Origin of the sequence: Nonomuraea sp. NPDC049504 (assembly GCF_040676845.1) — a bacterium.
In the GTDB taxonomy this organism is placed as follows: Bacteria; Actinomycetota; Actinomycetes; order Streptosporangiales; family Streptosporangiaceae; genus Nonomuraea; species Nonomuraea salmonea.
Map to the genome: position 1 here is coordinate 507528 of NZ_JBFAPT010000002.1, position 57008 is coordinate 564535.

The following is a 57008-nucleotide window of genomic DNA, read 5'->3' on the forward strand; positions in this document are numbered from 1 at the left end:
GCAGGGTCAGGACCTGCGCGCTCAGGGTACGAGCGCCAGGCTGTCCAGAGACCCGCTCTTGGCGGCCTCCACGATCGATTCGAACTGGTCGAGGCTCATCTCCACGCGCTGCCCGAAGTCGTCGACGATGACCACCTGGCGTTCCTCAGGCGCCGTGTGATCGACGAACAGCTCGGGGCAGCCGCAGCTGCACTGGCCGCAGAACTTGGCGATGGACCGCATGCTTGTCCCCACTTCCGATGAAGGCGTATACGAAACGTAACGCGACGCCATGAACGCGACCAGTGACAGTTCTTTGCCTCCAAGTGAGGTTTATGCAGCTCCGCCGCGGAGCACGGACATCTTCTCGAAGTACTCGTCGTCCGTCATCTCCCCGCGGGCGTACCTCTCGGCGAGGATCCGCTCCGCGGTGGCGGTCGGCTCGGTGGGCGCGCCCGGGGTCGCACCCGGGGTTGCGGCGGCCGCGCGCCGGGGCCCCCACCAGCCCTTGCGGAACCCCGTGACGGCGAGCGCGATGACCGCCACCCACAGCAGCCCCCAGGCGAGGGGGAAGATCGGCCAGAAACCCGCGGCGGGACCCCAGTGGGGCGCCGACATGGCGATGGTGTGCATGTTCTCCTCCTTCGAACGCTGTGACTCCAGGGTCCTGCGCGGGAGGCCATGGCGAATCGCACGCCGGGCTCTGTCGCGACTGCGCCCGGGGGAGTGGTCAGGCCGCGGTCGCGTACGACGCCGGGGGTAGGCCGGGGGCGCGCCTCAACCGATCGGCTTGCGGGCGTCGATGAGGAAGCGGGCCGAGTGGGCCACGAACGGCCCCTGCGCCTCGATCAGCTCGTGCAGCTCGCGCAGCCGGTCGTGGTAGCGCTCGACGGAGAAGCCGGGCACGGTCCAGATCACCTTGCGCAGGAAGTAGATCACCGCCCCGACGTCGCGGAACTCCATGCGGAGCCGCTCGGAACGCAGGTCGACGACCTCCAGCCCGGCCGCCTCGGCCGCCGCCCTGGCCGCGCCGACGTCGCGGGTGTGGGAGCGCTGCGGGCCGAGGAAGAACTCGGTCAGCTCGCCGACGGTGCGCGGGCCGATCTGCTGGGAGAAGTACGCGCCGCCGGGCCGGAGCACGCGGGCGATCTCCGTCCACCACGTCTGCACGGGGTGACGGCTGACGACCAGGTCGAAGACGGCGTCGGCGAACGGCAGGCGCGGCTCGTCGTCGTCGTGCACCACCCACGCGCCGCGCGGTCGCAGCCGGGCGGCGGCCAGCCTGAGGTTGGGCGGCCACGACTCGGTGGCCACGGTCACCGGCGGCAGGGTGGGTACGCCGGCCAGCACCTCGCCGCCGCCGGTCTGCACGTCGAGCGCGCTCCTGACCGTGGCCATGCGCTCGCCGAGCAGCCGCGAGTAGCCCCAGGACGGCCGTTCTTCGCTGGCCCTGCCGTCGAGCCAGGAGAAGTCCCACCCGGCCACGGAGACGGTTCCGGCTTCCTGCACCAAGTCGTCAAAGCTGCGCCCCATCCCTCGACCTTCTCAACGCCACGGCCCCCGCTCAACCCAATATCTCCTTTCGTGCGGGCGCCGTTGCCGGAGGTCCGGTCGCGGGCGCAGGGGCGGGTCGTCAGGTGAGCTTGGCGCGGAGGGCGGAGCGGTCCAGGGCCAGGTGGTCGATGAGGTGCGCCACCGGGTCGGGGTGGCGCCGGCCGAGCAGGGTGAGCGCCAGATGGCGGGGCATCTCCGCGTTCCTGGCCTTCGCGGTCGTGGCCTTGACGGCCTGGTTGAGCGCGGCGCGGGCGCTCGACGTGAGCGCCGTGGCGGGGACGGCCGGGTGCTTGCGCGGCGTCGCCGGCAGATCGCCGACCTCCAGGCCGAGCATCCGCAGCGCCGCCCGGTCGAGCTCGTCCAGCGCGGCGCGGGCGGCGGCGAGGTCGACGCCGAGCGCCCGCGCGGACTGCTCGTGGTGGAGCAGGCCGAGCAGCAGGTGCTCGGTGCCGAGCCGCCGGTCGCCGCGCAGCCGCGCCTCCTCGAACGCGGCCTTGACGATGACCGTCACCGCGCCTTTCTGCTTGCCGAACATCGTCAGCTCCTCACTTGCCGTATTTGGCGTGTACGGACTGCCGCGACATGCCGAGCGCGTCGCCGATCTGCTCCCAGGTCCAGCCCTGCTCCCTGGCCAAGGCCACGGACACCGCCTCGACCTGCTCGGCCAGCCGGTGCAGCGCCCCGACCGCGCGCAGCCCCATGGCCGGGTCATCGGCCCTGATCCGCTCGGACAGCTCTGTTACGTCCACGCTGTCAGGCTAGATTGACAGCCGGAGATATGTCAACCTAGCCTGACAAGCATGGAAGATGTGCTGATCGTAGGAGCGGGCCCTGTTGGGCTGATGCTCGCGTGCGAGCTGCGGCTGGCCGGCGCCCGCCCGATCGTGCTGGAGAAACGCGCCGAGCCCGGCGAGCTGCCCAAGGCCAACGGCCTCGGCGGGCAGATCGTCGAGTTGCTCGACCACCGAGGGCTGCTGGAGCGCTTCAGCGCGGGCAGCCCGTTCGCCGGGCGCGCGCCGGGATTCCCGTTCGGCGAGGTGCCGCTGCGCTTCGCCGGCATCGACGACATCCCGCTGCGGCTGCTGCTCATCCAGCAGCCGCACCTCGAACGGCTGCTCGCCGAGCGGGCGCGCGAGCTCGGCGCCGAGATCAGGCGCGGCTGCGAGGTGCGCGCGCTCACGCAGGACGCCGACGGGGTGACGCTCGACACCTCGCAAGGGCCGGTCACGGCGAGGTACGCGGTCGGCTGCGACGGCGCGGGCAGCCTCGTCCGCGACCAGGCCGGCATCGCCTTCCCCGGCACCACCGATGGCGAGAGCCTGCTGATCGGCCACTTCACGGCGGGCCCCGAGGTGTTCGCCGCGCTGGAGGCCGCGGGCCTGCAGCAGGGCTGGAACCGCCGCCCGCACGGCCGCGTGCTGTTCACCTCGCTGCGCGAGGGCGTGCTCATCGCGGGAGTGCGGGAGGGCCGCGCATCCGGGTACGACCCCGTGAGCCTCGCCGACTTCCAGGCCGCCGTACGCCGGGTGCTCGGTCGCGACCTGCCGCTGGGCGAGCCGATCTGGCTGTCGCGCACGGCCGCGCAGGCCAGGCTGGCCGAGCACTACCGGGCGGGCCGGGTGTTCCTGGCGGGCGACGCGGCCCACCTGTTCCCCGCCGGCGGCTCGGCGCTCAACGCCGGCCTGACCGACGCGGCGAACCTCGCCTGGAAGCTGGCGGGCCGGCTGCGCGGGCGGGTGACGGAGGAGGTGCTGGACACGTACGAGAGCGAGCGCACGGCGGTAGGGGCGCGCACGCTGCTGCAGACCAGGGCGCAGGCCGCCATCGACAGGGCGGAGGGCGAGGCGGGCGAGGCGCTGCGGGCGCTGCTCGCCGAGGTCTTCGCCTTCGAGGCGCCGGCCCGCCACCTGGCCACCCTGCTCCACGACGCCGGCGTCCGCTACCCGGGCCCGCCGGAGGCACATCCGCTGGTGGGGCGGTTCGTGCCGGACCTGGCGCTGCACGGCGGCACGCGGGTGGCCGAGCTGATGCGCGAGGCTCGGCCGGTGCTGCTCGACCTGGGCGGCGGCGCTGCGGTGGACGACGACTGGGTGCGCGTCGTCAAGGCGACCTGCGACGACCCGCCCGCCGACACGCTGCTCATCCGCCCCGACGGCTACGTGGCCTGGGCGGGCGCCGACGGGGCCGAGGAGGCGGCCGAGCGCTGGTTCGGGGCCGGCGCCGTCAGAGCCAGCCGGGTTTGACCAGGCCGGACTCGTAGGCGATCACGACGAGCTGGGCCCGGTCGCGGGCGTGGAGCTTCATCATGGCCCGGCTCACGTGCGTCTTGGCCGTCGCGGGCGACATGAACAGCTTGGCCGCGATCTCGTCGTTCGTCATGCCGGTGCCGACGAGGGCGAGCACCTCGCGTTCGCGCTCGGTGAGCTGGTCGAGGCCGTCGGCGACGACCGGCTCCTTGGCGCGGGAGGCGTACTCGGCGATGAGCCGGCGGGTCACGCTGGGCGACAGCAGCGCCTCGCCGGCCGCCACCACCCGCACGGCCTGGATCAGCTCGGCGGGCTCGGTGTCCTTGACCAGGAAGCCGCTCGCGCCGCCGCGCAGCGCCTCGAAGACGTACTCGTCCAGCTCGAACGTGGTCAGGATGATGATGCGCGGCCCCTGCGGCATGCGGCGGGTGGCGGTCAGGCCGTCGGTGCCCGGCATGCGGATGTCCATGAGCACCACGTCGGGGCGGTGCTCGGCGGCCAGGCTGACGGCCTCCGCGCCGTCGGACGCCTCGGCCACCACGGTCATGTCGGGCTGGGCGTCGAGCAGCGCCTTGAAACCCGCGCGGACCAGCGCCTGGTCGTCCGCCAGCAGCACCTTGATCATGAACTCTCCTCGGGTAGGGGCAGCCGGGCCTCGACCTGGAACCCGGCTCCGCTGGGACCGGCGACGAGGGTGCCGCCGAGCGCGGAGGCCCGCTCGCGCATGCCGGGGATGCCGTTGCCGCTGCCCTCGTCGGACAGCGGGGCGGGGCTGGTGGCGCCGGTGTCGGTGACCCGGATGACCAGCTCGTCCTGACCGTATTCGAGCCGCACCCGCACGTCCGCGCCCGGCGCGTGCCGGCCCGCGTTGGTGAGCGACTCCTGCACGATCCGGTACGCCGCCCGCTCCACCTGCGGAGGCAGCGGCCTGGCGCCGTCACGTTCGAGCGTCACCCGCTGCCCCGAGCGCTCGACCAGCTCGTCGAGCCGGTCGAGCCCGGCGGTGGGCGAGCGGGGCGCGCCCTCACGGAGCACGTTCAGCACCGAGCGCATCTCGCCGAGCACCTCCTTGGAGGCCGTCTTGATCGTGGCCAGCGCGGTCCTCGCCTGCTCGGGGTTGGCGTCGATGAGGTGCAGCGCGGTGCTGGCCTGGACGTGGATGAGCGAGATGTTGTGCGCGAGCACGTCGTGCAGCTCCTGCGCCATGGTCAGGCGCTCCTCGCTGGCCTGCCGCCTGGCCTCCTCCTCGGCGGTGCGCTCGCGCTCGAGCCGCCGCTCGTTCACGATCCTGACCAGCTCGGCCACGACCATCAGCAGCATGACCGCGGTGATGATGGCGCCGCTGTGGAAGAAGTCCCTGGTGCCGGTCGTCCAGGCGTAGCCGATGAAGGACAGCAGCGTCAGCCCTGCCATGCTCCAGGCCATCGTCCGCCGGCCCCGTACGACGAGGAGGAACAGCAGGACGGACGGGCTGATGAAGGTCGGCCCGTAGGCGTAACCGGCGACGAGGAACGCGTCGCACGCCGCCAGCGCGCCGATCGTGGTGAGCAGCGGGAACCGGCGGTGCAGCAGCACCATGACGGGACCGACCGCGAGCAGCGCGAACGCGCGGCCGTCGAGCGGCTCGCGCCAGCCGGCCTGCCCCCAGGACGCGCCCCTGGCGATCACCATCTGGGCCACGGCCACGATCAGGGCGAGATAGGGGTCGAAGCCGGACTTCCTACGCACGGGACCACGCTAAGTCAAGCTTCTGACCAGCGCATCACCCTGATGTGTGACCAGGCCCTACCACAACGGGCGTAGCTGGGTCATCGTGGGAACCATGCGCCGTGCGATCTTCTCCGCAGCAGCAGTCCTCCTCTCCCTCGCGTCCGCGCCCGCCGCGGCGGCCCAACAGCAGCCCCACCAGCCCCAGAAGGCGCCCGTCGCCGAGGGGTACGGCGGCGCCGTCGCGACCGTCGACCTCGACGCCACCAAGGCCGCCATCTCCGTGCTCAGGAAGGGCGGCAACGCGGTGGACGCCGCGGTCGCCGCGGGCGCCGTGCTGGGCGTCACGGAGCCGTACTCGGCGGGCCTGGCCGGCGGCGGCTTCATGGTCTACTACGACGCCGAAAAACGTAAGGTCTTCACCATCGACGGCCGGGAGACCGCGCCGCGCGCCATGACCAGCAGGTCGCTGGAGGGCATCCCGTTCGACGAGGCCGTCACGACCGGCCTGTCGGCGGGCGTGCCCGGCACGGTGGCCAACTGGGACGTCGCACTCAAGAAGTTCGGGACGCTCTCGCTCAAGCAGGCGCTGCAGCCGGCCATCGAGGTGGCGTCCAAGGGCTTCGTGGTCGACCAGACCTTCCACGACCAGACGGCGGCCAACGCCGACCGCTTCAAGGACTTCACCTCCACCGCCCGCCTCTACCTGCCGAACGGCGCCCCGCCGCCGGTCGGCTCGGTGTTCAGGAACCCCGAGCTGGCCGCCACCTACCGGGAGCTGGGCAAGCGGGGCCCCGGCTGGCTGTACGGCGGCAGGCTGGGCCAGGAGATCGTGGCCACGGTCAAGAAGCCGCCCGTCACGCCGGGCAGCACCCGTAACGTCAGGCCCGGCCTGATGGAGCTGTCGGACCTGCGCGCCTACCGGGCTCCGCTGCGCGAGCCGACGAAGGTCTCGTACAAGGGCCTGGACGTGTACGGCATGGCGCCCCCGTCCTCGGGCGGCTCCACGGTCGGCGAGGCGCTCAACATCCTGGAGGCGCTGCCGCAGGTCGGCCTGCACGAATACCTGGAGGCGTCGCGGCTGGCCTTCGCCGACCGCGGCGCGTACGTCGGCGACGTCCCCCGCGTCCCGCTCAAGGAGCTGCTGTCGGACGGCTTCGCCAAGGAGCGTGCCTGCCTGATCGGCCAGACCGCGATGGCCCACCCGGCCGCGCCGGGCAACCCCGACGGCCGCTACGGCGCCTGCGAGCAGCCGACCGGCGCCGCGACCCCGATCGCCAAGGAGGGCCCCGAGACCACCCACCTCGTGGTGGCCGACCGCTGGGGCAACGTGCTCGCCTACAACCTGACCATCGAGTCCACCGGCGGCAACGGCATCGTGGTGCCCGGCCGCGGCGTGCTGCTCAACAACGAGCTGACCGACTTCACCTTCGGCCCCGCACCCGGCGACCCCAACCTGCCCGGCCCCGGCAAGCGGCCGCGCTCGTCGATGGCGCCGACGCTGGTGTTCGACGACGGCAGGCCGGTGCTGGCGGTCGGCTCGCCCGGCGGCTCCACGATCATCACGACCGTGCTGCAGATCCTGCTCAACCGCTACGACTTCGGCATGAACCTGCCCGAGGCGCTGGCCGCGCCGCGCGCCACGCAGCGCAACACCGCGCAGACGCAGGCCGAGCCCGCGTTCCTGGCCGCGCACCAGGCCGAGCTGGAGGCTCAGGGGCACACATTCGCGCCGAACCCGGAGATCGGAGCCGCCACGGCGCTCGAGTTCCTCGGCAGGGGCCGCGTCCAGGCGGTGGCCGAGCCGACCAGGCGCGGCGGCGGCAGCGCGATGGTGGTCTCCACGCGCCGCTGAGTCACGGGATGAGCTGGAAAGCGCCGGGTTTCATCCGCTTCGTACGCGCCCAGTACTCGAAGCTGAAACCCGGCCAGATCGTCCGGTTCACCCCGTGCACGTCCAGGTACCAGGAGTGGCAGCCGCCGGCGTTCCAGACCAGGGGGTCGAGCCGGCGGCGCAGCCGCTCGTTGAAGGCGCGCTGCGCCTCGGGCCGCACCTCGATGGCCCTGGCGCCGGTGCGGGAGAGCAGGCGCAGGCACTGCAGCACGTAGCGGACCTGCGCCTCGATCATGAAGACCACCGAGTTGTGTCCGAGCCCGGTGTTGGGGCCGAGCAGGAAGAACAGGTTGGGGAACCCGGCGGTGGCGACGCCCAGGTACGCCTCGACGCCGTCCTTCCACGCGTCCTGGATGCTCACCCCGTCGCGGCCGGTGATGTGCTGCTCGGTCAGCGCGTCCACGACCTTGAAGCCGGTGCCGTAGACGATCGCGTCGGCCGGGTGCTCGGCCCCGGCCGCGTCCACCAGCGAACCCGGCCTGATCTCGGTGATGGCGTCGGTGACCAGGGAGACGTCCGGCCTGGTCAGGGCCGGGTAGTAGTCGTCGGCGAGCAGGATGCGCTTGCAGCCGATGACGTAGTCGGGGGTCAGGGCGCGGCGCAGCCCGGGGTCGGGGACCTGCTCGCGCAGGTGGCGCAGCGCGAGCCGTTCCTGCGCCTTCATCAGGCGCGGATGCACGGCGAAGCCGAGCGCCCTGGTCTCCAGGGCCCAGTAGATGGCGTACCGCAGGGCCCTGGCGGCTCCTGGCAGGCGCAGCAGGCGGCGCGCCGTGGGCGGGAAGGCGAAGTCCGGCTTGGGGTGCACCCAGGGGGCCGTGCGCTGGAAGACGGTGAGGTGGCGGGCGGCGCCGGCGAGTTTGGGGATGAACTGGACGGCTGAGGCGCCGGTGCCGATGACGGCGACGCGCTTGCCGGTCAGGTCGATCGAGTGGTCCCACTGGGCGGAGTGGAAGGCGGGGCCGGTGAAGGACGCGCGCCCGGGGATGTCCGGAAATTTCGGGATGTGGAGGGCGCCGATGGCGGAGACGACCGCGTGCGGGCGCAGCGTCTCGCCGTCCTCCGTGGTGACCGTCCAGGTGCGGGTGGCGTCGTCGTACGCCAGGGTGGTGACGCGCCGGCCGTAGCGGATGTGCGGGGTGACGCCGTACGCGGCGGCGCAGGCGCGCAGGTAGCGGCGGATCTCCTCCTGCGGCGAGAACATCCGCGACCAGCCCGGATTGAGGGCGAAGGAGTAGGAGTACATGTGCGAAGGGACGTCGCACGCGCAGCCGGGGTAGGTGTTGTCGCGCCAGGTGCCGCCCGGTTCGCCGGCCTTCTCCAGGATGACGAAGTCGTGGTAGCCGGCCTCTTTGAGCTTGATGGCCATGCAGATCCCGGCGAAGCCGGAACCCACGATGACGATGCCTGGTCCGCTCACTGGCCCTCCCGGCGGGTCCGCCTATTGGACTGTGCATCCAACATAGAGAGGATGTCCTGGCCGGGTCCAGACTATGGGCCGAACGTCCGGGAACGACGAATCCCCGCCACGGCCTCCGCGGCGGGTGATGCGGCCGGCTGACTACTGGAGCAGCAGGAAGGCGACGACGCCGACGACGACGATGGCGGCGACGACCGCGATGATGGGGACGAGCGGCGACTTCTTCGGCTTGGCTGCGGCCTCCTGCTCGCGCGCGTTCGCGAACGCGCGGAAGGCCTGGGTGTTGCCCGCCGGATCGATGTGCTGGTCAGACATGGGCAGCAGCCTAGCGTGATCCCCTGCGTCGTTTGCGGCTTTTGGTGGGATCCATTGGGCCAGGCTGATTAGGGGACCGCCCCACCCGGCAGATAGCTTTGAAGCATGCTGCGGACCCTGCTGTCGCCCCGTCTCCTGGGGTTGCACCTGCTCACCATCGGGGTCCTCGTCGCGTTCATCCTGCTCGGGCGCTGGCAGCTCGGCGTGTTCCAGGACTCCGGCGAACCGCAGTCCGCCATCGATCCCGCGCCCGTCGCGGTCGCCACGCTCGCCCAGGTGGGCGCCCAGATGAGCGGCGAGTCGGTGGGCCGCAAGGTCACCGCCGAGGGCGTCTACGAGGCCGGCAGGCAGCTCCTGGTCGCCGACCGGCGGGCCGACGTCGACGCGCCGGGCGGCAACGTCTCGCGCGGCCACGGCTACTGGGTGCTGACGCCGCTCAGGCTCGACGACGGCACGCTCATGCCCGTCGTACGCGGCTGGGTGGCGAAGGACAGCGACCCCGCGATCGCGTCCGTGCCGGAGGGCCGGGTCACGGTGTCCGGCCGGCTGCGCCCCCAGCAGGGCACCGACAGCGTGCAGCGGCGGGCCGAAGGGCTGCCGCAGGGCCAGGTGCAGACGGTCTCCACGGGCGAGCTGGTCAACCTGTGGTCAGGCCAGCAGGTCCGCACCGGCTACGTCGTGGCCCAGCCGCCCTCGGGCCCGCTCACCCAGGTCAAGGTCGATCCGCCGGTGGTCGGAGGAGAGCTGACCTGGCGTAATCTGGCTTATGCCGCCAACTGGTGGATCTTCGCTGGATTCGCCGTCTTCATGTGGTTCCACTTCGTGCGCGACGCGGTGCGGCGCGACAGGGACCGCGGCACGTCGTCCCCTGAGATGGTTCTGGAAGGTTAACGGTGGAATCGGCTCTCAAACCCTTCCGGGTGCTCGCCTACATCGTCGGCGTCATGCTGCTCGTGCTCTGCGTCGGCATGGTCCTGCGCTACGGCTTCGGCCAGGAGGCGATGTCGAAGATCGTCGCGCCCATTCACGGCGGGCTCTACATGATCTACCTCATCGCCGCGATGAACCTGGGCATGAAGGCCCGCTGGTCGTGGCCGTACCTGCTGGGCGTCATGCTCGGCGGCACGGTGCCGTTCCTGTCCTTCTACGTGGAGCGAAGGGTGACCCAGCGCGTGCTGAACGCGCCGGCCGCGGCGGAGGCATGACGGCCTCCGCCGCCCGGCGGTGACTCAGCGGGTGACTCTCAGCGGCCGATGCCGCGCCTGCGTGACCTCTTCAGGCGCTCGCGCTGCGACGGGTCGAGCATCAGGTAGCCCACCACCGGCAGGCCGATCACGCCGAGGATGACCAGCCACATCAGCCATCCGTCAAGGAAGAACAGCGAGAGCAGGATCGCGGCGCCCGCGCCGATCGCGTATTTCTTGAATGGCGACATCCCTCACAACCCTCCAACGCGGAGCGCACGCCCCGCCTCATCCACATTCTGCGTCGCCTGTCCAACGTGTGAACCCGCCGACATGGTTCCGTTCGCGATGTATCGCAATCGTTGCGCAACGCGCCTCACGGGCGCGCGCCGGTGATCTCGCGCAGGTCGCGGCGCAGTTCGTCCACAGTGGGACGTTCCAACGGGTTGCCGGCGAGCAGCCGGAACAGCACGGGAGCCAGCGGTCCCGCCCGGGTCAGCGCCGCGCCGGGCGCGGGCGGCGCGCCCTCGACGGCCATGAAGAGCGTCGCGCCGAGCGACCACAGATCCGCCGCCTGAGTCGCCGCGCCCTCGGGAGCCGAGTACGCCGGGAGCGTTCCCGCCCGCAGCAACGGCATCAGCCTGGCCCGGCCGAACGCGTCGATCAGCACGTTGCCCGGCTGCACCCCGCCGTGGAACTCGCCCCACGCCGCCAGCCGGTCGAGCACGTCGAGCCCGATCGCCGCCACCTGGACAGGCGGCAGCGGGCCCGAGGCGGCGACCACGACGTCCAGCGGGCGATCCACCGCCAGCCGGTCGAGCGTCTCGCGCACCACCTCCATGGACGGCGGCCCCGACGGGTGCAGCATGGCCCGCAGCAGCGACCTGAACGGGTCGGCGCCCTCCGCCGGCACCTGGCCGGGCGGGCGGCCCTCCACCGCGAAGTGCAGCGTGGCCGCCAGCGACCACAGGTCCGCCGACGGCAGCATGCTCAGGCTGGGATAGCCGAACCCGCTCAGCACCGCCCGCCCCGTCGTGGTGAGCAGCACGTTGCCGGGATCGACCCGGCCGTGCACGATGCCGGCCGCGTGGGCGGCGGTCAGCGCCGACAGCAGGCACACGCCCACCCTGGCCGCCTGGGCGACGGGGAGCGGGCGGCGGGAGCGTACGACCTGCTCCAGCGACGTGCCGGAGACGAACTCCATGACCAGCCACGGCACGCCGTCCTCGATCAGCACGTCGAGCACCCGCACCACGAAGGGGTGCCGCAGCCCGCTCGCCCTGCGCGCCTCGAACAGGGCGGCCTCACGCAGCTCCGGCGGCACCCGCACCTGCCTGACCGCGACGTCGCGGTGCTCCGCCTCGTCGAAGGCCAGGCGCAGGGAGCCCGTGCCAAGCGGATTGAGCAGGCGGTAGCGACCGTTCAGCTTCCTGGTCTCACGCATGTCTAGCTGCACGATAGCGCCAGGAGCAGGGCTCGGCCATCACGAGGCGCCGGCCGACAGCCAGGCCTCCTGCGCGGCGTGCACCTTGCTCCACAGAGCGTCCTTCTCCTGCGCGCTCACGTCGTCGAGCGGCAGGCCGAAGATGTCGGACAGCGCCGCGTAGTAGTCGCGCGCCGAGTCGAGCGTCACCGACAGCGACGTGTTGCCGTAGCGGGTCAGGGTCAGGCCGCGCAGACAGTCCACTCCGTACGCGTCGCGCCGCTGCACCACCGCGACCCGCACGAACCCGGACGTCGGTGACGTCGTCAAATGCGTGTGCATCGCAGCGAACGCCGACATCTCCGCCGGTTCCGGCGCCAAGTCCATGCCCTGGAACGAGCCACTCGGGTCGTGGTCCAGCCGCCACCCTCCGGGCGCCACCTCAGAACGCCGCAGCCCGTACGTGAAAGGCCCCTGCTTGTACGAGCCCTCGATGAGCGGCAGCGGCTCGTGCAGAGCGTCACCCAACCCCACGTCCACCAGCCACTCGCCGCCCGGATTGTCCACAGAGGGCAGGCCGCTCACGGTCAGCACCAGATGGTTGGCGGTGATCCCCGGCTCGGAGTTCCGCATCTGCACCCCGCCGACGTGCCGCGTCACCTGGTACCCCAGCGCCGCGAGCAGCGCCGAGAACGCGCCGTTCAAGTGGTAGCAGTAGCCGCCGCGCCCCCTGATGATGCGCGCGGCCGAATCAAGGGGATCGACCGTCGTGGACCGGCCCAGCCAGATCTCCAAAGCCTCGTAAGGCACCCGCTCGACGTGCGCGGCGTGCAACGCCCGCAGCGCCTCCGGGGTGGGGGGAGCGCCGAGCAACGAGGGCAGGCCGAGACGGGCGAGGTAAGCAGTGGTTTCCATCCGGCAATTCTGCACGGATTGTGCACGACTTCGGCAGTGTCGTCTGCACAGCCCGCTTCTAGGCTTTCGTACGTGGCAGAGCAGCGACGCATCCTCGTGGTCGAGGACGACGTGACGATCGCGCTGGCCGTACGGAACAGGCTGGCCGCCGAAGGGTTCGACGTCAGGGTGGCGGGCGACGGGCAGGACGCCCTCATCCAGTACGGCAGGGCGGAACCCGACCTGGTCATCCTCGACCGGCTGTTGCCCGGCCTCGACGGGCTGGAGGTGTGCCGCCGCATGCAGGCCGCGCGGCCCGTGCCCGTGCTGATGCTCACCGCGCTCGGCGAGGAGACCGACGTGCTCGTCGGGCTCGGCGTCGGCGCCGACGACTACCTGGCCAAGCCGTTCAGCATGCGCGAGCTCGTCGCCCGCATCCACGCCCTGCTGCGCCGCGTCGAACGCGCCGCCCAGCTCGCCGCCGAGGACACCGTGATCAGGGTCGGCGAGGTCGAGATCGACACCGCCGCCCGCCGCGTCTTCGTGCGCGGCGCCGAGGCCCAGCTCACCAGGACCGAGTTCGACCTGCTGCGCCGCCTCGCCGAGCGGCCGGGGCACGTCTTCGAGCGCGACCGGCTGCTGTCGGACGTCTGGGGCTTCTCCGAGGCCGCCGCCACCAGGACCGTGGACAGCCACGTCCGCGCGCTGCGCCGCAAACTCGGCTCCGACGTCGTGCGCACCGTGCACGGCGTCGGCTACGCCCTGGTCGGCCGATGAACCCCCTCGACTTCCTCGGCCGCATCAAGGTCAAGCTCGGCATCGTGATCGTGCTGGCCGTCGGCACCGCGTTCGTCGTGAACGAGGTCGGCATCAACTCCGGGCTCTCCCGCGAGCTGCGCATCGCCGTCGCCGTCGTCCTCGCCCTCATCATGGTGCAGGTCCTCGCCATGGGCATGACCAAACCGCTGCGCCAGATGGCCCGCGCCGCCCAGACCATCGCCAAGGGCGGCTACAGCCTGCGCGTCAGCGCCACCTCACGGGACGAGGTCGGCGAGCTGGCCCGCGCGTTCAACGCGATGGCCGCCGACCTCGGCGAGGTCGACCGGCAGCGGCGCGAGCTGGTCGCCAACGTCAGCCACGAGCTGCGCACGCCCATCACCGGGCTGCGGGCCGTGCTCGAGAACGTCGTGGACGGCGTCTCCGCCGCCGACCCCGTCACCATGCGCACCGCGCTCGCCCAGACCGAGCGGCTCGGCCGCCTCGTCGCCCAGCTCCTCGACCTGTCGCGGCTCGACTCCGGCGTGCGCCTCATCGAGGCCGAGGCCGTCGCGCTCGCGCCGCTCGTCGAGCAGGCCGTACGCGAGGCGGCGCTGCCCCGCGAGGACGTCTCCATCCGGCCGTCCGTCCCTGACGACCTCGTCCTGCGGGCCGACCCCGACCTGCTGGCGCAGGTGCTGGCCAACCTCCTCGACAACGCCGTACGGCACAGCCCGCCCGGCGGCACGGTCACCGTACGCGGGGCCGCCGTCGGGCCCGGCGTCCGGCTCACCGTCGAGGACCAGGGGCCCGGCATCCCCGCCTCCGCCCGTGCACGCGTCTTCGAACGCTTCTCCCGCCTCGACACCGGCCGCGCCGCCGACTCCGGAGGCGCGGGGCTGGGGCTGGCCATCGTCAAGGAGATCGTGGAGCTGCACGGGGGCGCCATCCGCATCGACGACTGCGCGGGCTGCCGCATGGTCGTCGACTTACCAGGGAGAACCACGATGGCCCACACCCCCCTGCCTTCCGACGCCCCCGACCTCCCCCGAGGCGTCGCACCCGCGCCCGGCCCCGCGCTCCCGGCCACCGGGGGCGGAGAAGGCCCGCTGATGAGCGATCCGCAGCCGGCCGACGCAGCGGCCGCGCATGCCGATGGCCTGGCCGCTGGGGACGGCGAGGCGGATGTGCGTGCCGTCGGCACCGGTGCTCAGACCCCCGATGCGGGCGGCACCGGTGCCCAGACCCCCGATGTGGGCGGGGCCGTGAGCGAGTCCGCGCAGGACGTGGTCCCGGCCGGAGCGGGACTGCCGGCGGCAGGAGACCGCGCTGACACCGCTGTTCGCGCTGAGGCGGGCTTGGGCGGGCGGGAAGCGCATGCGGAAGGCGCACGTGCTGATGTCGAGGGGGCGGTGCCTGTGAAGGGGGCCGGTGTCGCGGCGGGCAGCGATGCCGGTGGGCCGTACTCGGGGGCGAGGGCCCTGGCGGCGGGGTTCGGGGGTGGGGCCGGGGGGCTGGTGCGGATGATCGCGGGTGGGGTCATCGGGGTGCTGGTCGGGTTCATGGTGGGGATGTTCGCCGCCGTGCTGGCCAGTGTGGCCATTGGCGACATGGCGGCGCTGGTCACGCTCATCGGCTGTACTGCGCTGCTGGGCGCCGTCGGTGCGGCCCTGGGCGCTGGGTCGGGGCGGCGTGCGGCGGTGGCGGAGTATCACCGGCGTCACGTCGCCTACCACCAGAGCACCCCACAGCCCCCGGCCTCCGCGAGCCGGCCGGCCGCGACGGCCGGTGCGACGGCCGGTGCGACGAGCCGGTCCGATGCGGGGGATGAGCAGGACGCGACCCAGCCCGGCGCGGGAGGCCAGAAGGACGCGGCACAACCCGGTGCGGGGAGTGGGCAGGGTGCGGGGGCGGCTGGCGGCGTGGGGCAGGCGGGCCTCAAGGGGTCCGCCGAGGCGGGACACGCGGCCGCTGCTGGGCAAGCGGGCGGGCGGGAGTTGGGGCAAGGGCAGGTTGTGGCGGGGCAGGTGGGTGCGCGGGAGTTGGGGCAAGGGCAGGTTGTGGCGGGGCAGGTGCTTGTGGGGCAGGGCGGGGGGCCGCCTCATGTGCCGCCGTACGTGCCGCCGCCGCTGTTCCCGCGGCCCGAGCTGCCTGAGCCGCCCGGCTGGATGGTGCCGGCGGCGGCCGGAGCCGGGGTGTTCGCGGCGGTGGCGCTGCCTGAGGCGCAGGTGGGGCTGGGGCTGGTGCTGGTGTCGGTCGTGCTGGGCGGGGCGGCGCTGCCGGCGATGCTGCGGCGGATGACGCCGTGGACGGTGGCGTTCGGCGTGACGGCGTACTGGCTGATCTCCATGGCGGCGGTGCGCGACGCGGACTGGCTGGTCGCGCTCCTCCTGATCGCGGGCGCGGGGCTGGGCGCGCTGGCCGTGTCGGGCGCGGGAGCGGGCTGGCTGGGCGTGATCAGGGGCGGCTTCTCGGTGCTGCTGGCGCTGGGCCCGGTGCCGTGGTTTCTGGCAGTGCCGATGAAACGGCTCACGGCGCGGCGCAGGGTGCTGCCGATGCTGGCGGCGCTGGGCATCACGGCGGTGCTGCTGCTGGTGTTCGGGCTGCTGTTCGCGTCGGCCGACGCGGTGTTCGCCTCGTACGTGGACCGCCTGACCGCCACCCCGGCCTGGGCGGAGACGATCCCGCTGCGGATCTTCCTGTTCGCGCTGTTCGGCGTGCTGCTGGCCGCGGTCGTGCTGGTGGCGCTGCGGCCGGTGGCGGACCCGGTGGGGCCGGGGACCAAGTTCCGGGTCAGCACGAGCATCTGGCTGGTGCCGCTGACGGCGGTGAACCTGCTGTTCGCGGCGTTCGTGGCGGTGCAGATCAGGGTCCTGTTCGGCGGCGACACGCTGGTGCTGCGGACGGCGGGCCTGACCTACGCCGAGTACGCCAGGCAGGGCTTCTTCCAGCTCGTGGTGGTCAGCGTGTTCGTGCTGGGCATCGTGGCCGTGGCGGCGGGCCTGCTGAAGGTGGACCGGCGCGAGCGCTGGATGCTGGCGGCGCTGCTCGGCGTGCTGTGCGGGCTGACCATGGTGGTGCTGGCCTCGGCGCTGCACCGGATGAACCTCTACACCGACGCGTACGGCCTGTCCCGGCTGCGGCTGTCGGTGCAGGCGACGGTGTACTGGCTGGGCGCGCTGTTCGCGCTGGTGCTGGTGGCGGGCGCGGCGCGGCTGGCGGGCCGCAGGTCGGGCTGGCTGCCCCGGACGATCGTGCTGGTCACGGGCCTGAGCCTGGGCCTGTTCTCGCTCGCGAACCCCGACCTCCAGGTCGCGCGTACGCAGGTCGACATCCGCGGCGTCACCAACCTCGACTCCGACTACCTGGGCGACCTGGGCGCGGAGGCGGTGCCGGCGCTGGACCGGCTGCCCGAGCCGCAGCGCAGCTGCGTGCTGCACGACGTCGTCCAGGCCAACGGCCTGTATCACCCCGAGCCGTGGAACGGCTGGAACCTTGCCCGCTCCCAGGCGCGGGCCCTGCTGGCCGAGCGCCCTGTGCTGCACCACCCGGACTGCGGAGCGGTGCGGGCCGGCGGCTCTGATTGAATCCTGGAGTGACCTTCGACGTAGTGATCAGCGGCGGCCGGGTGCTCGACGGCACGGGCGCCCCGCCGTTTCGCGCGGACGTGGCGATCTCGGGTGATCGCCTCGCGGCGGTCGGCAGGATCGACCCGGCAGGGGCGGGCGCGGTGATCGACGCGACCGGGCGCTTCGTGGCGCCGGGGTTCGTCGACTGCCACGCCCACGGTGACGCCGCCGTGTTCGATCCGGCGGTGCAGCGGGCGGCGTTGCGGCAGGGGGTGACGACGTTCGTGCTGGGCCAGGACGGGCTGTCGTTCGCGCCGGGCTCGGCGGCCACGGTGGCCTACGCCTCGCGTTACTTCGCCGCGGTCAACGGGGCGCTGACCGACGGGCCGCTGAGCGTGCGCGAGCTGCTCGACGGCTATGACGGGGCGGTGGCGCTGAACACCGCGTACCTGCTGCCGCACGGCACGATCCGCTACGACGTCATGGGCCCGTCGCCCGACAGGGCCGCGCCCGCCGACCTCGACGCGATGGTGCGCCGTGTCGAGCAGGGCCTGTCGGAGGGCGCGGTGGGGCTGTCCAGCGGCCTCGAATACCTGCCGGGCCGCTACGCCGACGCGGCGGAGCTGGCCGCGCTGTGCGCGCCGCTGGGCGGGCTCCCGTACGTCACCCACATGCGCGCCTACGGCCAGCGGGCCGAGACGGGCATGACGGAGGTGATGGAGATCGCCGAGCTGTCGGGGGCCGCGGTCCACGTCTCCCACCTGCACGGTCCCGCCGACGTGCTGCTGCCGCTGGTCGAGCAGGCGCTCGGCAAGGGCGTCGACCTCACCTTCGACACCTACCCCTACCTGCGCGGCAACACGATCCTGGCGATGGTCGTGCTGCCGCCGTCGGTGCCGGGCGCGGAGCCGGAAGCGGCGATGGAGATGATCGGCTCGGGCGTGCTGGACGACTGGTGGCCGACGCTGGACGCCGTCTGGCCGCGCCTGACCGTCTCGCACGCGCCGGGGCTGGAGTGGGCCGAGGGTCTGACGATGGTCGCGGCGGCCGAGCGGGCGGAGGTCCCGCCCGCGGAGTTCTGCCGGCGGCTGCTGACGGAGACGCGGCTGGAGGCGGGCGTGGTCACGGCCCGCCCCGACGAGGGGCCGCAGGGCGAGCAGTCCGTACGCCGCATGCTCCGCCACCCCTCGCAGACCGGCGGCTCCGACGGCATCTACGTGGGCGGCCACCCGCATCCGCGCGGCCACGGCGCGTTCGCCAGGTTCCTGGGCAGGCACGTCAGGGAGCTGGGCGACTGGACGTGGGAGCAGGCGGTGACGCACCTGTCGGCCCACCCGGCGCGCCGCTTCGGCCTGCTCGACCGGGGTTTGCTGCGGCAGGGCTGCGCGGCGGACGTCGTGGTGTTCGACCCGGCCACGGTGACCGACCTCGCCACCTACCCGGCGCCGCGCACGCTCGCCGAGGGTGTGGACGACGTGCTGGTCTCGGGCGTGCCCGTGCTGGCGCGCGGCGAGCTGACCGGGGCCACCCCCGGCCGGGCGCTGCGCCCGTGAGCGCGCGGCCGGAGAGCCTGGTTGGGATAGGGTCGGACCCGGACGAAGGGGGTGTGGTGCCGGCGATCCTCGGTCAGTCGGTCTTCGACGGCGGCGTCGAGTTTCCCGCGATGGTGGTGCACCGCGACGCGCTGGAGCACAACGTCGCCACGATGGCGGCCTTCGCCCGCGATCACGGCCTGGAGCTGGCGCCGCACGCCAAGACGCACATGTCGGCGGAGATCGCCGCGATGCAGCTGTCCGCCGGTGCGTGGGGGCTCACGGTGGCGACGCTGCGGCAGGCCGCGACCGTCAGGGGCTTCGGCGTGGGCCGCGTCATGGTGGCCAACCAGGTGGTCGATCCCGCGGGGCTCGCCTGGGCGGCGGCCGAGCTGGACCGCGACCCCGAGTTCGAGCTGCTGAGCTTCGCCGACTCCGAGGCGGGGCTCGACCTGCTCGCCGGGCACGCGGGGAGGCGGCCTTTCCGGGTGCTGGTCGAGCTGGGTCACGAGGGCGGCCGGGCCGGCTGCCGGTCGCTGGAGCGGCTGTTTGAGGTGGCCGCGTACGCGCAGCGCACCCCCGGCGTGGAGCTGGCCGGGGTGGCGGGCTACGAGGGCGGGCTGAAGAGCGCGGAAGACGTCCGGAAATATCTGGCGGCGCTGCAGGACGCCGTCGAGTACGTCCGGCTCAAGCGTCCCATCCTGACCGTCGGCGGCAGCCAGTGGTTCGACGTGATCGGCCGCGAGCTGGTCGCCACCCAGGCGCGGATCCTGCTGCGCAGCGGCGCGTACGTCACCCACGACGACGGCTTCTACCGCGAGCGCACCCCGTTCAACCGCATCGACGGCGAGCTGCGCCCGGCGCTGGAGGTGTGGGCGCACGTGCTGTCCACTCCCGAGCCCGGCCTGGCCATGGTCGGCATGGGCAAGCGCGACGCCCCCTACGACGAGGGCCTGCCGATCCCGCGCCGCGGCGGCGTCACCATCATGAAGATGCAGGACCAGCACACCGTGGTCCGCGCCGCCGGGCTCAAGCCGGGCGACCTGCTGGCCTTCGGCATCTCCCACCCCTGCACCGCCTTCGACAAGTGGCGCGTGCTGCCGCTGGTGGACCGGGATTACCGTGTCGTTGGCACGATACGCACCAACTTCTAGGGAGATCTCGTGAAAAAGGAGCTCAGGACCACAGAGGGCGCTGCCCCGGTCGGCGCCTACTCCCAGGGGCTCGTGGTCGGCGACTTCGTCTTCACCTCCGGCATGGGCCCGCTCGACCCCCACACCGGCGAACTCGTCGGCGACGACGTCGCCACCCAGACCCACCAGGTGATGCGCAACCTCGGCGCCATCCTCGCCGCCCACGGGCTCGGCTACGACGACGTCATCAAGGCCACCGTGCACCTCCAGCACGTCAAGCGCGACTTCGCCGCCTACAACGAGGTCTACAAGTCCTACTTCAACCAGCCCTACCCGGTGCGCACCACGGTGGGCTCCGAGCTGATGGACATCCTGGTCGAGATCGACTTCGTCGCGCACAAGAGCGCCTGAGGTGCGGCCGTGGACAGTTCGGTGTACGTCTTCGTCGAGGACCTGCGCGGCGAGGGCGTCGAGCGGGTGCTCGACAGGCTCAGCGGCTACGGCGTGTCCGGCGTCACCGTCGGCGCCGTCCACCACGCCTCACGCGACGTCACCCCCCACGGGCTGTCCCGGCTGACCCTGCGCCACGACGGCGCCCACTTCACGCCGCCGCCCGAGCTGTTCGACGGGCTGCGGCTGCGGCCCGTGCCCGGCTACACCGACGCGCTCGACGGGCTGGCCGAGGCGTGCGCGAAGCGGTCGATGAAGCTGCACGCCTGGACGGTCTTCCTGCGCAACGCCACCCTCGGCACCGCCCATCCCGACGTGACCGTACGCGACTGCTTCGGCGACCGCGGCTCGCTCACCGACCTGTGCCCGGCGCACCCCGACGTGCGCGACTACGCCGCGGCGCTGGCCAGGGCGGTGGCGCGGCTCGGGGCCGACAGCGTGGTGGCCGAGTCGCTGCACTTCAGGCCGCTCAAGCCGCAGCGCTCGTTCGTGCCGCTCGGGCCGATGGACGCCTACCTGTTCGGGCTCTGCTTCTGCGACTACTGCCTGCGCCGGGCCACCGACCTGGGCGTGGACGCCGAGGTGGCGCGGGAGGAGTGCGCCCGCATCGTGGGCGGCGTCTTCGACGGCGACCCTCCCGCGCAGGGCGAGGTCACCAGGGCGGCGCTCACCGCGTACGCGGGGCCCGACGTGGTGGCCTACGCCCGCGCCCGCTCCGAGACCGTCACCACGCTGGTCTCCGAGGTGGCGTCGGCGGTGGCCGGCGAGGGCTCGAAGCTGGTCTTCATCGACTCGACGGGGGCGGTCAAGGGATACACCGACGGGCTGCCCACCCCCGGCCTGGCCGCCCACGACGCCTGGCAGTTCGGCGTCGACCTGGTGGCGCTCGGCGACCTCGTGCCGGCGTTCGGGGTGCTGGCGTACGCGCGGGACGCGGCGCGGGTGGCCGACGACGTCGGCGCCTACCTGCGGTCCGTGGGCAAGGACCGCGAGGTGCGTGCGGTGCTGCGGCCCGGTCACCCCGACAGCGACTCCACCGACCGGCTGGTGGCCAAGGCGCGCGGGGCCAAGGCGGCGGGGGCGATGGCGGTCGACTTCTACGCGTACGGGCTGGTGCCGTACCCGGTGCTCGACCGCATCCCGTCCGCGCTGGCCGAAGCGCCCTGACCGGGCCTCAGTCGCCTGCCCGGCCCAGGGGCATGAGGGTCACGCGGGTCCGCGCCGGCGCACGCCGCGAGTCGGCCTGACCGGCGCGCGTTGCGGGGTCAGCCTGGCCGGTGCACGCCGTCGAGCACCAGGGCGACGGCTTCGGTGGCGAAGTCGCCGCCGACCTTCATGCCGCGCAGGACGGCCCGCATCCACACCGCCCCGGCCAGCAGGTCCATGATGAGCAGCGGGTCGGCGGAGCCGGGCAGCTCGCCCCTGCGCGCGGCCCGCTCGAAGACCGTGCGCTCCCTGGCGAACCGGTCGGCGAAGAACCGCCGCCCGTCCAGCTCGGGATGGCGTACGGCGGCGGCCAGCGCGGCCACCGCGATGTCGCTGCCCGGCGGCTCGGTCAGCAGCCGCCGCACCCCCTCGACCAGCGCGACCAGGTCACCCCGCAGGCTCCCTGTGTCGGGCACGGTGAAGCCCAGCACGTCGGACTCCACCAGCGCCGCCCCCAGCAGCGCCGCCTTCGACGGCCACCACCGGTAGATCGTGGTCTTGTTGACCCCCGACCGCTCGGCGACCCCCTCGACGGTCAGCCCGTCATAGCCCCGCTCGGCCACCAGCCGCAGCGTCGCGTCGAAGATCTCCCGCTGTTTCCTGGGCGCCATGGAGGTCATTCTCTCGCCGCGAACGCGGTGAGGACGCCCAGGCCCAGGTAGACGGTGCCGCTGACGTACTTCAGCGTCTTGGCGGCGCGGGTGAGGCGGCGGGCGAGGGCGCCGGCGGTGACGGCGTACAGGAGGTCGGAGATCAGGCCGAGCAGCAGCAGCGTGAGGCCGAACACCACGACCTGGAGTGCGGGCGAGCCCGCGTCCGGGTCCACGAAGTGCGGCAGGAACGCCAGGAAGAACAGCGCCACCTTCGGGTTCAGCACGTTGACCAGCACGCCTTCGAGGAACACCTTGCGCAGCGGCTGCGGCTCAGGCGGGCCGGCCTGCTGGTCCTTGGCGGTGAACGCGCGGATGCCCAGGTAGACGAGGTAGGCGACGCCGGCCCACTTGACGACGGCGAACAGCGTGGCGGACTGCGCGATGACGTACGACAGGCCCAGCGCGGCGGCCGCGATGTGCACGAGCGTGCCGGCCTCCACACCGAACGCGCTGGCCAGGCCGGCCGCCCGGCCCTGGGAGAGGCCGCGCGCGGTGATGTAGAGGTGGTTGGGGCCGGGGATGAGGACCAGGGCGAGGCTGGCCGTCACGAAGATGGCGAACGTGGAGGGAGCTATCACGGAAGAGCAATCTAGGCCGGGTTTGGTCCGTCCAGGAGGGCCAATCCCGTTGGGGTTCCGTGGACCAATCTGTTGTCGGGCGAGCGTGGCATAGTTTGCAGACGTGAATGGTCTACTCGTCGGGCGCTCTGCTGAGCTGGCCGGACTCCTGCGGGCGCTGAGCTCCGCCGCCGATGGCGTGGCCGGCGTGGCGCTCGTCGGTGGAGACGCCGGCATCGGCAAGACCCGGCTCGCCGCCGAGCTGGCCGCCGAGGCCCGCACGCGCGGCTTCAACGTCCTGGTCGGCCAGTGCGCCGAGCTGGGCGACGCGCTGCCCTACCTGCCGCTGGCCGACGCGCTGCGCGGCGCCGAGCCCGCCGTGCGCGAGGCCGCCGCTGCCCATCCCATGCTGGGCCAGCTGCTGCCCGGCACGGAGAGCGCGCCGTCGGCCGGGCTCACCCAGCAGCGGCTGTTCGGCTCGCTGCTCGGGCTGCTGGCCGACGTGCAGCCGGTGCTGTTCGTCATCGAGGACCTCCACTGGGCCGACCGCTCCACCCGTGACCTGCTGGTCTTCCTCAGCCGCATGCTGCAGAGCGAGCGGGTCTGCGTGGTCGGCACCTACCGCACCGACGACCTGCACCGCCGCCACCCGCTCAGGCCCGTCCTCGCCGAGCTCAAGCGGCTGCCCACGGTGACGAGCGTGGAGCTGGGGCCGCTGGGCGCGGGCGAGATGGCCGACTACGTCGCCACGCTGGGCGAGATCGACGCACAGAGCCTCGGGCTCGTCGTCTCCCGCGCCGACGGCAACCCGTTCTACGCCGAGGAGCTCCACGCCGCCATGGCCGAGGGCGACAGCCTGCCCGACGAGCTGGCCAGCCTGCTGCTGTCCAGGGTCGAGGTGCTGTCGGAGGCCGGGCAGCAGGTGCTGCGGGCCGCCGCCGTGGCCGGCCGCCAGGTCGAGGACGACCTGCTGCGCGAGGTGTCGGGGCTGCCGCTCGCCGAGTTCGAGGAGGCGGTCAGGGAGATCGTCTCGCGCGGCCTGCTCAAAGTGCGCGGCCACGGCTACGCCTTCCGCCACGCCCTGCTCCAGGAGGCCGTCTACACCGACCTGCTGCCGGGCGAGCGCACCCGGCTGCACGCCGCGTTCGCCCGGCTGCTCACCTCGCCGGCCGAGCTGGCCCACCACCACCTGGCCAGCCACGACCTGGCGGGCGCGTTCGCCGCCTCGATCGAGGCGGGCAGGGCGGCCGAGCGGGTCGGCGCGCCCGCAGAGGCCCACAGCCACTACGACCGCGCGCTGTCCCTGTGGGAGCGGGTCGACGACGCCGCGCGGCTGGCCGGGACGAGCCGGGCCGAGCTGGCCTTCCGCAGCGCGGTCATGGCCGCCGACAGCGGCGACAAGCACCGCGCCGTGGCGCAACTCCGGGTGCTGCCGCAGACGTCCGAGGTGAGCGAGCGGCTCGCCTACTACCTCTACGAGACGGACGACGAGGCCGCCGCGGCCGAGGTGGCCGAGCGCGCGGTCGAGAGCGCGGACGAGCCGGCGGCGCTCTCCCGCGCCATGGCCACCCACGCCCGCACGCTGCTGTGGGGCCCGCGCCACCAGGAGGTCGAAGAGCTGGCCACGAAGGCGCTCGAGCTGGCCCGCACGGCCGGCGCCAGAGACGCCGAGGTCGGGGCGCTGCTCACGCTGGCCACGTCCGTCGAGCTGCGCGGCGACATGCACCGCGCGCACGAGCTGGTCGAGAAGGCCATGGCAGGGCCCACCGGCGACCTCGCGATGGACCTGCGGGCCCGCTTCCACCACGCCCGCATCCACTACGAGCAGGGCGTGCTCGAACACGCCGCCGAGGTGGCCGACGACGGCATCCGCCTGGCCTCCGACGCCGGGCTCATGTGGAGCACCTACGGCACCGACCTGCGGTTCCTGCGCTTCCTCATCCACTACGTCGCCGGCGAGTGGGACGCGGCGGAGACGATGGCGGCCGGGTTCGGCGCCAGGGTGGGCACGGTGCCGGAGGCGATCCTGTCGTCGTTCGCGCTGTTCGTCGAGGTGGCACGCGGCCTGCCCGTGGTCGAGTCGCGGCTGAGCTGGCTGCGGCCGTTCTGGTCCGACCCGCTCGCCTCCTACATGTCGCGGGGGCTCGCGGCCGAGCACGCGCTGTGGCACGGCGACCCCGCAACGGCGCTCGACCACGTACGCGCGGTCCTCGCGGCGCAGGTGCCCGGCGATTCGGGCAACGTCCGCATGGCCGCCATCGGCCTGTGGGCCCTGGCCGAGCTCGGCACCACCGAGGGCGCCGACGAGCTGCGCGCCCAGGCCAGGCTGGCCGTCGAGTCAGGCCCCACCGGCGCAGGCGGCCACCTCGGGCCCGAGGGTCGCGCGTGGGCGCTGCGCGTCGAGGCCGAGTGGCACCGCGTGCACGGCCGGCTCGACGTCGAGCTGTGCCGGCGGGTGACCGAGGCGTTCGGCTACGGCTTCGTCTACGAGGCCGCGCGGGCCCGCTGGCGGCTGGCCGAGGCGCTGCTCGCGGCGGGCGAGCGCCACGCGGCCCAGGCGGAGTGGGAGCAGGCCAGGGAGGCGGCGGGCAAGCTGCGGGCCGTGCCGCTGGAGAGCGCGCTGCTCGACTTCGGGCGCCGCGCCCGCTTCGGCTCATCCGGCGGGCAGACCTCCGTCCCGCAGGGTGAGCTGACGGCCCGGGAGGCCGAGGTGCTGCGGCTGGTGGCCGAGGGGCTGACCAACAGGGAGATCGCCGAGCGGCTGTTCATCGCCCAGAAGACGGTCAGCGTCCACGTGTCCAACATCCTCGGCAAGCTCGGCGTCTCCACCCGCACCCAGGCCGCCGCCACCGCCCGCCGCCTCGGCCTGCTGCCCTAGACGGTCACCCGCCCAGTGCCGCGCGCTGCTCCGGGGTGAGCGGGCGGGTCGGCACACCGCGCAGGAGGAGGAAGAGCTTGGCGGTCTCCTCCAGCTCCTCCACGGCGTCCAGGGCCGCGCCGAGGCTCGCGCCCGCGACGATCGGGCCATGGTTGCTCAGCAGCAGCGCCCGGTGCGTGCGCGCCTTCTCCTCCGCTGCCGGGCCCAGCGCCGCGTCGCCCGGCGCGTAGTAGGGCAGCAGCGGCAGCCGGCCGACCCGCATCGCGAAGTACGCGGTCAGCGGCGGCAGCGCGTCGTCCCGGTCGAGGCCGTCCATGCAGGACACGGCGGCCGCGTACGTGGAGTGCGTGTGCACCACCGCCTGCGCGTCCGGCCTGGCCCGCAGCAGCGCGGCGTGCAGGAACGCCTCCTTCGACGGCTTCGGCCCGCCCACGTGCGCGCCGGTCAGGTCGATCAGCGACAGGTCGGCGGCCTCGACCGTGCCCAGGCTGGAGCCGGTGGGGGTGACGAGGACACGGTCGCCGACGCGTACGGACAGGTTGCCGGTGCTGCCGTGGGTCAGGCCGCGCGCGAACAGCGAGCGGGCGGCGGCCACGATGCTCAGGCGTTCATTCTCGAAGGTCATCGGGACGCCTCCAGCAGCAGGCCGGGCTCGCCGAAGTTGCCGGACTTCAGCAGCAGCGAGAAACCGTTCGGGGTGTGGATCCACGGCACGCCGCGCGCCGCCTCCGCGCCGATCACGCCGCCCGGCACGCCGAGCGCGCTCACCACGGCGCCCGAGGTCTCGCCCCCGGCCGAGATCACCCGGGTGACACCCCGCTCCACCAGGCCGCGGGCGACGGCGCCGAGCGCCTGCTCCAGGATGCCGGCCGAGCGTTCCGTGCCGAGCGCCTGCTGCACGCGGCGCAGCGCCACCGGCTCCAGCGAGGAGTAGATGAGGGGCGCGCCCGTGCCGGGCGGCAGCCGGTCGTACCAGGCCAGGGCGCCGCGGGCCAGCGAGGCGGGGTCGCGGTCGGCCAGCGCGTCCAGCCGGTACGCCGGCCTGCCCGCCTCGATCATGACGGCGACCTGCTCCAGCGTACGGGCCGAGCAACTGCCGGCGAGCACCGCGGCCGGCCCGAAAGGATCAGGCGCGGGCGGCTCGCCGCCCTCGGCCCGCGCGTGCGCCGCCGCCAGCCCGCCGGCCAGGCCCGCCGCGCCCGCCACCAGCCGCGCCCCCGCCAGCGCCCGCCCCGACACCTCCAGGTCGGAGTCCTCCAGGGCGTCCACGAAGACGTAGCGCACGCCGTGCTCGCGCAGCTCGGCCAGCCGCTGCTCGACCGCGTGGCCGCGTACCTGGCCGAGCGTCACCACCCCCGACCGGTACGCGCTCTGCGCCTCCAGCAGCCGCGGCAGGTACGAGTCGGTCATCGGCGTGAGCGGATGGTCGCGCATGTGCGACTCGCCCAGCAGCACGTCACCGACGAACAGGTAGCCGTTGTACTGCGTGCGGCCGTGCTCGGGCGAGCTGGGCGTCATCGCGACCAGCGGCACGTCCATGGCGTCGGCCAGCGCGTCCAGCACCGGCCCGATGTTGCCGTCGCGGGTGGAGTCGAACGTCGAGCAGTACTTGAAGTAGACCTGCCGCGCCGCGCCGTGCGCCCGCAGCCACCGCAGCGCGCGCAGCGACCGCGCCACCGCGTCGGCCTTGGGGATCGTACGGGTCTTCAGCGCGATCACGACGGCGTCGTGCTCGGGCGGCTCGCTGCCCTGGGGCGGCAGCCCGAAGTAAAGGACGGTACGCAGGCCACGGCGGCGCATCGCCACGGCCACGTCGGTGGCGCCGGTGAAGTCGTCGGCGATGGCGCCGATCATGGACGCCCCTCGGTGCGGGGGAGGTGGTCGAACATGAAGCCGACGTTATCGGCGCGAAAGTGGATCTATGACGACGGGGCGGAGTCGTCAGCTCGTGATCGTGGCGTCACGGATCCTGAAGTAGGACGTGTGGTCGGTCTGCAGGTACGCGTGGAAGCCCGGCGCCTTCTCCCCGGCCGTCTTGTCGGCGGTGACGATGGTCACCACCACGTACTTCCTGGACGCGCCCGAGAGGATCTTGCCGTACACGTAGTCGGAGTGCGCCTTGTCCTGGCGCCACGTGACCGCGTCCGACGAGAGCTTCGACAGGCGGTCGGCGGTGGTCTTCGCGGCCTGGTCGCTGGGGAACTCCATGATCAGCTGGACCGCCTTGAGGTGGCCGCTGTAGGCCGAGTACGCGAGCTGGACCGCGCGCTCGCACTTGTTCTTGCGCAGGACGCCGCCCTTGCCGTCCACCGGGGTGCACGTGTCGTAGGTCCAGCCGGCGACCTTGTTCGCCCTGAACTTGACCGTGCCCATCGCGAAGTTCCAGTCGTCGAACTCGTCGTCGGTGATGGGGGAGCCGGGCTGGACCTGCCTCTTGGACGAGGTCGTGGTGGGGGACGGGGACGGGCCGGGCGTCTTCTCCTCGGTCTTCGAGGGCTTCGGGGTGGACGAGGTCGTGGGCAGAGCCACCTTGTCGGCGGGGTTGTCGCGGTTCAGGTAGAGGTAGGTGCCGATGCCGGCCAGAGCCAGCACGATGAGGCTGACCAGGCTCAGGACGGCGATGAGGACGCCCTTGCCGCTGCTCGAACCGGCTGGAGGGCCGTAGGGAGGCCCGCCCTGGCCGTAGGGCGGCTGGCCGTAGCCCTGCTGCTGGTAGGCGGGCTGGGTGTAGGCGCCCTGGTTGTGACCGGGCTGCGTGGCACCCGGGCCGGGCTGCCCATAACCCTGCTGCTGGCCGTAGCCCTGCTGGCCGTAGCCCTGCTGGCCGTAGCCCTGCTGCCCGTAGCCCTGCTGGCCGTAGCCGGGCTGGCCGTGATCAGGCTGGGGCCGGCCATGGCCCGGCTGGGGGCCGTCCTGCGGTGGCCGGCCCTGACCCTGGCCCTGCGGGGGGCCGTAGGGCGACTGGCCGTACTCCGGCTGGCCCGGCTGGCCCGGCTGGTTCGGGTGGGGTGGGCCGTAGGGCTGTGGGGGGCCGTACCCTTGCGGCGCGCCCTGGCCTGGCGCGCCGCCCCACGGGCCAGGCTGTGGGGGCTGCGGCTGCGGAGGGTATGCCATCCCCCCATTGTGGGGCAGCCCCTCACCTTCTGCCCCAAAGACCCCACCAATTGTGATGCCACGGCATGCTTTGGTCGGCGCGGCAGGCGACCAAGGTCGGATGCCAGGGGCGAACGCCGAAATCTAGCGTCGCCAGGTATGACGGACGTGAGCACCCCGACCACCCGCCGAGTCCATGAGGTGGACGTCGTACGCGGGTTCGCCCTCGCGGGCATCCTGGTCGCCAACATCGGCTACTTCTCCGATCCCGGCTACGCCCAGTCAGGCACCATGCCGATCCCCGACGGTCCGGTGGCCTCGGCCATCACCGCGCTGGTGCTGACGAAGTTCTACATCATCTTCTCGTTCCTGTTCGGGTACTCGTTCACGCTCCAGATGCGCGCGGCCGAGCGGGCGGGCGCGAGCGTGACGGCGCGGACCGTGCGCAGGTGCCTAGCACTGCTGGTGATCGGCGTGCTGCACGGGATCCTGCTGTGGGTGGGCGACATCCTCACCCTGTACGCCGTACTCGGCCTGATCCTGCTGGCCCTGCGCGGCATCAAGCCGCGGACGGCCGTGATCATCGGATCGGTCGTCATAGGCGTGCCCACCCTGCTGATGGGTGCGCTGGCGGCGCTGTCCACCGTCGATCCCGCGGCCGGCGAGCCGTCCGCGGCCGACCCCGGGGTGGCCGAGCGCGCGCTCGCGCTGGCCACCGGCGGCCCGCTCGACTTCCTGACCCTGCAGCTCGAAACCTATCCGGCGCTGGTCGCGCTCATCTGGGCGTTCCAGGGACCGGTGGCGATGGCGATGTTCCTGTTCGGCCTGGCGGCGGGCAAGGCGCGGCTGCTGGAGGAGACCGACCGCTGGTGGCACCTGCTGCCACGCGTCCAGGCCGTGGGCTTCGGCGTGGGCCTGCCTGGCGGCGTGCTGCTCGCCTGGACGGCGAACGAGCCGGGCCCGCTGGAGCTGGTGGGCACCACCACGAACTTCCTCACCTCGATCCTGCTGGCCGCCGCGTACGTCGCCACCCTGCTCAGGACCGTGCGGCGCTTCCCCGCCGTCGGCCGCGCGCTGGCGCCGGCCGGACGCGTGGCGGCCTCGAACTACGTCGGCCAGTCGCTGCTGGCCTGCCTGATCTTCACCGGGTACGGCCTGTCGCTCGCGGGCACGCTGCCGCCGATCGCCGTGATGGGCATCGCCCTGGTGATGTACTCGGTGCTGCTCTGGGCGAGCGCCCGCTGGCTGCGCACCCACCACTACGGCCCCGTCGAGTACGTCCTACGCCGCGTCACCACCTGGAGCTAGCGCCTGGCGGCGGAACCTGCCTGGCGCGACGCCGTACTCGCGCTTGAAGGCGTTGCCGAACGCGAACTCCGAGCCGTAACCGACCCGCTCGGCCACCTCGGAGACCGGCGCGTCCGACTCGAGCAGCAGCCGCGCCGCCGTCGCGAGCCGCCACGACGTCAGGTACGCCAGCGGCGGCGTCCCCACCAGCTCGGTGAAGCGGCGGGCGAAGCCGGCCCGCGACAGGCCCGCCTGGGCGCCGAGCGACTCGACGGTCCAGCGGCGGTCGGGGGCGCGGTGCATGGCGTCGAGCGCGGGCCCGATGGCCGGGTCGGAGAGCGCGGCGGCCCAGCCTCCGCACGTGCAGAGCTCGTCGGAGCTGAACCAGGCGCGCAGGACGTAGAGCTGCACGGCGTCGAGCAGGGAGGTCACGATCGTGTCGGCGCCTGGGCGCGGGTTGTCGATCTCGCCGGCCAGCAGCTCGACGGCCGCGCGCAGCTCGGGGTGGCAGCCGAGGGTCGCGGGCAGGTGGATCACGGGCGGCAGCGAACGCAGGATGGGGTGCGACACGCGGGGATGCAGCCGGTAGCCGCAGGTCAAGGTGACGGTCTCGGCGCCCGAGCCGCCCACGCCCGCCGAGGCGAACAGCTCGGGATCGTCATGGCTGCAGCCGACGGGCGGCGGCAGGGGCTCGTCCGGGTCGTCGGCCAGCCCGTACGCGTCGCCGTGCGGCAGGAACAGCACGTCGCCGACGCTGAGCGGGACGGGCTCGCCCGTGCTCGGGACGAACCAGCAGGAACCGCGCAGCACGATGTGGAAGCTGGCCGAGCCGGGGGCCGAAGGGAACGCGTGGCTCCAGGGGGCGCGCCAGGAGATGCGGGCCGAGATCGGGCGGCCGGTCCGCATGAGGGCGACGACGTCGCTCAGGAGATCCATGCATGCAGTCTAAGGGCGTAGACGCTGACGTATAAAACGTGGACACCAGCGCATTCACCATCTCAGGCCCAGTGCCTACGGTGGTCAGCGGACTGAAAACCGTGTTTCGGAAGGATCGTTGACATGCCGAAGGTGGGCATCATTTTGGGCAGCACCCGTCCCGGACGCAACGGCGAGGCGGTGGCGCGCTGGGTGCACGAGCTGGCGGCCAAGCGCGGCGACGCCGACTACCAGGTGCTCGATCTGCAGGACTACGACCTGCGTCACCTGGACGAGCCGACCCCCGCGGCCGCCGGGGTCTACCACCACGACCACACCAAGAGCTGGGCGGCGGCCGTGGCGCCGCTGGACGCGTTCGTGTTCGTGACGCCCGAGTACAACCACTCGATCCCCGGCGCGCTGAAGGACGCGATCGACTTCCTGTACGAGGAGTGGGCGAACAAGGCGGCCGGGTTCGTCAGCTATGGGGTGGACGGTGGGGTGCGGTCCGTCGGCCACCTGCGGGACATCCTGTCCACGGTGCGGGTGGCGACCGTGCAGATGCACGTCGCGCTCTCGGTCGCCACCGACTTCGAGAACTTCTCCGACTTCAGGCCCGCCGCCGCGCACGAGGAACGGCTGAACACCATGCTCGACCAGCTGCTGGAGTGGGGAGCCGCGCTGCAGCCGCTGAGAGGATGACCCAAAAGAGGTATTTCTCCGGACAGTCGCCCCCTCTACGAGAGCACGATCCTGAGCACGGGACCGCGCCCTCACGAGCCGGGGCGACCGCGCCCGCCCACAGGATCACCGTGGCCCCCGCCGGGCCGGGCGCGGTCTAGCTGCGGGACAACGTCCCGCCCGGCGGGCACACGACACGTCACCTCCCGCACCTCAGCGGCGGCCGTCTTTGTGGTTGAGACGCATCGCACAGCCTGAACTGTTCACCCTGGGTTGCACAGTTCAGGCTGTCCTTTTTAGGGTGAAAAGGTGATGGATGAGGACGAAGCACTCCTGGCGACGCGGGCCGCGACCGAGACCTGGGTGGTGCTGGGCCGGCTGCGCCGAAGGCTGGAGTCCCTGCCGTCGGAGGGCGGGCTGTCCCCGGCGCAGGCGTCCGTGCTCACCCGGCTCAGCAAGCACGGTCCCGCCTCCGCCAGCGAACTCGCCGCCGCGGAACGCGTCAGGCCGCAGTCGATGGCCAAGGTCGTCGTCTCGCTGGAGCAGGCCGGGCTGGTCGAACGCAACCCCGACCCCGAGGACGGCCGCCGCCAGGTCATCACGCTGACCGAGCAGGGCGCGGCCCGCCGCCAGGGCGACCGCGAGGCCCGCCAGGCCTGGCTCGCCGCGACCCTGCGCGAGCGGGGCAGCGAGGAGCAGATCCGCGCGGTGATCACAGCCATGGCCCTCCTGGACGAGGTCGCACACTCGTGACCCGCCCCACCGACTGGCTACGCCGCCGCCGACCCCAGGAGCCGCCGGGCGGGGGCGCCGGGTGGGTGCGGTGGCGCAGGTCGCCGGGCGGCGGTGCCGGGTGGGTGCTGCCGTGGCGTCGGTCGCCGGGGGTGCCGGGCGGGGATGACGAAGACCATGCTCAGGGGTTTGATCGGCGGCTCATCGCGCCGATGATCCTCGGGTCGATCCTGAATCCGATCAACTCCTCGATGCTCGCGGTCGCGCTGATCCCGATCGGCGCGGCGTTCGGGGCGCCGCCGTCGGAGACGGCGTGGCTGGTGTCCGGGCTCTACCTGGCCACCGCCGTCGGGCAGCCGGTGATCGGGCGGCTGGTGGACATGTACGGCCCGCGCCTGCTCTACCTGCTGGGCACGGCGCTGGTCGGCATCGCGGGGGCGATGGCGTTGTTCGCGCCCGACCTCGGCCTGCTGATCGTCTCCCGGGTGCTGCTCGGCTTCGGCACGTGTGCCGCGTACCCGGCCTCGATGTTCCTGCTGCGCAGCGAGGCCGAGCGCACCGGGATGCGCAACCCCGGCGGCGTGCTGGCGCTGCTGTCCATCTCCAACCAGGTCATCGCGGTCGTCGGGCCGACGTTCGGCGGGCTGCTGATCGGGCTGGGCGGCTGGCACCTCATCTTCGCCGTCAACGTGCCGCTGGCCCTGGCCTGCCTGGTCCTGGGCGCGCTGCGGCTGCCCCGCCGCTCCACGCTGCGCACCCGGCCGGGCGGGGGCGTGGACCTGCCGGGGATGCTGTCGTTCGCGGGCATGCTCACCGCGTTCATGCTGTTCCTGATGGAGCCGGGCGTCGGCCACCTCTACCTGGTCGGGGTCGGAGCCGTGCTGGGCGCCGCGTTCGCCTGGTGGGAGCTGCGACGCCCGGAGCCGTTCATCGACCTGCGGGTGCTGCGGGGCAACGCCGCGCTGCTGGCCACGTACGGACGCCAGGTGCTGGCCTTCACCACCAGCTACGCCTTCCTCTACGGCTTCAGCCAGTGGCTGGAGGAGAGCCGGGAGCTGAGCCCGTCGCAGGCGGGCCTGCTCCTGCTGCCCCTGTCGGTGACCGCGATCATCGCCACCGCCGTCGCCAGCAGGAACGCGAGGGTGCGCGGCAAGCTCGTGATCGGCGCCGCCGTCCAGGTGGTGGGCTGCGTCTCCATGCTGAGCCTGCACGCCACGAGCCCGGTCTGGCTGCTCGTGCTCATCGGCGGCGTCCTCGGCATCTCCCAGGGCCTGATCGGCCTCGGCAACCAGAACGCGCTGTACGCCCAGGCCGACCCCGACCGCATGGGCTCGTCGGCCGGGCTGCTGCGCACCTTCATGTACATCGGCGCGCTGCTGGCCGCCGCCGCCAACGCCACCTTCTTTCGCGACGGCGCCACGACCGCAGGGCTGCACGGCCTGAGCGTGCTGCTCGCGGTGGTCGCCGTCCTGCTGCTCGCACTCACCCTCGCCGACCGGTCGTTGCGCCGCGTCGGCACCGCGGAAAGGTAACCATCATGGCCGTCACCACCCTCGACCCGCGTACCGCGCTGGTCGTCATCGATCTGCAGCAGGGCGTCCTCGCGCTGCCCGGCACCCCGTACGGCGGGGCCGACGTGCTGGCGCGCACGGTCGAGTTGGCCGAGGCGTTCCGTGCGAACAAGCTGCCGGTCGTCCTGGTACGCGTGTCCGTCGCGGCCGACGGCTCCGACGCCGCCCCGGGCCGTACGGAGGCGGGCGGCGCCACCGGCCCGCGACCGGAGGGCTGGGACGAGCTGGCCCCCGAGCTGAGCCGCCCTGATGACGTGGTGGTGACCAAGCGGAACTGGGGCGCCTTCTACGGCACCGACCTCGACCTGCAGCTCCGCCGCCGGGGCGTGACGCAGATCGTGCTCACGGGCGTGGCCACGAGCATCGGCGTGGAGTCGACGGCGCGGGCGGCGTACGAGCACGGCTACCACGTCACGCTGGCCGTGGACGCGATGACCGACCTGAACGCCGACGCCCACCACAACAGCGTGGAGCGCATCTTCCCCCGCCTGGGCGAGACCGGCACCACCGCCGACATCCTCGCCCTCCTGGCGAAGACCGGCTGAAGTGCCGTGCCGCCGCCCTCCGTGAGGGCGGCGGCGGGAACCCGTCAGAGGGAGATGGCCTCGGGGCCCAGGAGGGCCTTGATGTCGGCGGCGAAGCTGGGGGCGGCGTTGACCGGCCACTCCGGCAGGGCCAGCACCATCGTCTTGCCCGCCGGCCGGCGCAGGTTGATCTGGAGCGGGACCTGGCCCTGGTGGGTCTTCAGGACCTGGCGGAGCTCGTCGAGGAGGCTCGGCGTGATGCGTTCCTCGCGCAGCTGCAGGGTGATCGGGGCGCCGTTCTCGCTGTTGACGCCGGAGACGTCGATGAGCGTCATGTCCTGGGCGAAGATGCTGATCGCGCCGTCGCGGTTGTTGATCTGGCCGCGTACGGACACCACGATGTCGGGCCGCAGCTCGGGCCCGTACAGCTCGTAGTTACGCGGGAAGAACAGGCACTCCACGGCGGCGTCCATGTCCTCGACGGTGATGATCGCCCAGGTGTTGCCGGCCTTGTTGACCCGCCGGTCGACCTTGGTGACGAGCCCCGCGACCTGGACGTCGCCGCGGTCCTCGCGGCCGCTGTCGAGCAGGTCGGCGATGGTGGTGTCGCGGTTGCGCGCGAGCAGGCGCTCGGTGCCGGCCAGCGGATGGTCGGAGACGTAGAGGCCGAGCATCTCGCGTTCGAAGTCGAGCTTGGTCTTCTTGTCCCACTCGCCCTCGGGCACCGCGATGGAGAACACCTCGTCGTCGCCGTCGTCGGCCAGGCCGCCGAACAGGGAGTCCTGGCCGTGGGCCTCGTTCTTCTTGATGTCGATGACGGACTCGACGGCCTGCTCGTGGATCATCAGCAGGCCCTTGCGCGGGTGGTCGAGCGAGTCGTATCCGCCCGCCTTGATCAGCGACTCGATGACCCTCTTGTTGCAGGCGGTCAGCGGCACCTTGGCGAGGAAGTCGTTGAAGTCGGTGAAGCGGCCCTTCTCGGTGCGGGCCTTGACGATGCCGTCCACGACGTTCTCGCCGACGTTGCGTACGGCGCCCATGCCGAAGCGGACCTGCGTGTCACCGACGGCGACGAAGTCGAGCTGGGAGTCGTTGACGTCGGGCGGGAGCACCTGGATGCCCATCTTGCGGCACTCGGCGAGGTAGACGGCCGCCTTGTCCTTGTCGTCGCCGACGGAGGTGAGCAGAGCGGCCATGTACTCGGCGGGGTAGTTGGCCTTGAGGTAGGCGGTCCAGTAGGCGACGAGGCCGTAGCCGGCGGTGTGGGACTTGTTGAAGGCGTAGCCGGAGAACGGCAGCATGACGTCCCAGAGCGCCTGGATGGCCGCGTCGGAGTAGCCGTTGCCGCGCATGCCGGCCTGGAAGTTCTCGAACTCCTTGGCCAGGATCTCGGGCTTCTTCTTACCCATGGCGCGGCGCAGCAGGTCGGCGCCGCCGAGCGAGTAGCCGGCCAGCTCACGGGCCACCGCCATGATCTGCTCCTGGTAGACGAGCAGGTGGAAGGTGGGGCCGAGGATCGGCTCGAGCGCCTCTTTCAGCTCGGGGTGGATCGGCTCGATGTCCTGGCGGCCGTTCTTGCGGTGGGCGTAGTTGGTGTGGGCGTTGGCCGCCATCGGGCCCGGCCGGTAGAGGGCGAGGACTGCCGCGATGTCCTCGAACCGGGTCGGCTCCATGAGCTTGAGCAGCGAGCGCATGGGCCCGCCGTCGAGCTGGAACACGCCCAGCGTGTCACCCCTGGCCATGAGCTGGTAGGTGGTGGCGTCGTCGAGCGGGATGGTGAGCGTGTCGAGCTCGATGCCGCGGTTCTGCTTGATGATCTTGATGGCGTGGTCGATGATGCCCAGGTTCCGCAGACCCAGGAAGTCCATCTTGACCAGGCCCATGTCCTCACACGACGGGTAGTCGAACCCGGTGATGACGACGCCGTCCTTGTCACGCATGTGCATGGGGATCAGGTCGAGCAGCGGCGTGGAGGACAGGATGACCGCCGCCGCGTGCACGCCGGTGCCGCGGATCAGGCCCTCGATGCCGCGCCCGGTGTCGATCACCTTGCGGACGTCGGGGTCGGAGTCGTAGAGGGCGCGGATTTCGGTGCCCTCGACGTAGCGGGGGTGCTCGTCGTTGAACAGGTCGGCCAGCGGCACGCCCTTGCCCATGACGTCCGGCGGCATCGCCTTGGTGATCTTGTCGCCCATGGCGAAGGGGTAGCCGAGGATGCGGCTGGCGTCCTTCACGGCGGCCTTCGCCTTGATCGTGCCGAACGTGTTGACCTGAGCGGTGTACTCGCTGCCGTACTTCTGGGTGACGTAGGCCACCATGCGGTCGCGCTGGCGGTCGTCGAAGTCGAGGTCGATGTCGGGCGGGTTGATGCGCTCGGGGTTGAGGAACCGCTCGAACAGCAGGCCGTGCTCCAGCGGGTCGAGCTCGGTGATGCGGGTGGCGTAGGCCACGATCGAGCCGGTGGCGCTGCCTCGGCCGGGGCCGACCGGGATGCCGTTCTCGCGCGCGTAGCGGCAGATGTCGGCCACCACGAGGAAGTAGGAGGAGAAGCCCATCGGGCCGATGACCTTCATCTCCGTCTCGTAGCGCTCCGTCACCTCGGCGGGGACGGGCGTGCCGTAGCGCTCCTCCAGGCCGCGCTCGACCTCCTTGCGCAGCCACGACTCCTGCGTCTCGCCCTCGGGCACGTCGGGGTAGTCGGGCATGCGGTCGACGTGGGCGAACACGTCGCCGTAGTCGCCGATCATCTCCGCGACCAGCAGCGTGTTGTCGCACGCCTCGGGCAGCTCGGGGAACAGGCGGTACATCTCCTCGGCCGGCTTGAGGTAGTAGCCGGAGCCGTTGAAGCGGAAGCGGTTGGGGTCGTCCTTGTTCTTGCCCACGCCGACGCACAGGAGGCTGTCGTGCGCGTCGGCCTGGTCCTCGGTGACGTAGTGGGAGTCGTTGGTGACCAGCAACGGGATGTCGAGCTGCTTGGCCAGCCGCAGCAGGTCCTGGCGCACCTCGCGCTCGATGTCGATGCCGTGGTCCATCAGCTCAAGGAAGTAGTTCTCCTTGCCGAAGATCTCCTGGTACTCGCCGGCCACCCGCACGGCCTCGTCGTATTGGCCGAGGCGGATGCGGGTCTGCACCGCGCCCGACGGACAGCCGGTGGTGGCGACGATGCCCGAGGCGTACTGCGAGATGAGGTCTTTGTCCATGCGGGGCTTGGAGTAGTAGCCCTCGAAGCTCGCCAGCGACGACAACCGGAACAGATTGCGCAACCCGTCGGCGTCCTTGGCCCACATCGTCATGTGCGTGAACCGGCCGCCGCCCGAGACGTCTTTCCCGCCCTCGCCGTCGGCCACGCCGGTCTCGGCCCGCTGCCCCCAGAAGACCGGCTTCTTGACGAACCGGTTCTCCGGCGCGACGTACGCCTCGATGCCGATGATCGGCTTGACCGGGGAGCCCGAGGCGACCTTCTGGAACTCGTACGCGCCAAACATGTTGCCGTGGTCGCTCATCGCGATCGCCGGCATCTCCAGCCGCTCGGCCTCCTTGAACAGCGGCTTCAGCTTCGCCGCGCCGTCGAGCATGCTGTATTCGGTGTGTACGTGCAGGTGCACGAAGGACTTGCTCACCCGGTCCCCTAACCTTCGCCCCGGCCAGACTTACCGCATGAGCCTATTCCGTCCCAGCCCTCACTCGGAGCGCCGGAGGGGTCTCCGGCGACGGCCGTGACCCGATCAGCTGAGGTCAGCCGTAGCGCGTCAGCTCGTGGAAGAAATCGGGGACGGTGGCCAGCTCCCGCGCGTCGCGGACGGTGTCGTAGACGTGCTTGGCGACGGCCAGGTCCAGCACGCCCAGACCGAACGGCGAGAAGATCACCGGCCGGTCGGCGGGCGGCCGCAGCGCGCCGGTGAGCACGTCGTACAGCGTGCCCGCCACGAAGTCCCGGTGCCCGGTCAGCTGCTCGGCGAGGTGCGGCGAGGTGCCGGCCTTCATGCAGTGCTCGACGTCGTCCACGACGTTCCACGCCGACAGGATGATCTCCGGCGACAGGTCGCGCAGCGAGACGTGCAGCACCAGCGGGTCGTGCGCCAGCCAGGCGGGGTCGGTGACGTGCGGCTCGCCGGCGACGGTGGCGAAGACGACCAGGTCGTACGAGCGGATCAGCTCCTCGGCCGTGTCGCAGACCCGGACCTTGCCGGCCCCGGCGCGCTCCAGATAGTCGCAGAACCCCCGCGCGTGCCCGGCCACCAGATCGTGCACGCCCACCTCGTCGAAGGAGAACCCGCCCGCCACCAGATAGGTGTGGATGTACCGGGCGATCAGCCCTGTGCCCACGAACCCCACCCGGGCAGGGAGCCGCCCCCGCGCCGCGCTCAGCTCGGCCGCCGCCAGGGCCGCCGACGCCGCCGTACGCGAAGCGCTGATGATCGAGCTCTCCAGGCAGGCGAACGGATACCCGGTCTCCGCGTCGTTGAGCACCAGCACCGCCGACGCCCTGGGCAGCCCGGTGGCGACGTTGCCGGGGAAGCTGGAGATCCACTTGATGCCGTGCACGCCGACGTCGCCCGCCACCGACGCGGGCAGGCCGATGATGCGCGAGGAGGGCCGGTCGGGGAAGCGCAGGAAGAAGGAGTCGGGGTTGACGGTGGCGCCGGCGCCGTGCAGCTCGTACGCGCGGCGCACCACGTCGATCACCACGGTCTCGTCGCCCGACAGCGCGCGGTGCACCTGCGCTCCCGGGATGACGGCGAAGGACGGTGACGCATCCATGTGCGGGGCTCCTGTTCTTGAGAGGGACATGAGAGGGAAATAGGTCTAGGCCCACCGGAAGTCAGGGCATCGCTCCACTGACGGCCCTGCCGGGCGCGGGCATCGTGGGTGCATGACGAGATCGATAGGGAAGTTCTGCTTCCAGCACCGCTGGAAGGTGGTCATCGCCTCCCTCCTGTTGATGGTGGCGGGCTTCGCCGCGGCCGGGTCGGTCGTCGGCGGGATGTCCGCGGTGCAGCAGCAGAACGTCCCCGAGTCGTTGCAGGCCAGGCAGCTGCTGGGCGAGGGCGGTTCGCAGGTCGTGCTGCTGGTCGAGGGTGTGGACCCGCAGGCGGAGGCGACCAGGGCCGCGCTGGCCCGTACGGCCGAGGCCGTCCGCGGCCTGGAGGGCGTCACCGGCGTGGACGAGCCGCGCACCGCCTCCGACGGCAGCGGCGTCATGCTGGCCGCCGGGATCTCCAAAACGGGGGAGGAGGCGACCGCCCTACGCGTCGCCGACGCCCTCAGGAGCGCCGGCGACGGCCTGCCGGGAGCGCGGGTGCGCATCGGCGGTGACGCCTGGCTGCGGTACCAGACCAAGATGGCCGCGCAGACCGACATGCGGGACGCCGAGTTCAAGGCGCTGCCGCTGACGTTCGTGGCCCTGGTGATCGTCTTCGGCGGGGTGGTCGCGGCCGGGCTGCCGCTGATCACCACCATCGTCAGCGTCGGCGCGGCCTTCGCGGTGCTGCTGGCCATCTCGCAGGTGATCCCGCTGGACGGCAACGTCACCACCGTGGTCACCCTGCTCGGGCTCGGCCTGTGCATCGACTACGGCCTCCTGCTCGTCGGCCGGTACCGCGAGGAGCTGGTACGCCCGTACCGGCGGGCCGCGGCGGCCGGGGGCACGCGGATCAGCCTGGAGGAGCGCGCCAAGGCGGTCGAGCGGACCTGGGCCACGGCCGGGCGCACGGTGATGTTCAGCGCGCTGACGGTCGCGGCGGCGCTGACCGGGCTCATGGCGTTCAACGCCGTCGGCCTGCGCGCGGTCGCCGCGGGCGGCGCCGCCGTCTCGCTGGTCGCCATGCTGACCGCGCTGACCATGGTGGCCGCGCTGATGCGGCTGTTCGGCGGGCGCATCCACCCCTCGCGGCGGGCGCTGCGCGGCGAGGACCGCGTCGGCGGGTTCTTCGAGCGGCTGATCAGCCGGGTGCAGCGCTTCCCCGTGCTGGTCGCGGTGGGCATCGTGGTCGTGCTGGTGGCGCTCGGGGCGCCGATGCTGAGCGCCAAGCTCGCCCTGTCGGGCACCAAGATCCTGCCGCCCGACCTGGAGTCGGTGCAGGTGACGAACGTGCTGGCGGCCAAATACGGGCGTACCGACCGGCCGGCCGTGCTCGTGCTGGCGCGGACCGAGCCGGAGCGGCTGCAGCAGTGGGCGGAGCGCTGGAAGGGCGATCCGGCGGTCGTCCGCGTGGAGACCGCGCGGCCCGACGGCCCCGGACTGTCGTCCGTGGCGCTGGCCGTGCGCGGCGACACCCAGGGGCCGCCGGCCCGCGAGCTGGTCGAGCGGGTCCGCGCGGACCGGCCAGGCGACTTCCGCATCTGGGTCGCGGGCCAGGCCGCCGAGCTGGTGGACGTCAACGCGCTGCTGCGTGACGGCATGCCGGTGGCGCTGAGCGTCACCGCCGCCGCGATGCTGGTGCTGCTCTTCCTGCTCAGCGGGTCGATCCTGGTGCCGCTGACCGCGGTCGCCATGGCGGTGGTCTCGCTAGGCGCCACGTTCGGGGTGCTCGTGCTGGTCTTCCAGGACGGCTGGCTGTCCGGGGCGCTGGACACGCTGACCGTCGGAGGGCTGGATCCGTTCGCTCTCGCGGTCATCTTCGCCTTCGCGTTCGGTCTCTCGATCGACTACGAGGTGTTCCTGCTGGGCCGGATCAGGGAGCACGTGGACGAGGGGCTCGGCACCCGCGCGGCGGTCCGGGCCGGCGTGCGCGACACAGGGCGGATCATCACCTCGGCCGCGCTGCTGATGCTGGTGGTGTTCGGCACGTTCGGCATGGCCAGGATGGGCGACATCGAGCAGATCGGCATCGGGCTGTTCGTGGCCGTGCTGGTGGACGCCACCCTCGTCAGGTGCCTGCTGGTGCCGTCGGTGATGACGCTGATGGGCCGGGCCAACTGGTGGGCGCCGGCGCCGCTGCGCCGCCTGCACGCCCGGTTCGGGTTGCGGGAGGCGGAGCCCGCGCCGCGCCCGCTCATCGAGGTCGGTCAGTCGGCGCGGACAGGGGACTGAGGTGGCCGCACACGCGGGGTCCGCCGGCCGGACGGCCGGCGGACCACACCGGTCACCAGCGCCATTCGCGCTGGTCGAGCAGGTGCTCGGCGGTGACGCCGTGCGCCTTCGCCCAGCTCAGGAACTCGTCGATCTGCTGCAGCTGGTACGAGCTCTCGTTGTAGCTGGTCGCCATGACGTGCCCCAGCCAGCTCTCCTCGCCCATGGCGTAGATGTACGCCTCGCGGGTGCCCAGCTCGGTCACGATGTCGGCCGCCTGCGCGGCGTCGGAGCCGGAGAGCTTGCGCGAGTCGCTCATCCGCTTGGGCACCGGCCGGGTCAGCAGCGCCTGGTAGAGCCAGGTCAGCGGCGCGCCGTCGCACTCCATGCCGAGGAAGGCCATGTCGGCCGTCCCCAGGTGGGAGCGGACGTGCCGGTAGAGCGCCGGGTCCACACCGGAGGAGTCGGCCCCGACGAAGACGGACCGGCCGGCCAGGCGGATCCAGTAGGTGGACTTGGCGCGGATGTCGAGGCTGGCGTGCTCGCCGAGGAACGGCGCGGCCACCACCTCGCCGCCGGGGAAGGCCACCTCGTCGAAGGTGTCGACCTCGGTGACGTCCATGCCGAGCTGCCGCAGGTAGAGCGCGAGCGACGGGTCGGACAGGTTGCCGCCGGAGGAGCGCGGCACCACGACCGTGCCGATGCGGCCGCGCAGCTGCAGCAGCGACTCCAGCACGATGTGGTCCTGGTGGCCGTGCGTGATCAGCGCGAGGTCGATGTGGTCGGGCAGGTCGTCGTAGGTGTAGCGGCCGGACGCCGTGGAGTCGCCGCTGATGAACGGGTCGGTGATGATCGCCGCCTCGGGCGACTGCAGCACCAGGCAGGCGTGGCCGAAGTAGCGGACCCGCCCGCCCGACTCGATGTGCCGCTCCGGCCGTCCGGGAGGCTCGGGCGCGAGCAGCCGGGCGAGGCCCGCGGCGGTCTCGTCGTCGGAGATCTCCAGCGCCTCGCGCAGCGCGGCCAGCGTGGTGGGCCGCAGCCGGGCGTCGAACAGCGCGTCGATGCCCCGGTGCCGGAAGGGCAGCGGCAGGTCCACCACGCCGGGGTTCGGCAGGCGCGGCGTGCTGAGGATGAACGGCCGCTCGATCCCGGTCTCCAGCGACAGCTGCACCGACTGGCGCGCCTCGATGAAGGCCGGGCTGTGGTAGATCAGCGGCTCGAGGAAGCGCAGCGACGGCTGGTTGTAGGTGTCGTAGACCAGCTCGACCAGGCCCGACAGGGCGGGCGGCAGCTTGGCGTAGAGCGGGGTGAGGTCGAAGCCGGTGGCGTTCTCCTCCAGCAGCTGCTCGGCCTGCGCGATCGACTCGGCGAAGTCCAGCATCGCCGCGCGCTCCGACCTGATCGCCGCGACCAGCGCCTTCACCTCGTCCGCCCGGCTCTCCGGCACGTTGACGAAGTAGCCGCCGCGCAGCTCAGGGTTGGCGCAGGCGGCGACGTGCGCGGGAGGCGACTCCAGGTACGACTCCAGCAGCGGCACCTGGAGGAAGGCCAGGTTCATCGACGCCTGGACCGGCGTGAACGTGTGCATCCAGGCGTAGAAGCGGTCCACCAGCGGTTCGATGATGGCGTTGGCGTGCAGATAGCGTAATTCGTGATCCATGTCGGCTCCTGGGTGACGTGTGATGATCCGTTAGGAGGCTTCCGCGCCGGTGGGGACGGCGACCTTCGGGCTCTCCCCGGACAGCAGCGCCTGGTAGACCGAGCGCAGGGTGGGGCTCGGGTCCACGCCGAGCTCCTCGGCGAGCAGCCGCCGGCCCTCCTGATAGACCGACAGCGCCTCCTCGCGGCAGCCCTCCTGGTCGAGGGCCATCATGAGCTGGGCGCGGAAGCGTTCCTGCAGGGGGTGCTGGATGACCAGGTCGACGAGTTCGGGGATCAGCCGGGCGTGCCGGCCGAGCGCCAGCTCCGCGTCGATGAGCGAAGACAGCGCAGTCAGGCGGGCCTCTTCGAGGCGCGGGCGTTCGATCTGGATGAGGTGTTCCGTGACGTTCGACAGCGCAGGGCCATGCCACAGGCGTAACGCCGAGCGGAACCAGTTGACGCTCTCCTCGTAGCCGCCCAGGCGCAGCGCGCTGTGCCCGAACCTGACCCTGGACTCGAACAGCTCCAGATCGAGGTGACCGTGACAAACCTGCAGCAGATAGCCGGGGTGGTGCCGCCGGATCGTCACGGCGGGCGCGAGTTGCTTGCGCAGCCGCGACGCGTAGGTATGGATCTGGGCGCTGGCGGTGGCCGGCGGCCGGTCACCCCACAGCAGCTCACCGAGCCGCAGATCCGACACCACCTGGCCCCGCTGGAACAGCAGGGCCGCGAACATCGTGCGCTGCTTCGACCCCTGCAGCGCGATCTCGCGATCCCCCTGCCACGCGGTCACGGGACCGAGAACCCTGAACTCCAGTCGCGAATTTTCCATGTCATGCAACCCACGTCGATTCGTGAACATGGATCCCCCTTGTCGTGGGTGGATGTACGGGCGGCCGCCGGTCTTGCGCGCGGACTCTGTTACGGTCTGCACGACCGCGATCGCGGGTTGTTTTTGACCGGCGCGACGCCCGGGCACCGGCAGTCGCCCCCGTTCGCCGCCCATGGCTTCCGAGACTAGGTGTGCGGCTCTGGCCTGTCCAGGGTCGCCGCAAATATAGACGCCATATAGCGGCGTGTCACATAATGTCGCTGCCATTTATCACATCCGATTCTTTCCGAATCTGCCGGCGACGCGTCACCGCAGCTCGGCGTGGGGATGGCGCGGGAGATATAAGCCGCGTATAGCTCGCCCCGGCACGATGGAATTGTGCTGAGAGAGCAGAGCCGCGGGGTGAACGGAATACTCGGAACCATCGGGAACACGCCGCTGATCAGACTGGACCGATTGTCCGCGGACACGGGTGTGAACCTGTTCGCCAAACTCGAACGGTTCAATCCGGGCGGCAGCATCAAGGACCGCACCGCACTCAACATGGTCGTCGGGAAGATATACAGCGGAGAAATCGTGCCGGGCCGGTCGGTGGTCGTCGAATCCAGTTCGGGAAATCTCGGCATCGGGCTGGCGCAGATCTGCCGCTATTTCGGCCTGCGTTTCGTGTGCGTGGTCGACCCGAAGACGACCCGGCAGAACATCGAGATACTCAAGGCGTACGAGGCGTGCGTCGAGGTGGTCACCGAGCGCGACCGCGAGACCGGCGAGTACCTGCCCACGCGGCTGCGCAGGGTGCGCGAGATCATGGCCGCCGAGCAGCACGCCTTCTGGCCCAACCAGTACGCCAACCCGCTCAACCCGCAGGCCCACGCGACGACCATGCGGGAGATCGCCGACGCGCTGGACGGGCGGGTCGACTACCTGTTCTGCTCGGTCAGCACCTTCGGCACGCTGCGCGGCTGCGCCGAGTACGCCCGCGGCAACGCGCTGGGCACCACCGTCGTCGGCGTGGACGCGGTCGGCAGCGCCATCTTCGACGGCGAGCCTGAGCCCCGGCTGATCTCGGGCCACGGCGCATCCGTCGCGCCCGCGCTGCTGGACCGGCGGCTCGCCGACGAGGTCGTGCACGTCTCCGACCTCGAATGCGTGGTCGGCTGCCGGCGGCTGATCCTGCGGGAGGCGATCCTGGCCGGCGGCTCGTCGGGGGCGACGGTCGCGGCGCTGGAGAAGCGCGGCCCGCACCTGCCGCGCGGGGCCAACTGCGTGCTGATCTTCCCGGACGGCGGCGACCGCTACCTGGACACCGTCTATTCGGACGCATGGGTCACCGAGCACTTCGGCGAGGTGGCCCACCTGTGGAAGAGCCCAGACAGGGCGGCCCCCGGCGCGGACGACGCGGTCGCCCCCGGAGGAGGGGAGGCCGCATGCGGCATCTGATCTCGATCGACGACCTCACCGACGACCAGCTGCGGCACATCGTCGAGCGCGGCGTCGGCTTCGCGACCGGCCGCAACGGCGCCGCCCGGCCGCTGGCGGGCCAGGTGGTCGGCGTGTACTTCCGCCGCACCTCCACCAGGACCAGGACCGCGTTCTCCAGCGGCGCCATGCGCCTCGGCGCGCACCTCATCGCGTACGGGCCGGACGACCTGCAGACCAACACCGGCGAGACCACGCAGGACACCGGCAAGGTGTTCGCCCTGATGCTGGACGCCCTGGTGGCGCGCACGGCGGACGACCCGGCCGAGATGCGCGGCTGGGCCGACCAGGACCGCATGTCGGTGATCAACGCGATGAGCTCCGACGAGCACCCCACGCAGGCGCTGGCCGACCTGGTCACGCTGCAGCGCCGCTTCGGCGCCGTGGACGGCCTGCGCGTGCTGTACGTCGGTGAGGGCAACAACACCGCCACCGCCCTGGCGCTCGCGCTGGCCCGCTTCTCTGACGTCGAGCTGGAGTTCCGCACCCCGCCCGGCTACGGCCTGCCCGAGGAGCTGCTCGGCCGCGCGGCGGAGCGGGCGCGGCGCACCGGCTCGTCGGTGACCGAGCGGCACGACATGGACGAGGGCACCGCCAAGGGCTTCGACGTCGTCTACACCACGCGCTGGCAGACGACGGGGACCAGCAAGCCCGACCCCGACTGGCGGCGGATCTTCCAGCCGTTCCAGGTGACGGAACGCCTGTGGGAGGGCAACCCGGAGGCGGTCTTCATGCACGACCTGCCGGCGCACCGCGGCGAGGAGGTCACCGCCGAGGTGCTCGACGGCCCCGCCTCCATCGCCTTCGAGCAGGCCGCGGGCAAGCTGCACAGCGCGATGGCGGTGCTGGAGTGGTGTCGGGCGGGGTGAGCGCCCGCGGCGGCGTGCGCAACCCCGACTTCCTGAAGCTGTGGGCCGGGGCGGGCCTGAACCACCTGGCGGTGCGGGTGGGCGCCATCACGTATCCGCTGCTGGCGCTCTGGCACTCGGGCTCGCCCGGCGTGGCCGGGCTGGTGATGGCCGCCGTGCTGCTGCCCAACCTGGTCGTCCAGCTGCCCGCAGGGGTGCTGGTCGACCGGCTCGACCGGCGCCGGCTGATGCTCTGGTGCGACGTGGGCTGCGTGCTCGTGACCGGCTCGGTCGGCGGGGCGCTGCTGGCGGGCGCGTACTGGACGGCGCACCTCGCCGTGGCGGGTTTCCTGCACGGCGCGCTCTGCGTCGTCCACGCGCTGGCCGAGCAGGCGGCGGTGCGTCACGTGGTCAGCGCGGGCGAGCTGCCCGTCGCGCTCGGCAGGAACGAGGCCAGGTCGCGCGGCGCCGCGCTGCTCGGCCAGCCCGTCGGCAGCGTGCTGCTCGCGGCCGGGCGCACGCTGCCGTTCCTGTTCGCCGCCGCCGCCCATCTGGTCTCGCTCCTGCTGCTGCTCACGATCAGAAGGGACCTCCAGGAGAGCCGCGGCCCAGCGGCCGAGCCGCCGCTGCGCGCGGTGCGGGCCGGCGCCGCGTGGCTGTTCGCCCGGCCGTTCCTGCGCACGCTGGTGCTGCTGCTGTCGGCGTCCAACGTCGTCTTCCAGGCCGTCACGCTGGCGCTGATGGAGATCGTGGTGCGCGGGCACGGCTCGGTCGCGCTCGTCGGCGTGATCACCGCGCTGAGCGGGCTCGGCGGCATGGCGGGCGCGCTCACCGGGAGCTGGTGGGCGCGCAGGGCGGGCCTGCGCCCGCTGGTGATCGGCGCCTTCGCGCTGTGGTCCCTGGTGATCGCCGCGCTCGCCGTCAGCACGTCGCCGCCCGTGCTCGCGCTGCTCTACACGCTCATCGGGTACGCGGGCGGCGCGATCAACGTCTCCGCTCACGTCCGGCTGGTCCAGGTCACCCCCGACGCGCTGCTCGGGCGGGTGACCAGCGTCGCCCTGCTGGTCGGGATGGGCCCGGCCGCCGCCGGCTCGCTGGCGGCCGGCCTGCTCCTGGACGCGGCGGGGACCACGCGCACCGTGCTCGGCATGAGCGCGGTCATGGCGCTGCTCGCAGCGGTGGCCGCGCTGAGCCCTGCGCTACGCGGTGAGCCCACGGCTCGCGCACAGAACAGAAGGGGAAAGTGATGTCGGTAAGAACACCACGCATAGCCGTCCTGGGGGCCGGGATCGGCGGGCTCACCGCCGCCGCGACCCTCCTGCGGCAGGGCTTCGACGTGGACGTCTACGAGCAGGCGACCACGCTGCGGGAGGCGGGCGTGGGCCTGCACCTGGGCTCCAACGGCAGCCGCATCCTGCACAGGCTCGGCCTGGCCGCCGGGCTGGACGCGGTCGCGGTGCGGCCCGCCGCGCTGGAGGTGCGCGGCTTCGACGACGGCCGGGTCTTCGCCAGGCAGCCGATGGGGGCGGCGTGGGCGGACGAGCACGGGGCCCCTTACTACACCGTCCAGCGCTCCGACCTGCTCGGGCTGCTCGCGGGGCTGGTCCCCGAGCGGCACCTGCACCTCGGGCGGCGCTGCACCGGCTTCGCCGAGGACGCGGACGGCGTGCGGCTGAGCTTCGAGCGGGGGCCGGCCGCCGAGGCGGACGTGCTCATCGGCGCGGACGGCGTGCACTCGGTGGTCAGGCGCGCCGTCGCCGGGCCCGAGACGCCCGTCTCGTCGGGCTCCGTCGCCTATCGCGGGGTCGTGCCGTTCGACGCGCTGCCCGGGCTGGCCCGCGACACCATGTTCGTCTGGCTCGGGCCGTCCTCGCGGCTGCTCGGCTATCCCGTGGCCGGCGGGCGGCTGCTCACGTTCGTCTCGATCGTGCCCGAGGACGGCGACGGCGAGGCCGAGTCGTGGAGCGCGTACGGCGACGCGCGGGCCGTGGCCCGGGCACTGACCGGCTGGGAGCCCGACGTGCGGCGCATCGTGAGCGCGATCGACGCGGTGGGCCGGTGGGTGCTGCGCGACAGGGCGCCCCTGGAGCGGTGGAGCACGGCGCGTACGACGCTGCTCGGCGACGCCGCCCATCCGATGCTGCCGCACCACGGCCAGGGCGCCAACCAGGCCATCGAGGACGCCGCCGCGCTCGCGCTCTGCCTCGGCCAGGAGCCGCGCGGCCCCGGCTGGCCCGAGGCGGCCCTGCGCCGCTACGAGCAGGTACGCCGCCCGCACACCACCCGGGTGCAGCTCGGCTCGCGCGGCGGCGGCTCCCTGCGGCTGCACGCGCCGGAGCCGGCCAGGGTGCCCTGCTCGACCCCGCTGCCCAGGCCCGCCGCGCCGCGCGGCGACGGGCTCGGCTCGATGGTCGAGGACGTCGGCTGGATCCAGAGCTACGACGTCGAGGCCGCGCTGACCGGAGCCTGACGAGATCCGGGCGTATAGGGCAGGTATGGGGGTCCTTCCTATCGTTCCTGCGAGATTGACGGATCGGCCGTCGGAGGGCGGGAGACGTGGAAGAGCCGCAGCCAGCGCAGTCAGCGCAGCCGGCACGAAACGGTGACGGTGAGCCTGGGCAGCCGCCGGCCGCGCACCAGCGGCGCTTCCTGGTGCGGGCCGACCCAGGCGCCCGCGCGCTGGCCGGGCACTGCGCCCGGTGGCAGGAGGCGTACATCGGGGCGGTGTTCGTGTCGGTGGGGGCGAAAGGGGAGCCGGCCGAGCTGGTCGAGATGTTCCTCGCGGCCGGATGCGTCGGGCGGCTGGTCACCTTCTACCAGCCGCACCTGGTGCCCGAGCTGGCCGAGCTGGCCAGGCTCGCCGAGACGACCTGGCGCACCGCCCGCCCGGACGGCGCCGCCTCGGAGGCGTACTGGATGGAGGTGGCCGAGGTGCTCGCGGTGGGGGCGACCGAGACGGCCGGGTTCGGCCGGGACGTCATCGAGCGGGCCGCCGCGACCGCGACGCAGCTGAACGGCGCGCTGGGCCGCGGCGAGCTGCCCACCCCGAAACCGCTGCCCGCCCCGCCCGCGAACGGCGCCCCCGCGGGGCCGCCGCCCGCAGGGGGGACGGCCGCGCGGCTGCTGCGCGAGGGGGCCCGGCTGGTGTCGCTCGAATGCGAGCAGCGCATCGAGGCCTTCCACGACCTCGGCGACACCCATCCCGCTTCTCCTGCTCCGGAGGCTTCGTGAAGACTTCCACGATCGTCAAGACCGTCCTCGACTTCGACGTGGCCGAATACGTCACGGCCGCCCGCGTCGCGGGACGCCGCCACCTGGACCCCGCGCTGCGCGGACGGATGGCCGACCTGTACGTCGACCTGCACGCCCTGCTGACCGGCTCGCCGGCCACGCTGGACCGCCGGGAGCTGCGCGTGCTCAGGCTGGCCGAGCTGGCCCTGCAGAGCGAGTGGAAGCTGGCCGCGCGGACGGGCGAAGGCGTCGAGCCCGGCGGGCCCGAGGGCCCCAGAGGCACCCGCTACCAGCCGTACAGCAACGTCAGACTGCTCAACCACGCGCTCGGCACCCGCAGGCACGCCAGCGACGCGGTGGTGGAGCGGCACTGCCGCCAGGCGCTGAAGTACCTGGTGGACTCCTGGCTCGGCTACGAGCGCCGCACGGTGCGCGGCGAGGAGACGTGGGGCCAGCTCGACCTGCCCACGCCACGCGAGTCGGAGGAGCGGCTGAGCCGGCTGGAGGCGCTGCGCGCGGCCATGCGTCCGTGGCCCGCGCTGCTCGACCCCGGGCCCGCGCCGCCGCCGCGCTGGGAGGACTACCTGGGCGAGGCGGGCCGGGCGCGGATCCTCGAATACCTCATCAACCTGCCGCAGAGCAGCAAGCACGAGGAGAACGTCTTCCTGCGCGTCATCCACCTCACGGAGGCGGCCACGTCGGGCATCCTCGCGCGTACGGTCGCCGCCAACGCCTGGCTGGAGTCCGGCGGCTACGGCGCCGCGGTGCGCTGCCTGGCGCTCGCGACGGAGCTGGCCCTGCTGCAGATCGACATCATGCTGGTGCTGCGGCGCACGATGTCGGTGGAGAGCTTCCTCGGCTTCCGCAAGGACACCGAGAACGCCAGCGCCATCCAGATGGCCTCCGCACAGACGCTGCAGATCCACCTGCTCGGCGTGCACCCCCGCAAGGTCGAGGCGCTCGGCGGCATCGAGGAGAACGCCTTCCTGCTGCTCTACCTCAACCGCCACTTCCAGCCGCTCAGGTCGCTGCTGCAGCGGCTGGAGGAGACGGACGAGACGCGGCCGGTGTTCGCCGCCGCGCGGGAGCTCGACGAGGCGTTGTTCCGGTGGCGGCGGCTGCACCTCGGGCTCGCGCACCGCTATCTCCCCAAGGACGTGATGGGGTCCGGCGGCACGGTGGGGGCGCCGTACCTGTCGGGGTTCTACCACGATCGGATCTTCGACGCGGAGGGCCGGCTGTTCCCGCATCCCGTGCCGCTCGCGATGCCGCCGATCGACGAGCGGGTCAGGGCCCGCTCCGTCTTCTCCCCGCTCAACTGAGCGATCAGGACGGCCCGTCGGGCCGACATACCGAAAGGAAACTCCATGGCAGGCATGATGGACAGGCGGCGCATGCTGGGCGTGTCGGCGGGCGCGGCGGCGGCCACCGTGGTCGGCGCGGCGACCGCCGGGCAGGCTGCGGCCACCCCCGGGCACCGGCTGCCTCCGGTCCCCGGCATGAAGGGCGACCGGGTGGCCAACGAGTTCTGGTACGCCTTCGACCAGGCCACCTGGCACGAGGCCAGCCAGGAGTTCAAGGACGCCTGGGCGGCGGTGAAGGCGTACTTCGACGGTGGTGACGCCGAGCTGGCCATGGTGCTGGCGTGGATGGAGGACATGCAGTCCCCGTCGTACCCGGCCGGCTACGTCAACCTCGTCAAGCCCATCAAGGAGCCGCTGCGCGTCGTCTCCCGCATCCAGCTCGAAGTCTTCGACCGCTTCTACCCGCTGCACCACCCGCACAGCCGCGACCGGCTGGCGAGCGCGTTCGCCGACTTCGGCCAGGGCGTCCTGTACGACCCGCGCATCGAGGGCGTGCACTCCATGAACGGCCAGCCCGCGCCGGCCGGCTACCACATCTGGCACGCGATCCTGCGGGCGCAGACGTTCCTCGGCATCGACGCGTGGAAGTGGCAGATCATCGACCCCATGGTGGGGCTCGGCTGGGGGCTGCAGTCGATCGCGAAGCCGTCCCAGAAGGAGTGGAACCCGCCGCTGCCCCGCCACGTCGTGCGCGAGCAGAGCCGCAAGTGGCTCAGGCGGAGCCCGAGAGAGCTCGACCGGGCCTTCCTGTCGCAGCCGTACCCGGAGGACAACCCGGGCGGAAACCCGGCGGAGACGCAGGCGCAGCTCTTCACCGGGAAGACCGTGCGGTAGGACTGGACCCACCGGGAAAAGGGGTCTGCCCGGCCTGTGCGCGGCGGCCTCGCCGCGCAGACTGGTGTCAGGGCGGCGACGGCCGTCGTGCGACACGGGAACACACGGGAACGGGGTGAGCGCCGTGCGGGAGGCGTTACGTCACCGGTGGATCGAGGTGCGGCGGGCCGGGGTCCGCGCGCTGGCAGGACTGTCGGGGCTCATCCTGGCCGGCCTGTGCGTGGGCGCGTTCGCCGCCATCCTGGCGGGCGGGCTCGGGCTGCTGCTCGTCCCGCTCGTCATGATCGCCGTACGCGCGCTCGCCGGGTTCTTCCGCAGGTCCGCGGGCGAGCGGCTCGGGGCCGCGGTGGAGAGCCCGTACCTGCCGCGTCCCGGCATGACCGGTGAGTTCTGGCCGCTGCGCCAGGTCAGGCTGTTCGGCTGGATCGTCACCGACCGGGCGACGTGGCGCGACCTGGCGTGGCTGCCGCTGAACGTGCTGCTCGGCGTACCCCTGGCCGCCCTGTCGCCGCTGCTCGTCCTCTACGGCCTGTACGGCGTCCTGCTGCCCATCACCTACCCCCTGATCGACCAGCAGGTCGGCGCCGGGCCCGCGCACTTCCTGCTGCTGACCGTGGCCGACGTGCCGAGCGCGTTCCTCGCCGTCCCGCTCGGCCTGGCCGTGCTCGGAGCCGGGCTCTGGGCGGCCCCCTGGACGCTCGACGCGCACGCCCGCCTGACCGCCGCGCTGCTCGGCCCCACCCGCGGGCAGCTGGAGCGGCGGCTGGCCGCGGTGACCGAGTCGCGCAGCGAGGCCGTCGACTTCAACGCCGCCGACCTGCGCCGCATCGAGCGCGACCTGCACGACGGCGTCCAGGTCAGGCTGCTCGCCCTGGGCATGAACCTGACCGCGATCCAGCGGCTCATCCGCGAGGACCCGGAGGCCGCCGAGGCGCTGCTGATGGAGACCCGCGAAAGCTCCGGCAAGGCGCTCACCGAGCTGCGCGACCTCGTCCGCGGCATCCACCCGCCGGTGCTGGCCGACCGCGGGCTCGCCGACGCCGTGCGCGCGCTCGCCATGGACCTGCCGCTGCGCGCCGAGACCGACGTCGAGCTGCCCGGCCGCGCCCCCGCGCCGGTCGAGTCGGCCGTCTACTTCGCGGTCTCCGAGGCGCTCACCAACGTGATCAAACATGCCGTGGCGAGCCGGGTCGCCGTTCGGATACGGTACGACCGCGGCGTGTTGCGCGCCGAGATCACCGATGACGGCATCGGCGGGGCCGACGCCTCGGCGGGGTCGGGGCTGCGCGGGGTGGAGAGACGGCTGTCGGCGTTCGACGGCATCGTGGTCGTGAGCAGCCCCCCGGGTGGTCCCACGATCGTGGTGCTGGAGGTTCCGTGCGTGTTGTCGTAGCCGAGGATCAGTTCCTGTTACGCGACGGCCTGACCCGGTTGCTGACGGCCCACGGCTTCGACGTCGTCGAGGTCGTCGACAACGGCCCCGGCACGCTCAGGGCGCTGACCGAGCTGCGGCCCGACGTCGCCATCGTCGACGTGCGGCTGCCGCCGACCTTCACCGACGAAGGGCTGCGCGCCGCCATCGAGGCCAGGCGGCGGGTGCCTGGCCTGCCCGTGCTCGTCCTGTCCCAGTACGTCGAGCAGCTCTACGCCCGCGAACTGCTCGCCGACCAGGCGGGCGGCGTCGGCTACCTGCTCAAGGACCAGGTGTTCGACGAGGACCAGTTCGTCGAGGCCATCCGCAGGGTCGCCGCCGGCGGCACCGCGCTCGACCCCGAGGTGGTCGCCAAGCTGCTCGGCGGCAGGGGCGCCGACACGCCCGTCGCCCGGCTGACCGCCCGCGAGCGCGAGATCCTCTCCCTGATGGCCGAGGGCCGCTCCAACAGCGCGATCGCGCAGCGGCTGTTCATCAGCGAGAAGGCCATCAGCAAATACACCACCAGCATCTTCGCCAAGCTGGACCTGCCGGTGTCGGAGGACGACAACCGCCGGGTGCTGGCCGTGCTCGCCTACCTCAACGCCTGAGCCGCACCGCGTATAGGGCAGATATTGGGTCGTACCCGATCGTGACGCCATTGGGCTGACATCCGTCACGATCGGAAGAGGTGAGCCGGTGTCCGGCGAGCAGAACGACACCTACCTCGTCGTCGTCAACGACGAGGAGCAGTACTCGATCTGGTGGGCCGACCGTGAGGTGCCCGCCGGGTGGCGTCAGGAAGGCACGCGGGGGCCCCGCGAGGAGTGCCTGGCCCACATCGAGCGCGTATGGACCGACATGCGCCCGCTCAGCCTGCGTACCCGCATGGACGAGGCCGAGGTGAAATGAGCGACGTCGAGCCGCGCCTGTCTCCGGGCCTGTCTCCGGGCCTGTCTATGGGCCTGTCTATGGGCCTGCTTCCCGGCCTGTTCGCCGCCCAGGCGGCGCGGACCCCCGGGGCCGTGGCCGTCGTGGACGGCGGGCGGGAGCTGGACTACGCGACGCTGGAGCGCCGCGCCAACCAGGTCGCCAACGGGCTGCTCGCCAGGGGCGTGCGGCCGGAGACGCCGGTCGGCGTCTGCCTGCGGCGCGGCGCCGGCCTGGTGGCCGCCCTGCTCGGCGTGTGGAAGGCGGGGGCGGCGTACGTCCCCCTCGACCCCGGCCACCCCGCCGACCGCACGCACTGGATCCTGACCGACACCGCCACCCCGCTCGTCCTCACCGACCCCGACCCTGACCCCACCACCGCTTCCGGCACCGGCCCCGACTGGGACCTGGTGCTGCCGGACGGTGCGGTGCGGGTCGCCATGGACGCCTTCGACGGTGAGCCCGGCACGTCGCCGGACGTCGCCGCCGACCCCGACCGGCTCGCCTACGTGATCTACACCTCCGGCTCGACCGGCCGGCCCAAGGGGGTGCTGATCGGGCACGGCGCCATCGCCAACCGGGTCACGTGGACGGTGCGGGAGCACGGGCTCGGCCCAGCAGACCGGGTGTTGCAGAAGACGACGCTGACGTTCGACGCGGCCGGGTGGGAGATCTTCGCGCCGCTCGTCAGCGGCGGCGCCGTGGTGCTCGCCCCGCACGGCGCCGAGCGCGACCCGGCGGCGCTGCTGCGCGCGGTCGCCGCGTACGACGTGTCCGTGCTCCAGGTCGTTCCCTCGCTGCTGCGGCTGCTGGTGGACGAGCCGGGCTGGCGGGAGTGCGGGGCGCTGCGGCTGCTCTTCTCGGCCGGTGAGCCGCTGGACGCCGAGCTGTGCGAGCTCGTACGCAAGCGGCTCCCCGTGACGATCTGGAACACCTACGGCCCCACCGAGTGCGCCATCGACGTGACCGCCCACCTGGCCGACCCGGAGCAGAGCGCGGGCCGGGTGCCGATCGGGCGGCCGATCGACGGCATCAGGCTGCGCGTGCTCGACGAGGGCGGCGCGCTCGCGCCACTCGGAGCCCCCGGCGAGCTGCACGCGGGCGGCGTCGGCCTGGCTCGCGGCTACCTGGGCAGGCCCGCCCTGACCGCCGAACGCTTCCTGCCCGACCCGTACGGCCCGCCCGGCAGCCGCATGTACCGCACCGGCGACCTGGTCAGGTGGCGGCCCGACGGCACGCTCGACTACGACGGCCGCATCGACGCGCAGGTCAAGGTCAACGGCGTGCGGATCGAGCCGGGCGAGGTGGAGTCGGTCCTGCTGACGCATCCCGGCCTGCGCGGGGCCGCCGTGACGGCCGGTCCAGGGGCCGACGGCGCGGCCAGGCTGGTCGCGTACGTCGTGGGCCGGGACGGCGAACCGCCGCAGGCCGCCGCGCTGCGCGCGTACCTGCGTGACCGGCTGCCCGACGCGCTGGTGCCGTCCCTGTTCGTGCCGCTCGCCGCGCTGCCGCTGACGACCAGCGGCAAGGTGGACAGGGCCGCGTTGCCCGCGCCTGACTTCGACGCGACGTCCGACGGCCCGGCCAGGCCGCTCACGAACGCCGAGCAGACCGTCGCCCGCGTCTGGCAGGACCTGCTCGGCGTCACCGGCGTGCGCGCCGACGACGACTTCTTCCAGCGCGGCGGCTCCTCGCTGCTGCTGGCCAGGCTGGCAGCCAGGCTGAGCGCCGCCGTGGGCCGCGAGGTGGCCGTGCACCGGCTGTTCGCCGCCGGCACGGTGGCCGAGCAGGCGCGGCTCGTCGAGGAGGCCGCCGAGCCGGTCGCCACGGTGCCGCGCGCGCCCAGGGACCGGCCGCTGCCGCTCTCCGTCGAGCAGCACCAGCTCTGGTTCCTCGACAGGATGGACCCGGGCAACCCTGAGTGGGTGACGCCGCTGCTGGTCCCGCTGCCCGCCGACCTCGGCACGGCGACGGTCGAACGCGCCATGACGGCGCTCGTCGCCCGGCACGAGGTGCTGCGCACCCGCTACCGCATGGAGGGCGGCGAGCCCCGGCAGGTCGTCGACGACCCCGCCCCGGTCACCCTCCCCGTGGCCGACCGCCCGGACGACCCCGCCGCACTGGCCGAGCTGCTCGCCGGCACCTTCCGCGAGGGCTTCGACCTGGTCCGCGGCCCCGTCTGGCGCGCCCTCCTGGTCCGCGGCCAGGACGCAGCCCCGGCCGGAGAGGCCGCATCGCTGGGGGACCAGGGCAGCGGAGGCCACGTGCTGGCGCTGGCCGTGCATCACATCGCCTCGGACGGACAGTCGTCGGTGCTGCTCGGCGCCGAGATCAGGGAGCTGTGCGCCGCACTCGCCGCCGGCCGGGAGCCCGGGCTGGCGCCGCTGCCCGTCCAGTACGCCGACTACGCCGTCTGGCAGCGCGACCGCATGACAGAGGCGTTCCTGGAGCCGCAGCTCGCCTTCTGGCGGGAGGAGCTGGCCGGCCTGCCCAGGCTCGACCTGCCCGCGGACCACCCGCGCCCGGCCGTCCGCGACCCGCGCGGCGCCACGCTCACCTTCGAGGTGCCGCGCGCCTGCTCGGACGGCCTCTCGGAGCTGAGCCGCCGCAGGGGCACGACCCCGCTGGCGGCGTACCTGACGGCGTTCTGCACGCTGCTGGCCCGCTGGAGCGGCCAGTGGGACGTGCCGCTCGGCGTGCCCACGGCGGGCAGGACCAGGCCGGAGCTGGCCGGGGTCGCGGGCCCGTTCCACAACACGCTCGTCGTGCGGTGCGCGCTGGAGCCCGAGATGAGCTTCGCGTCCGCGATGGACGCCGTGTGGGAGCGCAACAGGCGCGCGCTGGCTCACCGCGACGTGCCGTTCGAGCGGGTCGTGGAGGCGCTGGCCCCGGCGCGCGACCTGTCGCGGACCCCGCTCTACCAGGTGATGTTCAACTTCATGGAGGAGGGCGTCACCGTCTCGGGCGGCGGCGACCTCGACCCGCTCCGGGACGTCTGGGGGGTCGCCAAGACCGACCTGACCCTGTTCCTGCACACGGCTCCCGACGGGAGCGTGAAGGGCATCATCGAGTACGCCACCTCCCTGTTCGACGAGCCCACGATCGCCAGGATGGCCGAGCACTACCTGCGCGTGCTGGCGGCGGCACCGGGCGGAGCGACGCTGCGCGAGCTGGGCGCGCACGCCGACGCGCCGCGCGGCCCCATCGAGCGGCTGCTCGCCGAGCGCTGCTCGGAGCTGCTCGGCCGCGAGGTCGGCGTGATGCAGAACTTCTTCC

51 protein-coding genes (2 of these 51 cut by a window edge) are annotated in these 57008 nt (G+C 72.6%); 28 read left to right on the plus strand and 23 right to left on the minus strand.

The genetic code is table 11. The features are described from left to right. The 6 genes from AB0K28_RS05585 to AB0K28_RS05610 all read right to left on the minus strand — a co-directional run. Nucleotides 1-79, minus strand: partial view of a sulfite exporter TauE/SafE family protein gene (locus tag AB0K28_RS05585; RefSeq protein ID WP_364365869.1) — the beginning only. It extends 1022 nt beyond the left edge of the window; only the first 79 of its 1101 coding nucleotides appear in the window; the start codon lies at nucleotides 77-79; the stop codon falls past the left edge of the window. Then, nucleotides 22-222 (minus strand): hypothetical protein, encoded by a 201-nt coding sequence (locus AB0K28_RS05590; protein WP_345396828.1) that lies wholly within the window; start codon nucleotides 220-222, stop codon nucleotides 22-24. The genes AB0K28_RS05585 and AB0K28_RS05590 overlap by 58 nt, the downstream gene beginning before the upstream one ends. Before the next feature lie 90 nt (nucleotides 223-312). Beyond that, the gene (locus AB0K28_RS05595; RefSeq protein ID WP_364365480.1) at nucleotides 313-612 is read right to left on the minus strand and encodes an SHOCT domain-containing protein; all 300 of its coding nucleotides are present in this window, start codon (nucleotides 610-612) and stop codon (nucleotides 313-315) included. A 144-nt stretch (nucleotides 613-756) separates the two neighbouring features. Next, nucleotides 757-1512, minus strand: a complete 756-nt coding sequence (locus AB0K28_RS05600; RefSeq protein WP_345396831.1) for a class I SAM-dependent methyltransferase — start codon at nucleotides 1510-1512, stop codon at nucleotides 757-759. A gap of 100 nt (nucleotides 1513-1612) precedes the next feature. Further along, nucleotides 1613-2068, minus strand: a complete 456-nt coding sequence (locus tag AB0K28_RS05605) for a Clp protease N-terminal domain-containing protein (protein ID WP_345396834.1) — start codon at nucleotides 2066-2068, stop codon at nucleotides 1613-1615. A gap of 10 nt (nucleotides 2069-2078) precedes the next feature. Continuing rightward, nucleotides 2079-2234, minus strand: a complete 156-nt coding sequence (locus AB0K28_RS05610; RefSeq protein WP_091081925.1) for a helix-turn-helix domain-containing protein — start codon at nucleotides 2232-2234, stop codon at nucleotides 2079-2081. A gap of 99 nt (nucleotides 2235-2333) precedes the next feature. Between AB0K28_RS05610 and AB0K28_RS05615 the strand changes: the two genes are divergently transcribed. Further along, nucleotides 2334-3776, plus strand: coding sequence for an FAD-dependent monooxygenase (locus AB0K28_RS05615; protein ID WP_364365484.1), 1443 nt, complete (start codon nucleotides 2334-2336; stop codon nucleotides 3774-3776). On the opposite strand, the gene AB0K28_RS05620 is transcribed toward AB0K28_RS05615, so the two are convergent. After that, a complete protein-coding gene (locus AB0K28_RS05620; protein WP_345396840.1) occupies nucleotides 3757-4404 on the minus strand; it encodes a response regulator transcription factor in 648 nt (215 codons plus the stop codon). The genes AB0K28_RS05615 and AB0K28_RS05620 overlap by 20 nt on opposite strands. Then, entirely contained in the window at nucleotides 4401-5507 is a 1107-nt protein-coding gene (locus AB0K28_RS05625) for a sensor histidine kinase (RefSeq protein ID WP_345396843.1), read from the minus strand. The genes AB0K28_RS05620 and AB0K28_RS05625 overlap by 4 nt, the downstream gene beginning before the upstream one ends. 94 nt (nucleotides 5508-5601) lie before the next feature. Between AB0K28_RS05625 and ggt the strand changes: the two genes are divergently transcribed. After that, nucleotides 5602-7341 carry a gamma-glutamyltransferase gene (gene ggt / locus AB0K28_RS05630; RefSeq protein WP_364365489.1) on the plus strand — a complete coding sequence of 580 codons (1740 nt, stop codon included), beginning with the start codon at nucleotides 5602-5604 and terminating at the stop codon, nucleotides 7339-7341. 1 nt (nucleotide 7342) lies between these two features. On the opposite strand, the gene AB0K28_RS05635 is transcribed toward ggt, so the two are convergent. Together AB0K28_RS05635 and AB0K28_RS05640 are read right to left on the minus strand one after the other, a co-directional pair. Further along, on the minus strand, nucleotides 7343-8797 hold the full coding sequence (locus tag AB0K28_RS05635) for an NAD(P)/FAD-dependent oxidoreductase (RefSeq protein WP_364365492.1): 1455 nt from the start codon (nucleotides 8795-8797) through the stop codon (nucleotides 7343-7345). Between the two features lie 141 nt (nucleotides 8798-8938). Then, nucleotides 8939-9112 (minus strand): hypothetical protein, encoded by a 174-nt coding sequence (locus AB0K28_RS05640; RefSeq protein ID WP_345396849.1) that lies wholly within the window; start codon nucleotides 9110-9112, stop codon nucleotides 8939-8941. 105 nt (nucleotides 9113-9217) lie between these two features. On the opposite strand from AB0K28_RS05640, the gene AB0K28_RS05645 reads away from it, so the two are divergent. After that, a complete protein-coding gene (locus AB0K28_RS05645; RefSeq protein WP_345396852.1) occupies nucleotides 9218-10003 on the plus strand; it encodes an SURF1 family protein in 786 nt (261 codons plus the stop codon). Between the two features lie 2 nt (nucleotides 10004-10005). Then, nucleotides 10006-10317, plus strand: coding sequence for a DUF3817 domain-containing protein (locus AB0K28_RS05650; protein ID WP_345396855.1), 312 nt, complete (start codon nucleotides 10006-10008; stop codon nucleotides 10315-10317). A 38-nt stretch (nucleotides 10318-10355) separates the two neighbouring features. Here the strand turns inward: AB0K28_RS05650 and AB0K28_RS05655 are convergent, their stop codons facing one another. The 3 genes from AB0K28_RS05655 to AB0K28_RS05665 form a co-directional block, all read right to left on the minus strand. Then, nucleotides 10356-10547 carry a hypothetical protein gene (locus AB0K28_RS05655; protein WP_345396857.1) on the minus strand — a complete coding sequence of 64 codons (192 nt, stop codon included), beginning with the start codon at nucleotides 10545-10547 and terminating at the stop codon, nucleotides 10356-10358. A 125-nt stretch (nucleotides 10548-10672) separates the two neighbouring features. After that, nucleotides 10673-11740, minus strand: coding sequence for a protein kinase (locus AB0K28_RS05660; RefSeq protein ID WP_345396860.1), 1068 nt, complete (start codon nucleotides 11738-11740; stop codon nucleotides 10673-10675). A 39-nt stretch (nucleotides 11741-11779) separates the two neighbouring features. Then, complete coding sequence (locus tag AB0K28_RS05665; RefSeq protein ID WP_364365497.1) at nucleotides 11780-12634, minus strand: arylamine N-acetyltransferase; 855 nt, start codon at nucleotides 12632-12634, stop codon at nucleotides 11780-11782. A gap of 72 nt (nucleotides 12635-12706) precedes the next feature. Between AB0K28_RS05665 and AB0K28_RS05670 the strand changes: the two genes are divergently transcribed. The 6 genes from AB0K28_RS05670 to AB0K28_RS05695 are packed head-to-tail and all read left to right on the plus strand — an operon-like array spanning nucleotide 12707 to nucleotide 21220. Then, nucleotides 12707-13390, plus strand: a complete 684-nt coding sequence (locus AB0K28_RS05670; protein WP_364365500.1) for a response regulator transcription factor — start codon at nucleotides 12707-12709, stop codon at nucleotides 13388-13390. Continuing rightward, complete coding sequence (locus AB0K28_RS05675; RefSeq protein WP_364365503.1) at nucleotides 13387-16956, plus strand: DUF4153 domain-containing protein; 3570 nt, start codon at nucleotides 13387-13389, stop codon at nucleotides 16954-16956. The genes AB0K28_RS05670 and AB0K28_RS05675 overlap by 4 nt, the downstream gene beginning before the upstream one ends. Nucleotides 16957-16964: 8 nt before the next feature. Next, nucleotides 16965-18491, plus strand: a complete 1527-nt coding sequence (locus AB0K28_RS05680; RefSeq protein WP_364365506.1) for an amidohydrolase family protein — start codon at nucleotides 16965-16967, stop codon at nucleotides 18489-18491. 56 nt (nucleotides 18492-18547) lie between these two features. Beyond that, complete coding sequence (locus AB0K28_RS05685) at nucleotides 18548-19624, plus strand: alanine racemase (RefSeq protein ID WP_364365509.1); 1077 nt, start codon at nucleotides 18548-18550, stop codon at nucleotides 19622-19624. A 9-nt stretch (nucleotides 19625-19633) separates the two neighbouring features. Beyond that, complete coding sequence (locus tag AB0K28_RS05690; protein WP_364365512.1) at nucleotides 19634-20014, plus strand: Rid family detoxifying hydrolase; 381 nt, start codon at nucleotides 19634-19636, stop codon at nucleotides 20012-20014. A 9-nt stretch (nucleotides 20015-20023) separates the two neighbouring features. Next, a complete protein-coding gene (locus tag AB0K28_RS05695; protein WP_345396872.1) occupies nucleotides 20024-21220 on the plus strand; it encodes a hypothetical protein in 1197 nt (398 codons plus the stop codon). Between the two features lie 98 nt (nucleotides 21221-21318). Here the strand turns inward: AB0K28_RS05695 and AB0K28_RS05700 are convergent, their stop codons facing one another. Together AB0K28_RS05700 and AB0K28_RS05705 are read right to left on the minus strand one after the other, a co-directional pair. Next, on the minus strand, nucleotides 21319-21870 hold the full coding sequence (locus AB0K28_RS05700) for a TetR/AcrR family transcriptional regulator (RefSeq protein ID WP_364365516.1): 552 nt from the start codon (nucleotides 21868-21870) through the stop codon (nucleotides 21319-21321). Between the two features lie 5 nt (nucleotides 21871-21875). Beyond that, complete coding sequence (locus AB0K28_RS05705; RefSeq protein WP_364365519.1) at nucleotides 21876-22490, minus strand: LysE family translocator; 615 nt, start codon at nucleotides 22488-22490, stop codon at nucleotides 21876-21878. Nucleotides 22491-22593: 103 nt separating this feature from the next. Here AB0K28_RS05705 and AB0K28_RS05710 point away from each other — a divergent pair, with 103 nt between their 5' ends. After that, nucleotides 22594-25347 carry an AAA family ATPase gene (locus tag AB0K28_RS05710; protein ID WP_364365522.1) on the plus strand — a complete coding sequence of 918 codons (2754 nt, stop codon included), beginning with the start codon at nucleotides 22594-22596 and terminating at the stop codon, nucleotides 25345-25347. A 4-nt stretch (nucleotides 25348-25351) separates the two neighbouring features. Here AB0K28_RS05710 and otnC read toward each other — a convergent pair whose 3' ends face one another. From otnC to AB0K28_RS05725, 3 genes are all read right to left on the minus strand, one after another. Next, a complete protein-coding gene (otnC, locus tag AB0K28_RS05715; protein WP_364365524.1) occupies nucleotides 25352-25972 on the minus strand; it encodes a 3-oxo-tetronate 4-phosphate decarboxylase in 621 nt (206 codons plus the stop codon). Then, nucleotides 25969-27201, minus strand: a complete 1233-nt coding sequence (gene otnK, locus AB0K28_RS05720) for a 3-oxo-tetronate kinase (RefSeq protein WP_364365526.1) — start codon at nucleotides 27199-27201, stop codon at nucleotides 25969-25971. The genes otnC and otnK overlap by 4 nt, the downstream gene beginning before the upstream one ends. Before the next feature lie 87 nt (nucleotides 27202-27288). After that, nucleotides 27289-28461, minus strand: a complete 1173-nt coding sequence (locus AB0K28_RS05725) for a hypothetical protein (protein WP_364365529.1) — start codon at nucleotides 28459-28461, stop codon at nucleotides 27289-27291. Between the two features lie 138 nt (nucleotides 28462-28599). Between AB0K28_RS05725 and AB0K28_RS05730 the strand changes: the two genes are divergently transcribed. Further along, nucleotides 28600-29748, plus strand: a complete 1149-nt coding sequence (locus AB0K28_RS05730) for a DUF418 domain-containing protein (RefSeq protein ID WP_364365531.1) — start codon at nucleotides 28600-28602, stop codon at nucleotides 29746-29748. On the opposite strand, the gene AB0K28_RS05735 is transcribed toward AB0K28_RS05730, so the two are convergent. Further along, the gene (locus tag AB0K28_RS05735) at nucleotides 29722-30663 is read right to left on the minus strand and encodes an AraC family transcriptional regulator (RefSeq protein WP_364365534.1); all 942 of its coding nucleotides are present in this window, start codon (nucleotides 30661-30663) and stop codon (nucleotides 29722-29724) included. The two genes, AB0K28_RS05730 and AB0K28_RS05735, sit on opposite strands and share 27 nt — an antisense overlap. Nucleotides 30664-30786: 123 nt before the next feature. Between AB0K28_RS05735 and AB0K28_RS05740 the strand changes: the two genes are divergently transcribed. The 4 genes from AB0K28_RS05740 to AB0K28_RS05755 all read left to right on the plus strand — a co-directional run bounded on the left by AB0K28_RS05740 (nucleotide 30787) and on the right by AB0K28_RS05755 (nucleotide 34171). Then, nucleotides 30787-31344, plus strand: a complete 558-nt coding sequence (locus AB0K28_RS05740; protein WP_345396901.1) for an NAD(P)H-dependent oxidoreductase — start codon at nucleotides 30787-30789, stop codon at nucleotides 31342-31344. 291 nt (nucleotides 31345-31635) lie between these two features. Next, entirely contained in the window at nucleotides 31636-32076 is a 441-nt protein-coding gene (locus tag AB0K28_RS05745) for a MarR family transcriptional regulator (RefSeq protein ID WP_345396904.1), read from the plus strand. Continuing rightward, nucleotides 32073-33587, plus strand: a complete 1515-nt coding sequence (locus AB0K28_RS05750; RefSeq protein WP_364365537.1) for an MFS transporter — start codon at nucleotides 32073-32075, stop codon at nucleotides 33585-33587. Before AB0K28_RS05745 ends, AB0K28_RS05750 begins: the two co-directional genes overlap by 4 nt. Before the next feature lie 5 nt (nucleotides 33588-33592). Continuing rightward, nucleotides 33593-34171 carry a hydrolase gene (locus tag AB0K28_RS05755; protein WP_364365540.1) on the plus strand — a complete coding sequence of 193 codons (579 nt, stop codon included), beginning with the start codon at nucleotides 33593-33595 and terminating at the stop codon, nucleotides 34169-34171. Nucleotides 34172-34215: 44 nt separating this feature from the next. Here AB0K28_RS05755 and dnaE read toward each other — a convergent pair whose 3' ends face one another. After that, the gene (dnaE, locus tag AB0K28_RS05760; RefSeq protein WP_364365543.1) at nucleotides 34216-37770 is read right to left on the minus strand and encodes a DNA polymerase III subunit alpha; all 3555 of its coding nucleotides are present in this window, start codon (nucleotides 37768-37770) and stop codon (nucleotides 34216-34218) included. 115 nt (nucleotides 37771-37885) lie between these two features. After that, nucleotides 37886-38911 carry a 2,3-diaminopropionate biosynthesis protein SbnB gene (sbnB, locus tag AB0K28_RS05765; protein WP_364365546.1) on the minus strand — a complete coding sequence of 342 codons (1026 nt, stop codon included), beginning with the start codon at nucleotides 38909-38911 and terminating at the stop codon, nucleotides 37886-37888. Nucleotides 38912-39023: 112 nt separating this feature from the next. Here sbnB and AB0K28_RS05770 point away from each other — a divergent pair, with 112 nt between their 5' ends. After that, the gene (locus tag AB0K28_RS05770; RefSeq protein ID WP_364365549.1) at nucleotides 39024-41183 is read left to right on the plus strand and encodes an MMPL family transporter; all 2160 of its coding nucleotides are present in this window, start codon (nucleotides 39024-39026) and stop codon (nucleotides 41181-41183) included. Nucleotides 41184-41235: 52 nt separating this feature from the next. On the opposite strand, the gene AB0K28_RS05775 is transcribed toward AB0K28_RS05770, so the two are convergent. Together AB0K28_RS05775 and AB0K28_RS05780 are read right to left on the minus strand one after the other, a co-directional pair. Continuing rightward, nucleotides 41236-42822 carry an MBL fold metallo-hydrolase gene (locus AB0K28_RS05775; RefSeq protein ID WP_345396925.1) on the minus strand — a complete coding sequence of 529 codons (1587 nt, stop codon included), beginning with the start codon at nucleotides 42820-42822 and terminating at the stop codon, nucleotides 41236-41238. 30 nt (nucleotides 42823-42852) lie between these two features. Then, the gene (locus AB0K28_RS05780; RefSeq protein WP_345396928.1) at nucleotides 42853-43596 is read right to left on the minus strand and encodes an AfsR/SARP family transcriptional regulator; all 744 of its coding nucleotides are present in this window, start codon (nucleotides 43594-43596) and stop codon (nucleotides 42853-42855) included. A 441-nt stretch (nucleotides 43597-44037) separates the two neighbouring features. On the opposite strand from AB0K28_RS05780, the gene sbnA reads away from it, so the two are divergent. The 11 genes from sbnA to AB0K28_RS05835 all read left to right on the plus strand — a co-directional run. Further along, nucleotides 44038-45075 (plus strand): 2,3-diaminopropionate biosynthesis protein SbnA, encoded by a 1038-nt coding sequence (gene sbnA / locus AB0K28_RS05785; protein WP_364365872.1) that lies wholly within the window; start codon nucleotides 44038-44040, stop codon nucleotides 45073-45075. Then, a complete protein-coding gene (locus AB0K28_RS05790; protein ID WP_364365553.1) occupies nucleotides 45063-45983 on the plus strand; it encodes an ornithine carbamoyltransferase in 921 nt (306 codons plus the stop codon). Before sbnA ends, AB0K28_RS05790 begins: the two co-directional genes overlap by 13 nt. After that, nucleotides 45980-47209, plus strand: coding sequence for an MFS transporter (locus AB0K28_RS05795; RefSeq protein ID WP_364365556.1), 1230 nt, complete (start codon nucleotides 45980-45982; stop codon nucleotides 47207-47209). The genes AB0K28_RS05790 and AB0K28_RS05795 overlap by 4 nt, the downstream gene beginning before the upstream one ends. Then, nucleotides 47209-48432, plus strand: coding sequence for an FAD-dependent monooxygenase (locus tag AB0K28_RS05800; RefSeq protein ID WP_364365559.1), 1224 nt, complete (start codon nucleotides 47209-47211; stop codon nucleotides 48430-48432). The genes AB0K28_RS05795 and AB0K28_RS05800 overlap by 1 nt, the downstream gene beginning before the upstream one ends. Nucleotides 48433-48518: 86 nt before the next feature. After that, a complete protein-coding gene (locus tag AB0K28_RS05805; RefSeq protein WP_364365562.1) occupies nucleotides 48519-49193 on the plus strand; it encodes a hypothetical protein in 675 nt (224 codons plus the stop codon). Continuing rightward, on the plus strand, nucleotides 49190-50515 hold the full coding sequence (locus AB0K28_RS05810) for a hypothetical protein (protein WP_345396946.1): 1326 nt from the start codon (nucleotides 49190-49192) through the stop codon (nucleotides 50513-50515). Before AB0K28_RS05805 ends, AB0K28_RS05810 begins: the two co-directional genes overlap by 4 nt. 45 nt (nucleotides 50516-50560) lie before the next feature. Beyond that, nucleotides 50561-51391 carry a hypothetical protein gene (locus AB0K28_RS05815; RefSeq protein WP_345396949.1) on the plus strand — a complete coding sequence of 277 codons (831 nt, stop codon included), beginning with the start codon at nucleotides 50561-50563 and terminating at the stop codon, nucleotides 51389-51391. A 115-nt stretch (nucleotides 51392-51506) separates the two neighbouring features. Then, nucleotides 51507-52784 carry a histidine kinase gene (locus AB0K28_RS05820; RefSeq protein ID WP_364365566.1) on the plus strand — a complete coding sequence of 426 codons (1278 nt, stop codon included), beginning with the start codon at nucleotides 51507-51509 and terminating at the stop codon, nucleotides 52782-52784. Beyond that, entirely contained in the window at nucleotides 52769-53413 is a 645-nt protein-coding gene (locus AB0K28_RS05825) for a response regulator transcription factor (RefSeq protein ID WP_345396958.1), read from the plus strand. Before AB0K28_RS05820 ends, AB0K28_RS05825 begins: the two co-directional genes overlap by 16 nt. Before the next feature lie 88 nt (nucleotides 53414-53501). Continuing rightward, entirely contained in the window at nucleotides 53502-53714 is a 213-nt protein-coding gene (locus AB0K28_RS05830) for an MbtH family NRPS accessory protein (protein WP_364365569.1), read from the plus strand. Between the two features lie 59 nt (nucleotides 53715-53773). After that, nucleotides 53774-57008, plus strand: the 5' portion of a protein-coding gene (locus AB0K28_RS05835; protein WP_364365572.1) for an amino acid adenylation domain-containing protein. The gene runs 188 nt beyond the window's last position; 3235 of the gene's 3423 nt are visible here — the first part of the coding sequence; its start codon is at nucleotides 53774-53776; its stop codon lies off the right edge, out of view.

Coding starts and splice junctions, on each gene's coding strand:
- AB0K28_RS05590 (WP_345396828.1), bottom strand. CDS start 222: ATGCGGTCCATCGCCAAGTTCTGCGGCCAGTGCAGCTGCGGCTGCCCC.
- AB0K28_RS05595 (WP_364365480.1), bottom strand. CDS start 612: ATGCACACCATCGCCATGTCGGCGCCCCACTGGGGTCCCGCCGCGGGT.
- AB0K28_RS05600 (WP_345396831.1), bottom strand. CDS start 1,512: ATGGGGCGCAGCTTTGACGACTTGGTGCAGGAAGCCGGAACCGTCTCC.
- AB0K28_RS05605 (WP_345396834.1), bottom strand. CDS start 2,068: ATGTTCGGCAAGCAGAAAGGCGCGGTGACGGTCATCGTCAAGGCCGCG.
- AB0K28_RS05610 (WP_091081925.1), bottom strand. CDS start 2,234: ATGGGGCTGCGCGCGGTCGGGGCGCTGCACCGGCTGGCCGAGCAGGTC.
- AB0K28_RS05615 (WP_364365484.1), top strand. CDS start 2,334: ATGGAAGATGTGCTGATCGTAGGAGCGGGCCCTGTTGGGCTGATGCTC.
- AB0K28_RS05620 (WP_345396840.1), bottom strand. CDS start 4,404: ATGATCAAGGTGCTGCTGGCGGACGACCAGGCGCTGGTCCGCGCGGGT.
- ggt (WP_364365489.1), top strand. CDS start 5,602: ATGCGCCGTGCGATCTTCTCCGCAGCAGCAGTCCTCCTCTCCCTCGCG.
- AB0K28_RS05640 (WP_345396849.1), bottom strand. CDS start 9,112: ATGTCTGACCAGCACATCGATCCGGCGGGCAACACCCAGGCCTTCCGC.
- AB0K28_RS05645 (WP_345396852.1), top strand. CDS start 9,218: ATGCTGCGGACCCTGCTGTCGCCCCGTCTCCTGGGGTTGCACCTGCTC.
- AB0K28_RS05655 (WP_345396857.1), bottom strand. CDS start 10,547: ATGTCGCCATTCAAGAAATACGCGATCGGCGCGGGCGCCGCGATCCTG.
- AB0K28_RS05660 (WP_345396860.1), bottom strand. CDS start 11,740: ATGCGTGAGACCAGGAAGCTGAACGGTCGCTACCGCCTGCTCAATCCG.
- AB0K28_RS05665 (WP_364365497.1), bottom strand. CDS start 12,634: ATGGAAACCACTGCTTACCTCGCCCGTCTCGGCCTGCCCTCGTTGCTC.
- AB0K28_RS05675 (WP_364365503.1), top strand. CDS start 13,387: ATGAACCCCCTCGACTTCCTCGGCCGCATCAAGGTCAAGCTCGGCATC.
- AB0K28_RS05700 (WP_364365516.1), bottom strand. CDS start 21,870: ATGGCGCCCAGGAAACAGCGGGAGATCTTCGACGCGACGCTGCGGCTG.
- otnC (WP_364365524.1), bottom strand. CDS start 25,972: ATGACCTTCGAGAATGAACGCCTGAGCATCGTGGCCGCCGCCCGCTCG.
- otnK (WP_364365526.1), bottom strand. CDS start 27,201: ATGATCGGCGCCATCGCCGACGACTTCACCGGCGCCACCGACGTGGCC.
- AB0K28_RS05725 (WP_364365529.1), bottom strand. CDS start 28,461: ATGGCATACCCTCCGCAGCCGCAGCCCCCACAGCCTGGCCCGTGGGGC.
- AB0K28_RS05730 (WP_364365531.1), top strand. CDS start 28,600: ATGACGGACGTGAGCACCCCGACCACCCGCCGAGTCCATGAGGTGGAC.
- AB0K28_RS05735 (WP_364365534.1), bottom strand. CDS start 30,663: ATGGATCTCCTGAGCGACGTCGTCGCCCTCATGCGGACCGGCCGCCCG.
- AB0K28_RS05740 (WP_345396901.1), top strand. CDS start 30,787: ATGCCGAAGGTGGGCATCATTTTGGGCAGCACCCGTCCCGGACGCAAC.
- AB0K28_RS05745 (WP_345396904.1), top strand. CDS start 31,636: ATGGATGAGGACGAAGCACTCCTGGCGACGCGGGCCGCGACCGAGACC.
- AB0K28_RS05755 (WP_364365540.1), top strand. CDS start 33,593: ATGGCCGTCACCACCCTCGACCCGCGTACCGCGCTGGTCGTCATCGAT.
- sbnB (WP_364365546.1), bottom strand. CDS start 38,911: ATGGATGCGTCACCGTCCTTCGCCGTCATCCCGGGAGCGCAGGTGCAC.
- AB0K28_RS05770 (WP_364365549.1), top strand. CDS start 39,024: ATGACGAGATCGATAGGGAAGTTCTGCTTCCAGCACCGCTGGAAGGTG.
- AB0K28_RS05775 (WP_345396925.1), bottom strand. CDS start 42,822: ATGGATCACGAATTACGCTATCTGCACGCCAACGCCATCATCGAACCG.
- AB0K28_RS05790 (WP_364365553.1), top strand. CDS start 45,063: ATGCGGCATCTGATCTCGATCGACGACCTCACCGACGACCAGCTGCGG.
- AB0K28_RS05800 (WP_364365559.1), top strand. CDS start 47,209: ATGTCGGTAAGAACACCACGCATAGCCGTCCTGGGGGCCGGGATCGGC.
- AB0K28_RS05815 (WP_345396949.1), top strand. CDS start 50,561: ATGGCAGGCATGATGGACAGGCGGCGCATGCTGGGCGTGTCGGCGGGC.